At 67.5% G+C, this 52,437-nt stretch carries 50 protein-coding genes and 2 pseudogenes; 20 read left to right on the forward strand and 32 right to left on the reverse strand.

All coding sequences use genetic code 11. The features are described 5' to 3' along the window. The 5 genes from ACVBEQ_RS23715 to ACVBEQ_RS23735 form a co-directional block, all read right to left on the reverse strand. The coding region (locus tag ACVBEQ_RS23715; RefSeq protein WP_447155864.1) for an ATP-binding cassette domain-containing protein at positions 1-446 on the reverse strand (446 nt) is incomplete at its 3' end. After that, positions 443-1,267: an ABC transporter permease gene (locus ACVBEQ_RS23720; RefSeq protein ID WP_447155865.1), complete on the reverse strand. Its 825-nt coding sequence runs from the start codon at positions 1,265-1,267 to the stop codon at positions 443-445. The genes ACVBEQ_RS23720 and ACVBEQ_RS23715, both read right to left, overlap by 4 nt. A gap of 23 nt (positions 1,268-1,290) precedes the next feature. After that, positions 1,291-2,169: a molybdate ABC transporter substrate-binding protein gene (modA, locus tag ACVBEQ_RS23725; protein WP_447155866.1), complete on the reverse strand. Its 879-nt coding sequence runs from the start codon at positions 2,167-2,169 to the stop codon at positions 1,291-1,293. Continuing rightward, positions 2,166-2,573, reverse strand: coding sequence for a TOBE domain-containing protein (locus ACVBEQ_RS23730; RefSeq protein ID WP_447155867.1), 408 nt, complete (start codon positions 2,571-2,573; stop codon positions 2,166-2,168). Before ACVBEQ_RS23730 ends, modA begins: the two co-directional genes overlap by 4 nt. Before the next feature lie 174 nt (positions 2,574-2,747). Further along, positions 2,748-3,185, reverse strand: a complete 438-nt coding sequence (locus ACVBEQ_RS23735) for a VOC family protein (RefSeq protein WP_447155868.1) — start codon at positions 3,183-3,185, stop codon at positions 2,748-2,750. Between the two features lie 229 nt (positions 3,186-3,414). On the opposite strand from ACVBEQ_RS23735, the gene ACVBEQ_RS23740 reads away from it, so the two are divergent. After that, on the forward strand, positions 3,415-3,666 hold the full coding sequence (locus ACVBEQ_RS23740; RefSeq protein WP_447155869.1) for a hypothetical protein: 252 nt from the start codon (positions 3,415-3,417) through the stop codon (positions 3,664-3,666). Between the two features lie 168 nt (positions 3,667-3,834). Here ACVBEQ_RS23740 and ACVBEQ_RS23745 read toward each other — a convergent pair whose 3' ends face one another. The 6 genes from ACVBEQ_RS23745 to ACVBEQ_RS23770 all read right to left on the reverse strand — a co-directional run bounded on the left by ACVBEQ_RS23745 (position 3,835) and on the right by ACVBEQ_RS23770 (position 8,843). After that, entirely contained in the window at positions 3,835-4,491 is a 657-nt protein-coding gene (locus ACVBEQ_RS23745) for a DUF1275 family protein (protein WP_447155870.1), read from the reverse strand. A 416-nt stretch (positions 4,492-4,907) separates the two neighbouring features. Further along, positions 4,908-5,246, reverse strand: a complete 339-nt coding sequence (locus ACVBEQ_RS23750; RefSeq protein WP_447155871.1) for a maleylpyruvate isomerase mycothiol-dependent enzyme family protein — start codon at positions 5,244-5,246, stop codon at positions 4,908-4,910. After that, positions 5,195-5,515, reverse strand: coding sequence for a maleylpyruvate isomerase family mycothiol-dependent enzyme (locus ACVBEQ_RS23755; protein ID WP_447155872.1), 321 nt, complete (start codon positions 5,513-5,515; stop codon positions 5,195-5,197). Before ACVBEQ_RS23755 ends, ACVBEQ_RS23750 begins: the two co-directional genes overlap by 52 nt. A 14-nt stretch (positions 5,516-5,529) precedes the next feature. Further along, positions 5,530-6,147, reverse strand: coding sequence for a TetR/AcrR family transcriptional regulator (locus tag ACVBEQ_RS23760; RefSeq protein ID WP_447155873.1), 618 nt, complete (start codon positions 6,145-6,147; stop codon positions 5,530-5,532). 45 nt (positions 6,148-6,192) lie between these two features. After that, positions 6,193-7,875 (reverse strand): alpha-amylase family glycosyl hydrolase, encoded by a 1,683-nt coding sequence (locus tag ACVBEQ_RS23765; protein ID WP_447155874.1) that lies wholly within the window; start codon positions 7,873-7,875, stop codon positions 6,193-6,195. Beyond that, positions 7,872-8,843 (reverse strand): TIGR03885 family FMN-dependent LLM class oxidoreductase, encoded by a 972-nt coding sequence (locus tag ACVBEQ_RS23770; RefSeq protein ID WP_447155875.1) that lies wholly within the window; start codon positions 8,841-8,843, stop codon positions 7,872-7,874. Before ACVBEQ_RS23770 ends, ACVBEQ_RS23765 begins: the two co-directional genes overlap by 4 nt. A gap of 126 nt (positions 8,844-8,969) precedes the next feature. Between ACVBEQ_RS23770 and ACVBEQ_RS23775 the strand changes: the two genes are divergently transcribed. Beyond that, on the forward strand, positions 8,970-9,953 hold the full coding sequence (locus tag ACVBEQ_RS23775; protein WP_447155876.1) for an SGNH/GDSL hydrolase family protein: 984 nt from the start codon (positions 8,970-8,972) through the stop codon (positions 9,951-9,953). 91 nt (positions 9,954-10,044) lie between these two features. On the opposite strand, the gene ACVBEQ_RS23780 is transcribed toward ACVBEQ_RS23775, so the two are convergent. The 3 genes from ACVBEQ_RS23780 to ACVBEQ_RS23790 all read right to left on the reverse strand — a co-directional run bounded on the left by ACVBEQ_RS23780 (position 10,045) and on the right by ACVBEQ_RS23790 (position 13,703). After that, positions 10,045-11,850 carry a bifunctional metallophosphatase/5'-nucleotidase gene (locus ACVBEQ_RS23780; RefSeq protein WP_447155877.1) on the reverse strand — a complete coding sequence of 602 codons (1,806 nt, stop codon included), beginning with the start codon at positions 11,848-11,850 and terminating at the stop codon, positions 10,045-10,047. 207 nt (positions 11,851-12,057) lie between these two features. Then, on the reverse strand, positions 12,058-12,795 hold the full coding sequence (locus tag ACVBEQ_RS23785; protein WP_447155878.1) for a hypothetical protein: 738 nt from the start codon (positions 12,793-12,795) through the stop codon (positions 12,058-12,060). Beyond that, positions 12,792-13,703, reverse strand: a complete 912-nt coding sequence (locus ACVBEQ_RS23790; RefSeq protein WP_447155879.1) for a hypothetical protein — start codon at positions 13,701-13,703, stop codon at positions 12,792-12,794. Before ACVBEQ_RS23790 ends, ACVBEQ_RS23785 begins: the two co-directional genes overlap by 4 nt. Before the next feature lie 308 nt (positions 13,704-14,011). Here ACVBEQ_RS23790 and ACVBEQ_RS23795 point away from each other — a divergent pair, with 308 nt between their 5' ends. The 3 genes and pseudogenes from ACVBEQ_RS23795 to ACVBEQ_RS23805 form a co-directional block, all read left to right on the forward strand. Beyond that, on the forward strand, positions 14,012-15,481 hold the full coding sequence (locus ACVBEQ_RS23795; protein WP_447155880.1) for a sensor domain-containing diguanylate cyclase: 1,470 nt from the start codon (positions 14,012-14,014) through the stop codon (positions 15,479-15,481). 54 nt (positions 15,482-15,535) lie between these two features. Continuing rightward, positions 15,536-16,039 (forward strand): metallophosphoesterase family protein, encoded by a 504-nt coding sequence (locus tag ACVBEQ_RS23800; protein ID WP_447155881.1) that lies wholly within the window; start codon positions 15,536-15,538, stop codon positions 16,037-16,039. A 42-nt stretch (positions 16,040-16,081) separates the two neighbouring features. Next, positions 16,082-16,963, forward strand: a pseudogene (locus tag ACVBEQ_RS23805) (adenylyl cyclase); the annotation flags it as partial. 108 nt (positions 16,964-17,071) lie between these two features. Here the strand turns inward: ACVBEQ_RS23805 and ACVBEQ_RS23810 are convergent. From ACVBEQ_RS23810 to ACVBEQ_RS23825, 4 genes and pseudogenes are all read right to left on the reverse strand, one after another. Next, positions 17,072-18,064 (reverse strand): SMP-30/gluconolactonase/LRE family protein, encoded by a 993-nt coding sequence (locus ACVBEQ_RS23810; protein ID WP_447155882.1) that lies wholly within the window; start codon positions 18,062-18,064, stop codon positions 17,072-17,074. 983 nt (positions 18,065-19,047) lie between these two features. Next, positions 19,048-20,982, reverse strand: a pseudogene (locus tag ACVBEQ_RS23815) (adenylyl cyclase); the annotation flags it as partial. A gap of 650 nt (positions 20,983-21,632) precedes the next feature. Continuing rightward, positions 21,633-24,344 carry a helix-turn-helix transcriptional regulator gene (locus ACVBEQ_RS23820; protein ID WP_447155883.1) on the reverse strand — a complete coding sequence of 904 codons (2,712 nt, stop codon included), beginning with the start codon at positions 24,342-24,344 and terminating at the stop codon, positions 21,633-21,635. Between the two features lie 40 nt (positions 24,345-24,384). After that, positions 24,385-24,672, reverse strand: a complete 288-nt coding sequence (locus ACVBEQ_RS23825) for a DUF4242 domain-containing protein (protein ID WP_447155884.1) — start codon at positions 24,670-24,672, stop codon at positions 24,385-24,387. Positions 24,673-24,974: 302 nt separating this feature from the next. On the opposite strand from ACVBEQ_RS23825, the gene ACVBEQ_RS23830 reads away from it, so the two are divergent. Beyond that, on the forward strand, positions 24,975-25,622 hold the full coding sequence (locus ACVBEQ_RS23830) for a vitamin K epoxide reductase family protein (RefSeq protein ID WP_447155885.1): 648 nt from the start codon (positions 24,975-24,977) through the stop codon (positions 25,620-25,622). A gap of 49 nt (positions 25,623-25,671) precedes the next feature. On the opposite strand, the gene ACVBEQ_RS23835 is transcribed toward ACVBEQ_RS23830, so the two are convergent. The 3 genes from ACVBEQ_RS23835 to ACVBEQ_RS23845 all read right to left on the reverse strand — a co-directional run bounded on the left by ACVBEQ_RS23835 (position 25,672) and on the right by ACVBEQ_RS23845 (position 28,107). After that, the gene (locus ACVBEQ_RS23835; protein WP_447155886.1) at positions 25,672-26,355 is read right to left on the reverse strand and encodes a Dph6-related ATP pyrophosphatase; all 684 of its coding nucleotides are present in this window, start codon (positions 26,353-26,355) and stop codon (positions 25,672-25,674) included. Between the two features lie 9 nt (positions 26,356-26,364). Beyond that, positions 26,365-27,180, reverse strand: a complete 816-nt coding sequence (locus ACVBEQ_RS23840) for an MEDS domain-containing protein (RefSeq protein WP_447155887.1) — start codon at positions 27,178-27,180, stop codon at positions 26,365-26,367. A gap of 75 nt (positions 27,181-27,255) precedes the next feature. Further along, a complete protein-coding gene (locus ACVBEQ_RS23845; protein WP_447155888.1) occupies positions 27,256-28,107 on the reverse strand; it encodes an alpha/beta fold hydrolase in 852 nt (283 codons plus the stop codon). 69 nt (positions 28,108-28,176) lie between these two features. Between ACVBEQ_RS23845 and ACVBEQ_RS23850 the strand changes: the two genes are divergently transcribed. Further along, a complete protein-coding gene (locus ACVBEQ_RS23850) occupies positions 28,177-28,779 on the forward strand; it encodes a TetR/AcrR family transcriptional regulator (protein ID WP_447155889.1) in 603 nt (200 codons plus the stop codon). 42 nt (positions 28,780-28,821) lie between these two features. On the opposite strand, the gene ACVBEQ_RS23855 is transcribed toward ACVBEQ_RS23850, so the two are convergent. Continuing rightward, the gene (locus ACVBEQ_RS23855) at positions 28,822-29,154 is read right to left on the reverse strand and encodes a TfoX/Sxy family protein (protein WP_447155890.1); all 333 of its coding nucleotides are present in this window, start codon (positions 29,152-29,154) and stop codon (positions 28,822-28,824) included. 294 nt (positions 29,155-29,448) lie between these two features. Between ACVBEQ_RS23855 and ACVBEQ_RS23860 the strand changes: the two genes are divergently transcribed. Continuing rightward, on the forward strand, positions 29,449-30,273 hold the full coding sequence (locus ACVBEQ_RS23860; RefSeq protein ID WP_447155891.1) for an alpha/beta fold hydrolase: 825 nt from the start codon (positions 29,449-29,451) through the stop codon (positions 30,271-30,273). A 99-nt stretch (positions 30,274-30,372) separates the two neighbouring features. Here the strand turns inward: ACVBEQ_RS23860 and ACVBEQ_RS23865 are convergent, their stop codons facing one another. Then, positions 30,373-30,858 carry a hypothetical protein gene (locus ACVBEQ_RS23865; RefSeq protein WP_447155892.1) on the reverse strand — a complete coding sequence of 162 codons (486 nt, stop codon included), beginning with the start codon at positions 30,856-30,858 and terminating at the stop codon, positions 30,373-30,375. A gap of 98 nt (positions 30,859-30,956) precedes the next feature. Between ACVBEQ_RS23865 and ACVBEQ_RS23870 the strand changes: the two genes are divergently transcribed. Together ACVBEQ_RS23870 and ACVBEQ_RS23875 are read left to right on the forward strand one after the other, a co-directional pair. After that, positions 30,957-32,078, forward strand: coding sequence for a spore photoproduct lyase family protein (locus ACVBEQ_RS23870; RefSeq protein ID WP_447155893.1), 1,122 nt, complete (start codon positions 30,957-30,959; stop codon positions 32,076-32,078). 178 nt (positions 32,079-32,256) lie between these two features. Beyond that, positions 32,257-33,060 carry an alpha/beta fold hydrolase gene (locus tag ACVBEQ_RS23875; RefSeq protein ID WP_447155894.1) on the forward strand — a complete coding sequence of 268 codons (804 nt, stop codon included), beginning with the start codon at positions 32,257-32,259 and terminating at the stop codon, positions 33,058-33,060. Positions 33,061-33,159: 99 nt separating this feature from the next. On the opposite strand, the gene ACVBEQ_RS23880 is transcribed toward ACVBEQ_RS23875, so the two are convergent. The 5 genes from ACVBEQ_RS23880 to ACVBEQ_RS23900 all read right to left on the reverse strand — a co-directional run bounded on the left by ACVBEQ_RS23880 (position 33,160) and on the right by ACVBEQ_RS23900 (position 39,575). Further along, positions 33,160-34,287: a ScyD/ScyE family protein gene (locus ACVBEQ_RS23880; RefSeq protein WP_447155895.1), complete on the reverse strand. Its 1,128-nt coding sequence runs from the start codon at positions 34,285-34,287 to the stop codon at positions 33,160-33,162. A gap of 137 nt (positions 34,288-34,424) precedes the next feature. After that, a complete protein-coding gene (locus tag ACVBEQ_RS23885) occupies positions 34,425-36,368 on the reverse strand; it encodes an amylo-alpha-1,6-glucosidase (protein ID WP_447155896.1) in 1,944 nt (647 codons plus the stop codon). After that, complete coding sequence (locus tag ACVBEQ_RS23890; protein ID WP_447155897.1) at positions 36,365-37,726, reverse strand: MGH1-like glycoside hydrolase domain-containing protein; 1,362 nt, start codon at positions 37,724-37,726, stop codon at positions 36,365-36,367. Before ACVBEQ_RS23890 ends, ACVBEQ_RS23885 begins: the two co-directional genes overlap by 4 nt. Further along, the gene (locus ACVBEQ_RS23895) at positions 37,723-38,520 is read right to left on the reverse strand and encodes a sugar phosphate isomerase/epimerase family protein (RefSeq protein ID WP_447155898.1); all 798 of its coding nucleotides are present in this window, start codon (positions 38,518-38,520) and stop codon (positions 37,723-37,725) included. The genes ACVBEQ_RS23890 and ACVBEQ_RS23895 overlap by 4 nt, the downstream gene beginning before the upstream one ends. After that, the gene (locus ACVBEQ_RS23900; protein WP_447155899.1) at positions 38,517-39,575 is read right to left on the reverse strand and encodes a zinc-binding dehydrogenase; all 1,059 of its coding nucleotides are present in this window, start codon (positions 39,573-39,575) and stop codon (positions 38,517-38,519) included. Before ACVBEQ_RS23900 ends, ACVBEQ_RS23895 begins: the two co-directional genes overlap by 4 nt. A gap of 132 nt (positions 39,576-39,707) precedes the next feature. Between ACVBEQ_RS23900 and ACVBEQ_RS23905 the strand changes: the two genes are divergently transcribed. The 5 genes from ACVBEQ_RS23905 to ACVBEQ_RS23925 are packed head-to-tail and all read left to right on the forward strand — an operon-like array spanning position 39,708 to position 45,037. Next, positions 39,708-41,108 (forward strand): ABC transporter substrate-binding protein, encoded by a 1,401-nt coding sequence (locus ACVBEQ_RS23905; protein WP_447155900.1) that lies wholly within the window; start codon positions 39,708-39,710, stop codon positions 41,106-41,108. Continuing rightward, a complete protein-coding gene (locus tag ACVBEQ_RS23910) occupies positions 41,105-42,058 on the forward strand; it encodes a carbohydrate ABC transporter permease (RefSeq protein WP_447155901.1) in 954 nt (317 codons plus the stop codon). Before ACVBEQ_RS23905 ends, ACVBEQ_RS23910 begins: the two co-directional genes overlap by 4 nt. Continuing rightward, positions 42,058-42,924, forward strand: a complete 867-nt coding sequence (locus ACVBEQ_RS23915) for a carbohydrate ABC transporter permease (protein WP_447155902.1) — start codon at positions 42,058-42,060, stop codon at positions 42,922-42,924. Before ACVBEQ_RS23910 ends, ACVBEQ_RS23915 begins: the two co-directional genes overlap by 1 nt. 29 nt (positions 42,925-42,953) lie before the next feature. Further along, positions 42,954-44,108, forward strand: coding sequence for an ROK family protein (locus ACVBEQ_RS23920; RefSeq protein ID WP_447155903.1), 1,155 nt, complete (start codon positions 42,954-42,956; stop codon positions 44,106-44,108). Continuing rightward, the gene (locus ACVBEQ_RS23925; protein WP_447155904.1) at positions 44,105-45,037 is read left to right on the forward strand and encodes a Gfo/Idh/MocA family protein; all 933 of its coding nucleotides are present in this window, start codon (positions 44,105-44,107) and stop codon (positions 45,035-45,037) included. Before ACVBEQ_RS23920 ends, ACVBEQ_RS23925 begins: the two co-directional genes overlap by 4 nt. A 102-nt stretch (positions 45,038-45,139) precedes the next feature. On the opposite strand, the gene ACVBEQ_RS23930 is transcribed toward ACVBEQ_RS23925, so the two are convergent. From ACVBEQ_RS23930 to ACVBEQ_RS23940, 3 genes are read right to left on the reverse strand one after another with little or no spacing between them, the layout of a single operon-like run. Beyond that, positions 45,140-46,549: an ADP-ribosylglycohydrolase family protein gene (locus tag ACVBEQ_RS23930; protein ID WP_447155905.1), complete on the reverse strand. Its 1,410-nt coding sequence runs from the start codon at positions 46,547-46,549 to the stop codon at positions 45,140-45,142. After that, positions 46,546-46,695, reverse strand: a complete 150-nt coding sequence (locus ACVBEQ_RS23935; protein WP_447155906.1) for a hypothetical protein — start codon at positions 46,693-46,695, stop codon at positions 46,546-46,548. The genes ACVBEQ_RS23930 and ACVBEQ_RS23935 overlap by 4 nt, the downstream gene beginning before the upstream one ends. Beyond that, on the reverse strand, positions 46,683-47,147 hold the full coding sequence (locus ACVBEQ_RS23940) for an ARPP-1 family domain-containing protein (protein WP_447155907.1): 465 nt from the start codon (positions 47,145-47,147) through the stop codon (positions 46,683-46,685). The genes ACVBEQ_RS23935 and ACVBEQ_RS23940 overlap by 13 nt, the downstream gene beginning before the upstream one ends. Before the next feature lie 425 nt (positions 47,148-47,572). Here ACVBEQ_RS23940 and ACVBEQ_RS23945 point away from each other — a divergent pair, with 425 nt between their 5' ends. The 4 genes from ACVBEQ_RS23945 to ACVBEQ_RS23960 all read left to right on the forward strand — a co-directional run bounded on the left by ACVBEQ_RS23945 (position 47,573) and on the right by ACVBEQ_RS23960 (position 48,967). Next, positions 47,573-47,809 carry an AbrB/MazE/SpoVT family DNA-binding domain-containing protein gene (locus ACVBEQ_RS23945; protein ID WP_447155908.1) on the forward strand — a complete coding sequence of 79 codons (237 nt, stop codon included), beginning with the start codon at positions 47,573-47,575 and terminating at the stop codon, positions 47,807-47,809. Continuing rightward, positions 47,806-48,228, forward strand: coding sequence for a PIN domain-containing protein (locus ACVBEQ_RS23950; RefSeq protein WP_447155909.1), 423 nt, complete (start codon positions 47,806-47,808; stop codon positions 48,226-48,228). Before ACVBEQ_RS23945 ends, ACVBEQ_RS23950 begins: the two co-directional genes overlap by 4 nt. Positions 48,229-48,341: 113 nt before the next feature. Further along, positions 48,342-48,575: a FitA-like ribbon-helix-helix domain-containing protein gene (locus ACVBEQ_RS23955; protein WP_447155910.1), complete on the forward strand. Its 234-nt coding sequence runs from the start codon at positions 48,342-48,344 to the stop codon at positions 48,573-48,575. Next, positions 48,572-48,967 (forward strand): type II toxin-antitoxin system VapC family toxin, encoded by a 396-nt coding sequence (locus ACVBEQ_RS23960; RefSeq protein WP_447155911.1) that lies wholly within the window; start codon positions 48,572-48,574, stop codon positions 48,965-48,967. Before ACVBEQ_RS23955 ends, ACVBEQ_RS23960 begins: the two co-directional genes overlap by 4 nt. 60 nt (positions 48,968-49,027) lie before the next feature. Here ACVBEQ_RS23960 and ACVBEQ_RS23965 read toward each other — a convergent pair whose 3' ends face one another. After that, positions 49,028-51,508: an AAA domain-containing protein gene (locus ACVBEQ_RS23965; RefSeq protein WP_447155912.1), complete on the reverse strand. Its 2,481-nt coding sequence runs from the start codon at positions 51,506-51,508 to the stop codon at positions 49,028-49,030. A 260-nt stretch (positions 51,509-51,768) separates the two neighbouring features. Here ACVBEQ_RS23965 and ACVBEQ_RS23970 point away from each other — a divergent pair, with 260 nt between their 5' ends. Further along, positions 51,769-52,002, forward strand: a complete 234-nt coding sequence (locus tag ACVBEQ_RS23970; protein WP_447155913.1) for a hypothetical protein — start codon at positions 51,769-51,771, stop codon at positions 52,000-52,002. Positions 52,003-52,437: the final 435 nt, after the last annotated feature.

Here is a 52,437-nt window from a genome sequence, read left to right on the forward strand (position 1 = left end):
GCCGGCTTCCGGTCGGCGAATTCGGTGGCGTCGACCGCGGTGAGCCAGCGCCGTGCCTCCGCGTTCGCGTGCCGGCGGGTGCTGCCCTGGCTGCGGGGACCGAACGCCACGTTCGCCTCCGCGGTCAGGTGCGGGAACAGCAGCGCCTGCTGGGCCAGCAGCACGACGCCGCGCTGGTGCGGCGGCACCCACACGCCACGGGCGATGTCGACCAGGACCGTGCCGTCCAGGGTGATCACTCCGTCATCCGGCCGGGTCAGGCCCGAGATCAGTGACAGCAGCGTGGATTTCCCGGCACCGTTGGCGCCCAGCACGGCGACCACCTCACCCGGTCGCACCCGGAATGTCAGGTCGATGCCCCGGTCCTCGACGGTCGCCCGGAGCGTCAACTCGCCGGCCCCGGCTGCCGGCACCCCGTTCGCCTCGGCCCGCGACGCGGTGGTCACAGCGAGCCCTCGGTGGCCCGGCCCCGGGTCGCCAGCACGATCAGCACTGCCACCACGACAAGCACGAGGGACAGGGCGACGGCCGCGTCGGCGTCGGCCTCGCGCTGCAGGTAGATCTCCAGCGGCAGGGTCCTGGTCACTCCCTGCAGGCTGCCGGCAAATGTCAGGGTGGCGCCGAACTCCCCCAGGGCCCGGGCGAAGGACAGCACCGCCCCGGACACCAGTCCCGGCAACACGATCGGAATGGTGACCCGGCGCAGCACGGTCGTCGGGCTCGCGCCCAGTGTTGCGGCCACCGCTTCGTAGCGTCGCCCGGCGGTCCGCAGCGACCCCTCAAGGCTGAGCACGAGAAACGGCAGGGCGACGAACGTCTGCGCGATGACGACCGCGGTGGTGGAGAAGGCGATCCGCCAGCCGAGTACGTCGAGGGTGCCGCCGAGCAGACCCTGCCGGCCGAACGTGTAGAGCAGGGCGATCCCGCCGACCACCGGCGGGAGCACCAGCGGCAGGAGCACCAGCGACCTGGCCACCCGCAACCCGGGAAAGGCGGATCGCGCCAGCACCAGTGCCATCGGCGTCCCGAGCAGCACGCACAGCACGGTGCTCGCCGTGGACGTCCGGAGACTGAGCCACAACGCGTCCACCGACGACTCGGACGTGATCAGAACCCAGAAGTCGGACCACTGAACCCGCAGCAGCACGGCGCACAGCGGCAGCACGATGAACACTCCGCCCAACGCGGCGGGCACGAAAACCCACGTCGGCAAACCGGAGTCGCCGAGCGGCCGTCGCCGCCGTCGGGGCGGATCGCCGGCGGTCACGGCACGCTCACTCCGGGATCCGGTCAGGGCGCCGGCTCGAAACCGGCAGCGGCCAGGATCCGCTGCCCATCCGGGCCGCTGACCAATTCCACGAATGACGTTGCCGACCCCTGGTTTGCCGCACCGGTCAGCGCCGCGATCGGGTAGGTGTTCACCACCGTGGTCGCTTCCGGGAAGCTCACCGCGGTGACCTTGTCGCCGGCCGCGGACGCGTCGGTGACGTAGACCAGTCCGGCATCCGCCTCGCCGGTGGTGACCTTGTTCAGCACGTCGGTCACCGACGACTCCTCGCTCACCGGTGTCAACGTCACACCTGTTGCGGTTTCGAGCCTTTCCGCCGCCGCGCCACAGGGCACCTGCGGCGCGCAGACCACCAGCGTAAGGTCCGTTCGGGCAAGATCGGCGAAACCCGTTATGCCGGAGGGGTTTCCGGGTGGGGTCACGATCGTCAGGGTGTTCGTCGCGAAGGTGACCGGGGAACCCGCAACGAGATCGGCGTCGGACGCCTTGGTCATGTTCGAGGTGTCGGCGGAGGCGAACACGTCGGCCGGAGCACCGGCGATGATCTGCGACACCAGGTCCGAGGAACCGGCGAAGCTGAAGGTGACCCTCATCCCGGGGTTCTGCTGCTCGAACATCTCTCCGATCTCGGTGAAGGTCTTCTTCAATGAGGCGGCCGCGAACACCGTCAGTGTGGTCTCACCGGACGGTGTCGCCGCGGTGTCGCTCGACGATGCCGAGCCGGCCGGTGCCGAGCCGGTTGGGGCCGTGTTCGGCGACGCGGTGCTCGGTGATGCGGTGCTCGACGATGCTGTGCTCGGCGACGCGGTCGAGCAGGCGGCCAGCAGGACCAGGCAACCCGCGAACACCGCCAGGACCGCACCGCTCCGGCGGCGCCTCACGACGAACCTCCCGCGGTTTCGACGATCACCGTCGTCGCCTTCACAACGGCAACGGCCATCCGACCGGGTTCGAGCTGTAGTTCGCGAGCCGCCTCGCTGCTCATCAGCGACACCACCGTGTGCGGGCCGCACTGCATCTCGACCTGCGCCATCACCCCGTCCGCGATGACCCTGGTGACCAGGCCGACGAACCGGTTGCGTGCGGACCGCTGCACGCCGGACGGGTCGGGCGCCGGGGTGGCCGCGTGATGCCGGGAGAATTCCGCCAACGCGACGCCGTCGATGACCTTCCGTCCCACGTCGTCCCTGACTGCCGGCAGGACGCCGGCGTCGATCCACCGGCGGACGGTGTCGTCGCTGACGCCGAGCAGCTCGGACGCTTCGCGAATACGGAACTGCGGCATGATCCGCACGATAGATCCGCAGACGCGGATCCAGCAAGCCGTTCGAGCTGCACGTGACGACGCCCCCCAAGTCGAGTCGACGGTCCGCACCGCGGCGGGCGGCTCGTGGACAAGGGAAAGAGGCCAGCGGCCGTACCTGCCAGACGAACGGAATCCGCGGCCGCTGCCCCGCGGTCAGCTCTTCTTCAGCTCTTCGGCCAGCATCACGATGATGCCGCTCGGGCCGCGGACATAGCTGAGCTTGTAGATGTCCTCGTACGTCGCCACGCCGCGCAGCGGGTGGCAGCCGTGCCTCGCCGCGATCTCGAGGGCCGAGTCGATGTCGTCCACCGAGAACGCGACGCGGTGCATCCCGATCTCGTTGGGCCGGGTCGGCTCCGTCTCGATCGCGTCGGGATGGATGTACTCGAAAAGCTCCAGGCGGCCATTGCCGTCCGGCGTCTGCAGCATGGCGATCCTGGCGTGGTTGCCGTCGAGGCCGACGGCTGTGTCGGCCCACTCTCCGCTGACCGTGTCACGGCCGACAACGGTCAGGCCGAGGTCGGTGAAGAAGGCGATCGTCTCGTCGAGGTCGCGGACGGCGATGCCGACGTTCTCAAGCTTGATGGGCATGGGTTCGACTCCCTGGGTTCGTGGTGTGGACATCTTGCTGACGCGCATCGCAGTGGCTCGCCGCTACCTGTGGAACGGAGCTGTTCTACCGATCTCGACATCCTGGCTCGCGCGAATCCGCGGTGACGTTTACCCGTCAGACGCAGGCCCCTGAGCCGATCGGTGCAGACTTCCGGTCCCGGTCAACCTGGATGATGCGGCTCGAGTGATTAGAACGTATGTTCGATCGATGGTCGATCACGCCATTACCGAGCAACGCCCAGCGGACTGCCCGGGCGGCCACGCCTTCGTCGGCGGGAGCGTGATCATCGGGTGGGAGCCGTGCGGCTGCACCGCCGGGCACACCGGCCACCGGACGTACTGGTGCCTGCGGTGCGGGCACGTCCTCGAGGTGCCACCCTGCATGCGGGTCGGCATCGGCGATTCCGAGGCGCTTGGCATCGGCCGCCCCTTCTGGGTGCGACCCGACGAGCCCGCCTGATGCCCGCTCACTCTCCCCGCCTGTGGGGTGCCCACGCTGCGGCTCGAGCAAGGGAGGGCCGGCGCGAGCGAGGCGGTGGTTCATCAACGGGCGCGGCCCGGCGGGGACCTGGCTGCCACGGTCCAGACCCGGCCGACCACCCTGCCGCCCGGGCTGCGATCGGAAAGGTCAGCGCATCGTCGCCAGCAGGGCACCGGCGGTCAGCGTCGCGGCAGCCGCGAGGGCGGCACCGAGCGGCTGCGATATCGCGATCAGCGCGGAGCCGGCGAGAGCTCCGCCGGTCAACGCAGCGACCGAGCCGAGCCGTACCGGCAGCTGCTTGTCGCTCTCCCGCAGAGCCAGGGCCTTCATCGATGCGGTGATGGTGCCGGTGGCGAAGGTCGTGGTGATACCGCTCTTGCCCGACACGGTGCGCCCGGCAACCGTCTGCAGACCCAGCGCTGCAGCCGTGAGAGCGATGACCAGCGACTGGAAGGGCTGCGCATCGCGAACACCGCTCGCCCACCACAGTGCGGCGACGAGGATCTGCAGGGCAGCGGCGACCAACAACAGGGTCAGCACGCGAGAACCACTGCGTTGCAGACGAAATCCGCCGTACAGGGCGACGGAGAACGAGGTGACGGCGAGCGCGGCGCCCAGCAGGACGGACAGGTACCCGGGGCGGGTGGGCAGTCCAGCGAGGATCAGGTTGCCGGTCATGTTCGCGGTGAAGATCCCGCCGAGCAGCAGGAAGGCGAAGGCGTCGGCCGCGCCGGCCGCGAAGGAGAGGACGAGCAGAGCCGCGACGGCACGTCGTCCCTGGGTGGTCTGTTGCGGTGATGTCATGGCGCGACAGGGTCAACTTCCGCCCCGGCCCGGGCGATCCGGTCACCCGGGCGTGTCGGTCGAAGGTACGGGACACCGTCGGCCACCCGCTCGCAGCGCGCGGGCTTGCACCCGCCGGCACACGAAAACGCTGGACGCACCGGCTCATCCGATTTGCCTAGCCCGCCGCGCAGCTGGGTTCACGCGCGCCGCGGCGTCGATCGTCGGAGCGAGGTCTCGCGGAGAGAGAAACAGCCGACCGCCCAGGACAATGGAGGAAGCATTGAACGACCGCCACAACAGTCCGCATCAGATGTAGACGGACACACCGACACACGACCGCACCGGCTGGGGGAAACCGTGCACGATCCAGCGAGCTTGTTCGACATCGGGATCTGGGTCGTGTTCGTCGCCTGGGCAATCGCGATCCATCTCTGTCAGGGCGACACCACCTGATCGACACCGCTCAGCCTGCCGGTCATCAGCAGCAGCAGCGACGCGATGGGTCCGCTGACCTGCTCGCCCTCCCCCACCGTCCACGGGACATCCGTCGCGATCAGTCGATAGCCCCGCAGGCGTCGGCGCGGATAGAACGGCCAACCGCGCGACCAGATCCGCGTCGCGGCCGCAGCCGCGGCATCCGGTGGCAGCTCCAACCGGCGCCCGAGGGGGATGACGATGTCCTGGCTGTGCACCAGGATGTCGATCAGCGTCTCCCGGCAGGTCACCCCGATGTTGTGCCGGCGGGACCCGACCATTCCGCGGATCTCACCCACGAGGGCCCCGTCGGCTGCGCCGCTCGGCGGCAGGCAGCATCGTGGATGACCCGGTTCAAACTCCCGCGGGCCGCGACCACCAGCGGTGTCTGACGCAGCAGATCTCCCAGCCCGATCTGTTGCATCGTCAGATGGGCGGCGACGTCCCGCACCGTCCACCCCTCGCAGAGCGACGGATGCCGCCACTCCTGTTCCGACAGGCCGTCCATGATCTCTGCCAGGCCGATCCGCTGCGCATCGATCGCCCGCCAGACGTCGTCGTCATCCACTGTTCATCGCTCCCTCAGGGTCGGGGCGTCGCGCCGGTACCCGTGTCGACCGTCGAGGCGACCGCCGAGTTGACGGCCGAGCCGACCAGAACCCCGATGAGATCCGTCAGGTCGGAGGTGGGATCGAACAACGGGTCGGGCATCGCCAGGTCGTGCAGGATGAAGCCGGTGACCGCGTTGGCCATCAGCCGCAGGTCGCGGTTCGGGTGCCGAGACCCGATGCGCCGCAACCAGTTCTCGAAGTAGAGGTCGACCCGGCTGCCGCCGGCCGCCAGCTGCGATCGCAGGGGCGGGTACCGGGCACCCTCCACCAGAAGCGAATACCGGGCGAGGGTGACCAGGCGATGCGGACCGGTGGCGGCCCGTGCGAACGCACCGAGCGCCGCCGCCAGTTCGGCGGGCGTCCGCGGATCGATGGTCGCGGCGATGGCCTCCCACTCGCTCCGCTCGACGTCGACCACACGGTCGGCGACGGCTGCGAACAGGCTGTCCCGGGTTCTGAAGTAGTTGGACGTCGAGCCCATCGGCAGGCCGGCAGCGGCGTCCACCGCACGGTGTGTCACGCCGCGGACGCCTTGCGACCCGAGCACACCCAGTGCCGCGTCCAACACTGCGTCGCGGCGACTCGCCATGCGCTGACACTACACCTGTAGTGCCGAATACAACAGATGTAGTGGCTACACGAGCTCCGTACTGGTGCCTGTCAGCAACCGGAACCAGCGCGCACCGTACGGCTCCATCTCGATCTTCAACCCGCCGTCATCGGCGACCGTCAGCTCCGTGGTGTGGTCGAAGAGATCCACCACCCTGGTGCCGGGCTGCTGGCCGAGCAATGAGAGCGACACCGTCTCGGGCGAGGTGCCGAGGTTGTGGCACAGCAGCAGCGACCCGCTCCCCCAGTCGCACCGGTGGGCGAAGACGGACGGCACATCGTGCTCGAGCACCGACAGCGTGCCCCAGCCGAGTTCGGGGCATTCCCGGTAGGCGCGGATCCGTTCCCGCAGGAAGGAGAACAGTGAATCCGGGTCGTGCCGTTGGTCCACGACGTTCACCTGATCCGGTCCCCAGGGCGGCGGCGGGAACGGCCGGCAGATCACCGACGGATCCTTGGCGGTGCTGAACCCGCCCAGGTCGCCGGAATGCCACTGCATCGGCGTCCGCACCGCCATCCTGCCGTCCAGGTCAAGGTTCTCGGCCATCCCGATCTCCTCGCCGTAGAACAGCGTGGGGGTTCCCGGCAGGGACAGCGTCAGGCTGTACGCGAGCCGGATCCGGCGGGCGTCGCCGTCCAGCATCGTCGGCAGCCGCCGGCGCAGTCCCCGGCCGTAGAGCTGCATGTTCTTCTCCGGCCCGAAGGCCGCGAAGACCTCCTGACGTTCGGCGCCGCTGAGTTTGTCGAGCGTCAACTCGTCGTGGTTGCGTGCGAAGACCGCCCATTGGGCGTCGCTAGGGCTCGGTGGCCTGCCGACCATGGCCGAGCGCAGCGGACCGGCATCCTGCCGCGCCAGGCTGAGGAACATTGCCTGCATGGTCGGGAAGTCGAACAGCATCGTCAGCTCGTTGCCGTTCTCGTTGCCGAAGAACTCGAGCGCCTGGGTGTGCGGCAGATTGACCTCGCCGAGCATGATCGCCTCGCCGTCGCGCCTGCCGAGGAACGAGCGGAGATCGCGCAGGTAATCGTGCGGCTGCGGCAATTGCTCGGTACCGCCGTCGATTCCGGAGGTCTCCAGGAGAAATGGAACGGCGTCCACCCGGAACCCGGACAGACCCAATTCCATCCAGAATCCGATGATCCGCGCGATCTCGTCCCGCACTTCTGGATTGGCGACATTGAGATCGGGCTGGCTGCGGTAGAAGCGGTGCAGGTAGTACTGGCCGGTCTTGCGGTCCTTGGCCCAGATGCTGCTCTCCCGATCCGGGAAGACCACATCACCGGGTTGCTCGGGACCGGGCTCGTCCCGCCAGACATACCAGTCACGGTGCGGGGAGTCGACCGACGAGCGGGACGAGCGGAACCACGGATGGTCGGCGCTGGTGTGGTTGACGACGAGATCCGCAATCACCCGAAGGCCTTTGGACCGGGCGGCCCGGAGGAATTCGACGAAATTGCCGAGGGTGCCGAGTCTCGGGTCGACGCTGTAGAAGTCGGTGATGTCGTAGCCGTCGTCGACATCGGCGGTCGGATAGAACGGCATCAACCAGACGACGGTCACGCCCAATTCGACGAGATGGTCGAGCCGCTCGGCGAGTCCGGCGAAATCGCCGATACCGTCGCCGTTCGAGTCGTAGAACGTCTGCACATCGAGGCAGTAGATGACAGCCGTTTTCCACCACAGGTCACCGGTCCGGGTGGCCCTCATGCGGCGGCCTGCAATTGCGGCAGGACGGAATGCCCGAATGCATCGATGAAAGCGCTGTTGTTCTGCCCGACATGGTGCAGGAAGAGGTCGTCGAACCCGAGATCGATGTACTCCTGGATCCATTCACGGTGCCGGCCGAGGTCCGCCGAGACCCGCACGTTGGCAGCCACTTCGGACGGCGGCACGTGCCGGGTGGCCGCTTCGAACTGTTCCGGTGTCTGCAATTCCCAGGCAAGCGTGGTCGGCACGCAATTGCCTTTCCACTGGTCGACCGCAACGGCAAGTGCCTCCTCCTCGCTGTCGGCGTACGACACGTGGACCTGCAGGCGCACGGGACCGCGGCCGCCCGCGTCGCGGTAGGCACCGACCACCCGGCGCAGCGTCTCCGGCGGCTGATTCACCGTGATCAACCCGTCCGCCCAACCCGCTGCCCAGGCGGCGGTTTCCGCACTGACCGCACCTGCGACCAGGTCCGGTGGCCGGTCGGGCAGCGACCACAACCTGGCCCGGTCAACGACGACATGGCCGCTGTGCGTGACCTCCTCGCCCCGCCACAGCGCCCGCATGATGTCGACGCATTCACGCAGCCGCTCCATGCGATCCGCCTTGACCGGCCACCTGTCACCGGTGACGTGCTCGTTCAGCGCCTCGCCACTGCCCAGCGCCACCCACGGCAACCGGTCCGGGAACATCGCGGCCGTGGTGGCCATCGCGTGGGCGGAGATCACCGGGTGGTACCGCTGACCGGGGGCGTGGAAGGCGCCCATCGGCACCCGCCGGGTGGCCTGCAATGCCGCCCCCAGCCAGGTCCAGGTGAATCCCGAGTGACCCTGGGCGTTGGTCCACGGCGCCAGGTGATCCGAGCACATCACCGCGTCGAAGCCGGCCTCCTCGGCGTGCACGGCGTCGCGCAACAGCACTCTCGGGTGCACCTGTTCGTGGGAGGCGTGGAAGCCGATCGAGACCATTGCTGCACGGTTCCCCGGTGCCGTCCGTCCAAACCTCAGCGTTCGAAGCAACGGATGACCTGGACAGCCTATGGACAAAGGTGCGACATCGGCGGTTGGCTACTCGCCGGGGAAGGGATGACCGCCATGCGACAACGTCGATCGGTCCGCGTGATTCTCGGAGTGCTGCTGACGGCGGCGATGTCCGTCTCAGGAGTCGGTACCACCGCGGCTGTTGACATTGCAGCTGTTGATGCGAAAGCCGTTGGCATCGAGCGTGTCGGCGCCGACTTTGTCGACACGGGAGCCGGTGCCGCTGATCGGGCGTCGGCGCGCCGTGGCCCGCTGGACCTGGTGGTGCTGGGCGACTCGTTCGCCAGCGGCGTCGGGAACACGCCGTACATCGCAAAGTCCGGGAAGTGCAAACGCTCGGATGACGCGTACGGACCGCTGCTGGCACAGCTGAGGGCCATCCGCCTGCAGGCGTTTGTCGCCTGCTCGGGGGCCACGACCACGCAGGTCTCCGGCATCGGGCCGAACGGCACCGAAGCCCCACAGATCGAGAGCATCACCCGCCGCACCGATGTCGTCACCGTGCAGGCTCTTGGCAATGACTACTTCGTCGGTGAGATCGAGACCCTCTGCCTCACAGGCGAGTGCACGCCCTCGACGACCCTGCGCAACGGGCAGACCATCCAGCAGGTTCTCGACAGCATCCCGAGGACCGGGCCAGGACTGCTCGACGCGCTCTATTCGGCGATCGAGGACCGCCTCGACAGCACAGGGTCGCGAGCGCGGGTCGTCGTCACCGACTACCCCAGCCTGTTCGGCGACGGCGGCGGGGTCTGCAGCGCCGTCATGACGGCGGGCGAACTGGCGATCGCAGAGCAGATGGTCACCGCGTTGAACGGCGTCATCAAGGAGGCCGCACGCCGCCATCACCTCCGCTATGCGCCGGTGAGTGCGCTCTTCGAAGGTCATGATCTGTGCAGCGCGACCCCGGCGATCTACCTGTTCACCCTGCCCGGGACGCCCGGCGCGCCGGCTCAGGATCCGGGCGGGGCCCTGCACCCCAACAGGTTCGGCCAGCTGCTGTACGCCCTGGCCGTCGGTCGTCAGCTGCTGTTCTGACGCCCGACGCTGCGACAAACCGTGCGGACGATCGGAAGGGGCAGTCACCGGTTGCCCGGCGACCGCCCCTTCCGTTGTCAACGGGTTCAGCTCACCCGGCCGCGACCTGGATTCGATCCAGGGTCGGCGCCGCCACCGGCGACGCATCCGTGAGGTACGCGGTGAAGGCGTCGAGGTCGATCACGCCGGTGACCGCGTTCGTCCCGCCGGTCAGCACCGAGAAACCGTCGCCGCCACCCGCCAGGAAGTTGTTCACCGTGACCCGGTAGGTGGCGGTGTCGGTGATCGGCGTGCCGCCGAGCCGCACGCTGTCGTCCCGCACGACATCACCCGAGCACGGGTCCGCCACCGTCCCGATGACACCGGCCGGGTCGACAACGTACGACACGGTCGAGGACGGTTGCAGGGTCCGGCCGACCACGAACTGCTGCTCCAGCAGGCACTGGATCTGCGCCCCGGTCAGGTCGAGCGTCACCAGGTTGTTCGCGAAGGGCTGGACGTTGAAGGCCTCCTCGTAGGTGACCGGGCCGGCATTGAGATCGGCCCGTACGCCGCCCGGATTCATGAAGGCGGCCACCGCGCTCTGCTCGTCGTTGGTCGCCGCCAACTGGGCGTCGGCGATGACGTTGCCCAACGGCGACTCACCCAGGAAGGCGCCGAACAGCTTTTCCTGTGCCTTCATCAGTTCGGCCGAGGTCTCGCCGACCACCTCGTCGGCGATCGGTCCCAGCACCGTGTTGTACCGCTCGATCAGCGCGATCTGCTCGGCGTCCTTGGCGACATCCCGCTGCACGACGACGTTCTCGGCAGCCGCGGAGATCACGTCACCGGTGCGCCGATCGATCCGCAGGTCGATGTCGGTCACCAGCCGGCCGAACGAACTGGCGCTGGTGACCAGCTTCCCGGACAGCTCGCAGTTGTACGCCTGGTGGGTGTGTCCGCTGATCACGACGTCGATCGACGGGTCCATCCCGGCGGCGATGTCGACGATCGGACCGGTCAACCCGTTGCAGCCGTTGATGTCGTACGCGTTCGGGCCGGTCTGCTGACCGCCCTGGTGCAGCAGCACCACGATCGTCTGCACGCCCTTGCGGCGGAGCTCCTTGGCGTACTTGTTCGCGGTGGCCACCTCGTCGGCGAAGTCCAGGCCGGCGACGCCCTGCTGGCTGACGATCTCCTTGGTGCCCTCGAGCGTCATGCCGATGAAGCCGATCTTGACGCCGCCCTGCACCTTGTGGATGGCGTACGGCGGCAGCAGCGGCTTGCCGGTCTCGGTGACGAAGGCGTTCGCCGAGAGGTACTGGAATTCGGCACCCTTGTAGGGGGTCCCGTCGGCGCAGCCGTCAACCGGGTGACAGCCGCCGTTCTGGATCCGCAGCAGTTCGGCGGCACCCTCGTCGAATTCGTGGTTGCCCACGCTCGCGTACTGCAGGCCGGCGAGGTTGAGAGATTCGATGGCCGGCTCGTCGTGGAAGGCGGCAGACAGCAGCGGCGAAGCACCGATCAGGTCGCCCGCTGCGACGGTGATGGTGTTCTTCTTCTTCTGTTCCTGACGTAGCAGGTCCAGTTCGGTGGCCAGGTACTCGGCACCACCGGCGTCCACGTACACCGGGCCGGCCGAGTTGACGCCGGTCTGGATCCGTCCGCTGGAGCCGCTGGGCGGCTCGAGATTGCCGTGGAAGTCGTTCAGCGCCAACAGCTGCACGTCGATCGGCTTCGGGCCCTTCGGATGATGGGACGAGCCGGACGTGCTGGATGATCCGGATGAACCGGCCGCGGCAGCGGTGCCCGCCGGTGCTCCAGCTACCGAATTCGGGCCGGTGGCCACCAGAACGGTGAAGGCAGTGGCAGCGGCGATGCCGGCGGCACCGAGTCGCCGCCGAACAGTCGTTGTCATGGGTCTCCTTCTGTTCGTGCCGACGCCGGCGGTGGCCCGCGGTGCCCGAACGGGGGATAGGGAAAGTGGTCGCCGAGGGTGTTCCCCGGGCGGCTCAGCCCATCACACTTCGGCCGAACTCCACACCCCTACCGCGTGAAACCTGTGCAACAGCAAGCAATCCGAGCCGGACGAAGCCCCCAGGCAGGTACGGAACGGGCTCGGACGTCACCAGTTCAGCGGCTGCACCGGCTCATCGGCCCCGGGCGCGAAGCGAATCTCCGCCAGGTGCGGCGCGACGAATTCCTGGCCGAACGGCCCGTGGACAACGATGCCGCTGAGCACCACTGCCGCCCCGTCCCCTCCGGTCAGGTCGTTGATCTCGCCGATGTCGCTGATCGCCGCGTCCCGGGCGACTGCGGTCAACGTCAGCAGGTCCGGCGGGTGGCCACCGAGCATCGCCGGGGCGAGGCGTGTCCGCAGCAGGCTCATCTCGGGATCGAGCCGGTCATACTCCAACCGCAGACTGCCGTAGCGGACTTCCCGCAGGAACGTGACGAGCGGGCCGCATGCTGGCGAACCGGCCCGCTGCCCGGGTCGACGGACCATTCCGACCGTGCCGTCGCCGGCAATTCCCACGTGCGGCATCGCGAAGAGAACCACCCGACGGCGGCCGCGATTCGGTGCATGGCCGACGGCCGCCCCTAGACCGCTGACACCGGCGAACACCAGACCACCGAGCGATCCGATCGGGAAATGCGGTCCCCATGCGCGGTCCACCAGCTCGGTGAAGCCGACCAGCAATTCGTCGCGGCAGGTGGCGACCAGCGGCAGGGTGTCACCGCTGGCGAACCCGGCGGTGCGGGCGGCTGCCGCCGTCCGCGCGACAAACTCCTCGGCAGGCAGGATCCCCGGCAGCAGGCGGTCCGCCTCCGCCAGCCAGTCGGCCTCCCCGAGTTCGGTCACTCGCTCTGCGCCGCCGGCCGGCACAGCACGGAGCGCAGGAAGGCGAGGAGCGCGGCGAGCCCGACCACCGCGAGAACCGCGAGCGGGACGACCGCCGAGGAGCTGACCACGGTCGACGCCGGATCGGCGGCGGCACCGAACCACTGGTCGACCGCGACGGTGACGCCCTCCAGTACCCACATCGCCAGCAGGCCGCCGACCACGACGAAACCGAGGTCGCGCCCGCGCCAGAACCAGATGCCCGCAATCACGGCCAGCGGCAACCAGATCGCGAGGTCCTGGACGAACACCGGATTGGTCGCGATGCCGGTCCCGTCGACCACGGAGGACGGCCGTTCGTCGAGGATCGCGGGCACGATCGTGCGCAGCCACAGCAGCGCGTTGAGACCGGCGATGACCCAGACATAGACCGCCAGCGGGCGCACCGGCATCGCGGCCGACATCCGAGTGGCCAGCCGACCCACCGTGCCACCGGCGAGCAGCGTGCCGACCGACCACAGCGACAACCCGAGCATCGCCACATACAGCAGGAACAACTGGTTGAAAGGCGTTCCGTACAGCAACATTTGGGCGTTGTAGACGATCGTGCCCAGCGCACCGAGCCAGACGATGACGGCGCGTGCGGACCCGCGCGCCGCCACCGCCATGGACACCGCCAGGACCGGCGCCGTGAGGACGAGCAGCACCAGGGCGGTGCCACGCGCGGACCCGTTCATCGCTGCCGGACCGGTGAGCAGTCCGTCCCAGAAGTACGTCAGCCCGGCGGCGATGCACACCACCAGCAGCAACGCTCCCGACAGCCAGTAGGCAGGCAGCGCGTGCCTGACTGTCGGCTCCGCCGCCGGTTCGCCGCCGCGCGCAGCGGTCAGCTCCGCACGGGAAGCGCTTCCGTGCCGCAGGGTTGTCATCTCGCTCACCACGATCCAAGGGGACTGGCGGCCGTCACCGCCGCACCCATCAGTCTCGCCGCAGCCGAAGCCGGTTCGACAGGGGCCAAGGTCCCACGTTTGATGCAGCGCACATTTCACTCCGACCGCGACGAATTTTGTCCCTGTCATGGACACTCCATTTGCTACAGTGTGTTAATCAGATGTCACTGAACGTCATCGCCAGCCGCGGCGCAGACGACAGCTCGATGCGCCAACTGAAGAACCGACAGATGCCGCTCTTCGCCGGCAGGGAGCGACATGGCACCCGTAGTCGTGATGTTCACCCGATGAGTACGGGCGCGGCACGACGGGCACCGACGGCACAGCCGCACCGGCTGCACGCCGACGGGGACGACCGGATCGAGCTGTACGACCAGTTCCAGAACGCCCCCTGCGGCCTGTTGTCGACGACCGAGGACGGCGTGCTGACCAGGGTGAACGACACCTTCCTGCGCTGGACCGGCTACACCCGCTCGGAAATCGTCGGCCGATCGTTCGCAGACCTGTTGTCCGGCAGCAGTCGCCGGACCTACGAAACCGGCTTCCTGCCGGTGATCCGGCTCGGCGGTGAGGTCAGGGAAGCAGCGCTCGTCCTGCAGTGCAACGGGCAACGAACGCTGCCCGTGCTGGCGAACTCGACTGTCCGGCCGGCAACCGGCGGGTCGGCCGGGGGGACCCGCATCGCGGTGTTCGACGCCACCGGGCGTAAGGATTACGAGCAGGAGATGATCTCCGCCCGTCGCGCGGCCGAGCGGTCCGAGGCCAGAGTTCGCGTCCTGCAACGTGCCTCGACCGCCTTCGGTGATGCCTCGACCGTCGACGCCCTTGCCGGAATGCTTGCCCGGACCGTTCGGACAGCCTTCGACGCGGCAGCATGCGCGGTCATGATGCCCGACAGGGAGTCGGGGCGGATCCGAACGGTGGGCGGTTCGAACCCGCTCGGCAGCTCCGCCGCCATCGATTCGGACCGACCCGAGGCGGATGTCCTGCGCTCCGGTGCCGCCGTCTCGGTCGGCAGCATTGCCGCGGCCGACCTGCAGAGCCCGTCGCTCGGCCCGGCACTGCAGGCGAACGGGCTCGGTGCGGTGCACGTCATCGCCCTGTCCCCGCACCGCGACCACGTCGGAGTACTGGCCTGCTTCTTCGGGGGTGACCGCCATCTGGACGATCACGAGCAGGAGCTGGCCCGCGCACTCGCCGGGCAGGCGAACCAGGCGCTGCAACGCATCCTGTTGCAGCAGCAGCTCCGTTTCCAGGCGATGCACGACCAGCTGACCGGCCTGGCGAACAGGCAGTTGCTGCAGTACCGGCTGATCCAGGCGGTGAACCGCGCGCACCGGCAGGGGCAACCGATGGCGGTGATCTTCATGGACCTCGACGGCTTCAAACCGATCAACGATGCGCTCGGCCACCTCCTGGGCGACGCCGTTCTCGAGCAGGTTTCGGCCCGTCTCACCGCCTCGGTGCGTGCGCAGGACACGGCGGCCCGCTTCGGCGGAGACGAGTTCGTCGTCCTGTGTGAGGACACCGACGCGGCCGCGGCCACCGTGCTGGCGGCACGGATCCGCGCGGAGGTCCGACGCCCGTTGACCGGACCGGCTGCCGACTTCACGGTGACCGCGAGCGTCGGGATCGCCGTGTACCGTCCCGATGGCCGGCCGCGTCCGGAACCGAAACACCTTCTGGTGCAGGCTGATACGGCCATGTACCGGTCCAAGGCGGCAGGTAGGGACAGGGACACCGTCGTCGACGTCTGAGCCGGGCCCGGGGTTGACGGAGCCGTCGCTGAGCGCGGCGCCCACACTGTTCCGGTGCGCCTACTGATGATCTCCGATACGCACCTCCCCGTCCGGGCGAAGGACCTGCCCCCGCAGGTCTGGGACGAGGTCGACACCGCGGATGTGGTCTTCCACGCCGGCGATTGGGTGGGCATCGAATTGCTCGACGAACTGGAGTCCCGGGCCGCCAGGCTGATCGGCGTGTACGGCAACAACGACGGTCCCGAGTTCCGCGGCCGGCTCCCCGAGGTCGCCCGGGTGACGTTCGAGGGCCTGCGGATCGCCGTCGTGCACAAGACGGGCGGCAAGGCAGGGCGTGAAGTGCGTGCCGACCGCGACCATCCCGATACCGACCTGCTGGTGTTCGGACACAGCCACATTCCTTGGGACAGCACCACTCCGGGTGGATTGCGGCTGCTCAATCCCGGCTCGCCGACCGACCGCCGGCGCATGCCCTACTTCAGCTTCCTCACGGCGACGGTGCTGGACGGCACGATGACCGACGTCGAGCTACACCGGCTTGCGCCACGGGCCTGAATTTTGTCCGGTGACGGCCGAGTCGCGGAGTGTGGCCCAGGTCGGGGCAAGCACCTGCTGCTGACCCCCGGCGTCTACAACGTCGACAGGACGATTGCCGTCAAGCGCGCCAACACCGTGGTGCTGGGGATGGGCATCGCTACCCTGACCGCGGTCAACGGTGCCGTCGTGATGAGCGTCGCCGACGTCCAGGGTGTCGACATCGCCGGCATCATGATCGACGCGGGCACGGTCAATTCCCCGGTGCTGCTGAACATCGGGTCCGACCGACCCGGCAAGGGCCACCATTCGAACGGCCGTCGCACCGGGTCGGCGTCCAATCCGACCGCGCTGCAGGACGTGTTCTTCCGGATCGGCGGGCCGCATGTCGGCAAGGCGGACGTCAGCCTCGAGATCAACAGTGACCACGTCATCGTCGACAACATCTGGGCCTGGCGGGCCGATCACGGCAATCCCGGCAGCTACGGCTGGGATGTCAGTACCGGCCGGAACGGCGTCATCGTGAACGGGGACAACGTCACCGCCACCGGCTTTTTCGTGGAGCACTACCAGCAGTACAACGTCATCAGGAACGGCGAGCGTGGCCGCACGATCTTCTTCCAGAACGAACTGCCGTATGACGCGCCGAATCAGGCCGCCTGGCAGCACGACGGTGAACCCGGTTGGGCCGCCTACAAGGTCAACGACTCGGTGCGCAGGCACGAACTGTGGGGAGGCGGCAGTTACATCTACACCAACGTCGAACCGACGCTGCATCTGAGCCGTGCCTTCGAGGTGCCGGTGCGGCCGGGCGTCCGGTTCCACAACCTGGTGACGGTGTCGCTCAACCTCGCCGGAACGATCGACCACATCATCAACGACGCCGGAGATCCTGCGGTCCCGACACCGCCGGAGAACAGGCAGATCCTGCTCAGCTACCCGTGAGCTGACCGCTGAGTTCTCCCAGCAATGACCGAACCGCTCCCTTGCACAACCCGGCGTTCCCGGGTCACCGTGCAAGGGAGCGGTTCTGTCGTTCGCTGTCCCTGAGTGTCAGCGGGCGGATACCCGGACGACGCTGTAGGTGGTGTCCGGAGTCACCTCCGTCCCGAATCGCGCGTTCACCGCGTACAGCGACGAGCCGAAGGCCGCAACGGTTGTCGGCACATCGAAGTCCTCGTCGGTAATTGTCCGAATCACCTCTCCGGAGCGATAACCGCGGTCCAGTTTGATCACCGCGATCTGGTTCAGCCGGTTCTGCACCGCGTACAGCGTCCTGCCGCGCAGCAGCAGGCCGTCACCGTTGGTCACCTGGAAACCGCCGAGGTCCACCTTGGCGGTCACCCCGGTGCGGGCGGACACCGTGAACAGGCTCGCGGTGTTGGACTGCACGACCAGTAGCGTCCGACCGTCCGGTGAGGCCTCGATGCCGTTGACATTGAAGCCCGCCGCGTATTGGAGTCCTCCGGTCAGCGGCAGCACCCGCACGCCGCCCGGGGCGGGCAGCCGACCGTTGCGCCCGAACGGAACGACGTACAGCACGGGGTTGACCGAGTCGGTGAAGTAGGCGGCGTCCCTGGTCACCACGACGTCGTTGATGAAAGTGTTGCCGCTGGCCAGCTGGTAGGACGCGAGCTCTCGGCCCGACCTGGCGTCGTACACCCGAGCGGTGCCGGTCCCGCCGCCGGCCACGAAGAGCCGATTCCGCTTGTCGACCTCGGTGCCGACCGCGATGCGCCCCTCCTGGCCGGGCACCAGGATCGCGCCCTTGCCGGTGCGGACGTCGCCGCGGTAGATCGCCCCGTCCACTAATGACCCGACGTAGAACGACGTTCCGCGTCCGATCGAGATGCCCTCGGGCGCGAAGCCGTTCGGCAGCGCTATCACCTCGGGGAAGTTCCCTTTGCCGTGCTGTTGGACTGCGGGTTGGGCCACCGCCTGCCCGCCGACCAGCACCATCGCAACTGCCACCAGCACCGTGAACAACGTTCTCCGCACACTGACCTCCCGGTCGTTCGCCTGGGCACACTCCTGCCGATAGTTCAACGCCGGCAGGATGGATCGGGTTCGATCGGGGTGCCGGCCGATGAGTGCGGAAGGGTGCTGAAGCGACCGAACCGTTCCCTGGCAACGAACCGCGGATCAGCGGCCCGGTGCCAGGAAACGGTTCGGTCGATCTTGACGAATGCTCGTCGAACAGATCAGAACAGCGCGCGCGTCCCGGAGAACGTCGAGCTGATCGTGACGGTGATCTGCGGCGTGGTGACTCCGGCGCCTCGCACCGAATAGACGTACGGAGTGTTGGCCAGCAGACCGATGTCGGTGAAGCTGGTGCCCGTCACGGTGGCGATCTTGTCCCCCGCCTCGCCGCGCAGGATGTCGTAGCTGCCCGACGCGGAACCGGTCCAGCCCAGGGTGATCGTGCTGGCCGTTTGGCCGGTTTTCCGCAGGTTCGACGGGGCTCCGGTGACGGGTGGGCTGGTGGGCGTGCTCGTCGCCGTACCGGTCGGGACCGTCGTTGATGGGGTCGTGGGCGAGGTACCCGTCTGTTGTGTCCCGGTCACCGCGGTGATCTGCGGGGTGGTGCCGCCGGTCCCCCGCACCGAGTAGACGTACGGGGTGTTGACGTTCAGGCCGGAGTCGGTGAACGTCAGCCCCTTGACGCTGGCGATCTTCACACCGCCTTCGCCACGCAGGATGTCGTACGTCGCCGCCGGGTCACCGCTCCAGGTCAGCGTGACGCTGGTGCTCCCGGTGCTCCAGCGAAGGTTGCCCGGGCCGCTGGTGGGCGGGCTGGTCGGGGTGCTGGTTGTCGGGGTCGAGGTGGGAACGGTCGGCTTCGTGGTGGTCGGAGTGGTGGTTGTCGGAGTCGTGGTTGTCGGAGTCGTGGTTGTCGGAGTCGTGGTTGTCGGAGTGGTCGGGGTGGTCGTCGTCGGCGGAACCGTCGGCGTGGTGGTGGGCGGCGGCTGGTTGGTGCAGGGCACCAGGGTCTTGACCGGCCGCACGTACGGGCTGCTGGTGGCGCCGGCCGGGAAATGGGTGACGAAGCTCGGTGCGGCGACCGGACCCGGGGTGACCGCGCCCGTGTTGTTGATGACGTGGTCGATCAGTCCGGCCAGCAACTGCACCGTCAGCAGGCTGTGGAATTTGACCCCGGGGGTGACGGGCACCTCGAAGGCGCGGGTGGCATGGATCGTCCTGTCGACGTTGGTGTAGATGTAGCTGCCGCCGCCCCACAGTTCATGCTTTTTGACGGTGTCGGCCACCTTGTATCCGGCGTACCCGAGCACCGGGCCGGTTCGCCACGCGGCCTGATTCGGCGGGTCGTAGGGCATCTCGTTCTGGAAGAAGATCGTCCGGCCGTTCTCGCCGTTCCAGATCACGTTGTACTTCTTGTAGTGCTCGACGAAAATGCCGGTGCCCGTGACGTTGTCGCCATTGACGACCAGTCCGGTGTCGGACGGGCTGACGTTCCAGCCGAAGCTGCCGGGAACGCCGTGGTCCGCCCGCCATGACCAGATGTCGTCCATCAGGACGTCATCGCTGTGGATCACCAGGCCGAGCGTGGCCTTGCCCACGTGCGGCCCGCCGATCCGGAAGAACACGTCGCTCAGGGTGGTGGGGTTGGCCGGGTCGGTGCACCCGGGTCCGACACCCGCTGTGCCGACGGTCATCAGCGCAGGTGAGTTCACCGTGCCGGCATCGATCATGATCCCGGCGATGACCGCACCCCTGACGTCGGCGACGGTGACCGGCACCGCGCCGTTCACGGCGGTCAGCGTCGCGATCCCCATCCCGAGGACGACGGTGCCCGACCGGTTGATCGCGATGCTCGACGCCACGTTGTAGACGCCCGGCGTCAGCAGGAGGTTCTTGCCGCTGGCGAGTTGGGTGTTGATCGTCGCCACGGAATCCGATGGCTTGGCGAGGTAGAAGCTCGAGATCGGCAGCGAGGTAACGGGAGTCGGGCCGGATTGCCACGAGGTGCCCGCTGAGTTGGTCCGCGCGGTGGGCACGAGAACGTTGTAGTTGCCGGAAGAATCGACGTACAGGTAGGGCTTCTCCCTGCTGACGGGGTTGGTCGCGAGGGTCGTGTACGTCCCCGAGCCCGGCTGACCGTCAGGGTTGGTGATGGACTGGGCGAAGTTGGTGGCCGGTGCGCCGATCGTCCCGGCGAACACCTGGTTCCAAACGCCGTTGGACCAGCTGCCGACCTTGCTGTTGCGCACGATGTACTGCTGTTGCGAGCCGTTGGTCACCGAGTCGGTCTTGGAGTCGGCGATGAACCCGCCGCTCGCCCACTGCGGCTGGTCGGTGCAGTAGTCCATCAGCGTCAGGTTCCCGTTGATGTTCACCCGGCGCATCGGTGACGCCTGCGAGGCGGCCCAGAACATGCCCGTCTTGCGGCAGTCGGTCGTGCCGCCGGAGACGTTGACCGTCAGGTTGGACAGGGAACGCCAGAAGTTGTTCAGCGCCACGCAGTAGGTCGCCAGGTTGGAATCGGGCGGCGGGGGCAGGCAGCGGTTGTAGACGTCGACGCTGCCGTTGATCACGACGTCGGTGGGATTCCTGCCGAGCCCGGCAACCTCGGTGTAGTAGCCGACCTGGAATTTGAGCGGGGCGGCGCCCGTCCCGTAGGTCCCCGGCTTGAAGAGCAGTGAATACCGGGCCGTTCCCATCTCGTTGTCGATCTGCTTGGCCGCTATCGCGTCGACCGCCGCCTGGATCTGAGCGGTCGACATGCTGGGATCGAAAACCGTGACGTTGGGTCCGAAATTGGGTGTCACCGCGGCAACGGCCGCATCGGCCGACTCCGAATTCACCACGGCTACCGTGCCCAGAACCGATACGGCGGTCACCAGCGCGAGACCGACGATCAGGCCGCGGCGCGCGCCCCGAATTCTCGCAGTGATGCCCCCGCGCGACTTGTTGTCCGTCGTTGTCGATCCAGTGCGCTGAGGCATGTAGAAGAACCAATCTTCTGATGTAACGGACTGTTACCGGCGCCGCCACGAGCCGGATGGCCGCTGATGGCGGCTCCCGGGTTGTCGGCGGGTGAGAACGGAAGCGCCGTTGAGAGCGCTTCCACCTCTTCACCATAATCAGAAGAGAGGACTGACGCCAGCCGAGACAACCGATTTTTCAAGCCATCTCCGGCCAGTAATCCCGCATTGGACTGTCGTCAGCCAGGGCGATTCTCTGTGCGTGACGGTACCGCGCGCAGGAGTCGCCGTTGCACACCGGTCACCACAGCAGTTCGCCTCGCACAGCCGCAAAGATCACTGTCGGTAGTTGCCCTCGATGAGCTCGCCGTCTGCCCGCACGATTGTCTATTTCTTTCCCATTGCTCAGATCTGGGACCATAAAGCAGGCGCAGGGTCGCTGCACCTCGAAAGGTGGATGCCACTCATCGGTTTTCCCGATCGGGATTTCGATGCAGTCGCACGCAGTTACCGCTCTCCCGAGTCAACACGCCCGAAATACAGCAGCGGTCCCCGTGGAGTGCTTCCTATTCGCCGTCAGTGATCAGCTAGGCGACCCCGTGCTGCTGATGGGCGTCAGTTTTCACTGAATCGGCGGCCGGGCATATCGATCGCAGCGCCGTGCCCGCTCGTCAACCGAGGCTGAGCTCTTCCGCCTGGACGACAACCGCCCGGCGGTTCGGCAGCCCGAGCTTGCCGAGGACGGCCGAGACGTGATGGTCGGCGGTCTTCGGCGAGATGTACAGCCGGGCGGCTATCTCAGCGTTCGTGAAGCCCCGGGCGACCAGCTTCGCCACCTCGAGCTGCCGGTTGGTCAATCCGGCCGGGTTCGCCCGTGTGCTGACCCGGGGGCGGGGCGGCACGGCCGTGACCCCCGCCCGCCGCAATGCGACCCGCTGCCGGTCGGCGGTACCGGTGGCGCCCAGCTTGTCGAGCAGTTCGATGCCCCTGGCGCGGTGCTCGACATCGGGAGAGTCGCACCACGCCATGGCCTCCGCGAAGGGATCTCCCGTGCGGTGCCACCATGCGGCGGCCTCGTGATGCCGGCCGTCCATGCTCAGCCTGAACGGTTCGGCCACCGTGGCACGGCAGTCCCCTCCCAGATCGAGCCGGGCCAGCCAGATCGCCAGGTCACCGGCGGCCCACTCGACGCCGCCGACCGTGGCCAGCCGGTCGAGCTCTTCGACGGAAATGTCGGTCACCCTGCTGTCGGGAGTCCCGGTCATCCACATCCGCTCTGCGAGCGCCGACATGACGGCCAACCCGCGCACCGGTTCGTCGATGCGCTCGGCCAGTTCCCACGCCGCGTCGAAGGCGGCGGCCGGCACCTCGGCGCCGCGGCGCATCGGAACGAGCGCGGTCACCAGCAGCGGCCAGAGGGTGGCCAGCGGCATCCCCTCTTCCTCGAGCACCTGGTCGGCGTCCTCCAGCGCGGCACTCCAGTGGCCCTGTGCGAAATGCAGCCTGGATCGGACGCCGGTCTGCCAGTGCCGGCAGATCGGGATGTCCCGCTCGACGGTGAAAGGCAGCGATTGGTCGAGGACGTGCTCGGCGGCACGGAACCGGCGGTGCTCCACGTCGAGGTACGCGAGATTGGAGTAGATCGTCGATGCCAGATCGTCAAGGCCCTGTGCACGCGCACCTTCGACGTCATCGGCCAACAGGGCACGGGCCTCGCCGTCACCACGGGCCAGGGCGGCGGCCGACAGGACGAACCTGCTCCGCAGTGCCAGCTCGCTGTGCTGCTCCCGCTCGGCGATCCGGCTCGCCTCGCCGTAGTGCTGCTGCGCCGTATCGAAGTCATTGCGCATGTACGCCAGATAGCCCTGCGTCGCACTGGCCAACCCGAAGGCGAGCTCCGGGCCATCCTCACTGACGATCCGTGCTGCCCGGTCGGCGTGCGCCTCGGCCTCACGTCGTCGGGCGCTGTAGTACTGGAAGACCGCGACCGCCTCGTGCGCTGCGGAAAGCCCGCCGGATTCACCGACCTGTTGCCACAGCGGGAATGTCGCGCTCACCGTGGCAATCGCTTCCTGGAGCCGGCTCGTCATGTACTGCTCGAATCCCAGCCGGTGCAGCAGGTCCGCGCGCTCCCCCGGTGATGCGCCGTCGAGATGGTCCAGGGCGGTTCGGTAGAACGCGGCCGCCTCGCTGTGTGAACCCGCATTGGCCGCCTCCAGGGCGGCGAGCTTCGCGTAGCGGACCGCCCGGCGGGCGTCCTGTGCAGCGACGGCGTGGTGGGTCAGCACGGACGGTTCGAGCGGTTCGATGGTCCCCAGCGCCCGCAGCAGCCGGGCGTGCAGTCCGGATTCGCCACCGAGAGGGACGGTGCTCGCGACCGCCTGGCGGGCGATTTCGTGGCGGAAGAGCAGCCCGCCGCGGGCTCTCCCGAGCAGGCCCGTCGCGGCCAGTCGCCGCAGGGTCGGCAGGTCGACACCGAGCGTGGGCAGAACCCGGTCGTCGAGCCGGTCCGGCGCGGTCGCCACCAGTTGCAGCACCTCGAAGTCCTCGGGCGTGACGTCCGACGTCCTGGCCAGGACGGCGTCCCGTACCGAGGCGGGCAGCGGAAGGCCCGAATCCTTCACCACCTCGATGACGAAGAACGGGTTGCCGCCGGTCAGGGCGTGAATACGTCCGGGCTCCAGGCCCGTCCCGTCGACCAGCTGTCGGACACCGTCCGGCGACAGGGCATGGAGCTCGATGGTGCGCAGCCCTTCGAGCCGGGCGACGTCACCGAGCAGCGGGCGCGCGGGGTGCCGCGGCCCGATCTCGGTGTCGCGGTAGCTGACCAGCATCAGCAACGGCATCGAGCCGATGCGGCGGCACAGGAAACGCAGCACGTCCACCGATGCCGCGTCCACCCAGTGCAGATCCTCGACCACCAGGACAGTCGGCTCGGCGCGAAGAACCTCGTACATCCGCTCGCAGACGTCCGAGAGCAGCCGGTCCTCGCCGCGGAGCAGTGCCTCCAGGCCGGTCGACGGTGCGAGGTCGCGGAACGGACCCAAGGGTCGGGGCGTCCGCAGCGGGTCGCAGCTCCCGCGGAGAATCCTGACGTCGAGCGCTGAGGCGCAGGTGGTCTCGATGAGAACGGACTTTCCGGTGCCCGAGTCCCCGATCACCGCAACGCCGGATCCCTCGCCGGCGCACGCCCGCGTCAGCGCCCGACGGAGCACGGCGAGTTCGTCGTCACGCTCGACGAGTCCCACCGAATCAGCGTAGATCCCGAGCGCCGAACCGCCCAGACCCATCGTGACGGGCCGGATCGGGCCGTGCCCGGCGGCGCGCACCGGAAGGCCCGGTACGCGCCGCGGGTGGGTGTGGTCGGACGGTGTCGTGTTCATCGGAGGGCCGCCCACTGCACCGTTGCCCGGAGCGCGGCGGCTACTGCCCGGTTGCCCGGCCCGCGGTCTGCGGTCCGAACTCGTTGGCGACGACGGACACGACGTTCGCCGGGAACCCGCCCCGCCTTGCATGCTCGAGAACCGTTTCGGCGTCGTCCGTCTCGTGCAGGCAGTAGATCTTGTCACCCGCGACGTAGCTGGTGATCCAGTTGTACGGGACCCCGAGCGACGCGACCGCGTCATTGGAGGTCCGGGCGATCTTCGCGAGGTCGTCCTGCGTGAGGTCGGTGGCGCCGTCGATCTCGCGCTCGATGAGAAAACGGGTCATGTCCCGCTCCTTTCGGTGATCGGCGGCCGGTCGCCGCCTGGTGATGTCACTGTCGCCGAGCGCGCCACCTGCGACATCGGGAGCGGATCCCCATGTTCGGTCGCCGTCGCAGCACCCCATACCGCTGCCTCCCCGCCCCATGCCGCGACCTCCATGCCGCGACCTGCATGCCGCGAGCTCCATCCCGCGAGCCACCAGGCGCCCGGTCACGCATTCGAGAGCGCTCAGGTCGTCCGGACTAGGGTGGGTGAAACAGTCAGACGGGGCAAAACGGCCGACGACGGTCGGTCCAGGGGGAAGCCATGACATCGCTGGAGTCGGCCGGGTCCGGTCAGGACGCCGCAGGAGCATTGCCCGACGAGTCGACGGCCGCCGGTGACAGGACGGCCCGCAACCTGTGGGGCATCGTGCTGATCGCCACCTTCGCGGGACTCGGCTTCACGACGGTTCAGATCATCGAGAAGATCACCATCCTCAAGGATCCGTTCGCGAGCCTGGCCTGCGACGTCAACGCGACCTTGTCCTGCAGCAACGTGCTGACCGCCTGGCAATCGTCGGTTCTCGGCCCGCCCAACGCGTTGATCGGCGCGATCATGTTCGCGATCCTCGCCTCGGCCGCACTTGCCGGGATGCTCGGAAGTGCTTTCAGCAGATCGTATGTCGCGATCTGCTGGGGGCTGGCGGTCTTCTTCCTGTGCTTCGCGAGCTGGTTCATGTACGAGACCGCGTTCAGCATCGGGGCTCTGTGCCTGTGGTGCGTCGGCATCACCACGGCTGTCGTGGTCATCTGCGCGTCCCTGACCCGGATCGCGGACCGGGCGGCAGCATTCGGCGACGGCAGGTTCGGCCGGGGTGTTGCCACCGCGGTCCGAGCCCGCCTCGACCTTGCCCTCTGGGCGGGATGGTGGCTGGTGATTGCCGCCCTGCTGTGGATCGGGTTGGCCGGCTGACCGCTGGCCGCCCTCTCAATGGCTGTGACACTGACGTTCCGGACGCCTGCTAATCCGGAATCAAGTCGGTGTACAGGAATCCGCCCCGGTCGACGGTTTCTGCGGTCTGCACCGGAATCGGGTGGTCGAATCCCGGCCCGTCCCAGGCGAAGGTGTGGAATTCGCCCTTCTCACCGCAAGGATCGGCGGCGGCCGGCAGGTCGCGGAGCAGTTGCTCGTCGAACGACCTGCCCGCGAAAGCCGCATCCAGCTGGGCCCCGTCGACACAGCTGATGGTGGCCCGGATCCCGCCGCGAATCATGTCCCGGGCCAGCGTCGCCGTGTCACGGCCCCACAACGGGAAGACCGGCCGCAGTCCGGTTCCGTCGAGTTGTCGCTCGCGGTAGGCGCGGATGTCCTCGAGGAACAGGTCACCGAAGGCCATGACGGAAACGCCCTGCGCAACGGCGGCCCGAACCAGCTCGGACATGATGCTCTCGTACTGCTCGTTCGTGCAGGGCCACGGCAGATCCACGGCGTGCAGGGGTAGGCCCACGGAGCGTGCCTGACGCTCCAGGAGTTCTCGTCGCACGCCGTGCATCGCAACCCTGTTCGCGTCCGCGTTGAGGGTGGTCACCAGCCCGACGACCTCGACCTCGGCCTGTTCGCGGAGCACCGCGAGGGTGAAGGCGCTGTCCTTCCCGCTACTCCAGGACAGCCAGGCCTTGGGTGGGTTCGCAGCCGGCTCGGACACCTGCGCAGCCTAACGGGATGCGCGGGACCGTCCGTGCGTCGGGAAGTATTCGGCGAGTTCGGCAGTGAGGGCCTTGACCTGGGGCTGCGGGCTCCGCAGCCGCAACCCGCCCTGGATCTCGGTCAGCAGGGCCACCATCGCGGTCCTGTCGATGGAGCGGAGGGAGGCGACGTCGACATCACGGTCCCCCGCCGCGGCGGCCCGCGCAACGACGTCGAATGCCTCGGTGTGGTGGGTGGCGTTCCAGTGACCGGCCAGCTTCACCCAGCCCCGCCGGGGACGGGTGATCCGCAGGAATCCGTCGTCGTAGACGGCGTCGTCGGGGATCTCCACCTGGTGGATCGCCCGCACGTACTCGACTTCCGGATCGCTCAGATCGGCCGCGAAGTACGGGCACAGCACGGTCAGCGGAATGTCGCCGACCAGTTGGTCGAGGGCCGCCTCGTGCCGACCGACGCCCCGCTCGCGATGCAGGCCGGTGACCCTGATCCCGCGGTAGCCGTCCCTGATCGCCTGCGCCACCTGGGCGGTCAGCTGGTCGGTGAGGTCCTTGGTTCGCTGGGGCACGAAATCCGGTGCGTCCGCGTCGTCGATGACGACGATCTGGCCGTCCGCCATTGCCGCGTCGCAATGCACGCCGTCCTCCTCGCGCAACCGCTGCAACAGACCCCTCGACTGGTCGACCCGCAACCCCGCGACGAGAACCCTTTCCTCGCGCTCGATACCGTCGGCGGTGAAATTGGTCAGCACCTCCCAAGCCTGCTCGGCGGAGGTCAGCACAGCGCAACCGTGCCGGGCAGAGCGGTCCGCGTGGCGACGCGCCATCCGCACCCACTTTCCGTCGTTAGCCTCAGTAAAGCACTACTTTACCGCGGCTACAGACCTGCCCCATTTTGCGCGTCAGCCGAGCTGCTCCCAGAAGGTGAGCAGGTGATGCGCCAGAGCGTGCGGCTGCTCGAGCGGGATCAGGGTGCGGGCGCCGCAAACAACCACGGACGAAGCGGAAGGTGCCAGCGCGGCCGCGGATTCTGCCGCCTGCGGACTCCAGTCCCCCCGGTCATCGGACGCCACGAAAAGGCTGCGCACAGCGAGATCTTCGAGTTCGTCGGTGACGTCGAGACGGTTCAGGATGAAGGACCGCACGGCGAGGCTCAGGCTGCGGCGGGTCGGCCGCGACAGTGATTCGATGACGATACGGCGGATCTCCTCCTGCGCCGCGGAGGCGTCCGTGAGCATCCCGGCCATCACGGCATCGCGTACCGGGCCCATCGGTCCTGCCGCTCGAAGGAGTGGCAGCAACAGGTTGATCTGGCGGCGAAGCGGCAGTGGAACCGGCTCGGTCGGCGAACTGACGGCGACAAGACTCCGCAGGACGCCCGGCCGGGTCCCGAGCTTGTACCCGACATGTCCGCCGAAGGCGTTCCCCACCCAGTCGACAGGGCCGTCCACGCGCAGCTCGTCGAGCAGGTCGGTCGCAGCCTCGGCGGCGGCGGAGATGTCGGCAACCCGTTGCAGCGGCTGGCTCAACCCCAATCCTGGCGGATCCACCAGCAGGTACCGGCGCCCCGCCGGCAACAGGGGCATCAACAGGTCCCAGCTGTGGCTGTCGACGAACATCGACGGCCACAGGACGGTGGTTGCACCCTCCCCCACCGTGCGGACATGAACCTCGCCCAGGCGGGTGGGGACCCGGGCGGTGCGTTCGACGGACTGCTCGTGTGTGCGCGGGCCTGCGGTGTCGCGGCGGGTCATCGGACTTCTCCTCGCGGTAGTTGGTGTGAGTGTGACTCACATGAATATATTCATGTTAGCGTCACTCCTATGAAAAGCAAGACCCCTCGCGCGTACCGGATGTCGACCCGGGCCGAAGCGGCGGAGCGCACCGGCGAGCTGATCATCGACGCGATGCTGCAGCGGTTCTCGAGGCTGCCCTACGACCAGATCCGCCTGGAGGACCTCGCCACAGACGCCAAGGTCACGGTGCAGACAGTGATCCGTCGGTTCGGGAGCAAACACGGACTGCTGGCCGCGACGGTCGAACGTGAGATGGCGCGTCTTGCCGCCGACCGGTCGGCCGCCCTCGGGGAGGATCCGGCGAGCACGCTGCACGCACTGACCCGCTACTACGAGCAGCACGGACTGCTGATCCTGAAGCTGTACTCCGAGGCGCACCAGGCACCCGGCGTGCCGGAACTGGCCGCCCGAGCCCGGACCTATCACGTGAACTGGTGCCGCGAAGCGTTTTCCGGGGCGCTCGCACACATCGAGGACCGGACAGCCCGTGAGCGACGACTCGCGCAGGCTGTGGCAATCTGCGACGCCACAACCTGGCGCATTCTGCGGTTCGACGGGGATCTGTCCCCGGAACAAACCGAGCTGGCGCTGGTGGAACTGCTGCGTCCCTTGCTTTCTCCGCCACCGTGACCGCCATCCTTGCTTCCGCAGCGGCGCGTCCGCGGGGGCGGGCTATTTGGCCGGCAGCGAGTTGGCGTAGTCGACGCCCCGACGGACCCACTGCGCGAGATCGTCATTCGGGGTGCCGGCGTCGACCTTGATCCGCAGCCAGCCCTTCATCTCACGGCCGCGCATCTCGAAGGGCTCCGCGCCGGGTAGCTGCAACAACGACTCCAATTGCCCCGGGTCGACCCGCAGCATCAGCCCGCCCTTGCTGCTGGCAGCGACTGCCATGTTGCCGTTGATCAGAAATGCCAGCCCGCCGAACATCCGCTTCTCGGTGAGCCCGTTCTCGCGCTCGACATGTTCGCGCACCCGGTCCGCCAGTTCCTCGTCATAGGCCATCCCAGGAGTGTTCCGCAGCCCGGCCCGCCATCGCCAGGGTCAGTTGGCATGGTGTGGCGGTGTGCGGCTGACAGGCTGTCTTCGCGGCGTCGTCAGCGCGGCGAAGTGCGTGCGGGGATACGAGTGTGGGTGACGCCAGTGCGGGGAGACTGAAAGCGGGTTTCACGCCCAAAGCCCATCTTTGGACAATCTGGATTAATCAGGCCATTGATGCCTGGTCATTAACAAACCGATCCGACGCCGTTAAGCTGCCGGATCAAGGCGGACAGACAGCGTTCCGAAGGAGAAACCAAGATGGGCACGATCACCACGACGGACGGCACCGAGATCTTCTACAAGGACTGGGGCACGGGCCAACCGCTCGTTTTCAGCCACGGCTGGCCGCTGTCGGCCGACGACTGGGACACCCAGATGCTGTTCTTCCTGCAGCAGGGTTACCGCGTCGTCGCGCATGACCGTCGCGGTCACGGTCGGTCGACCCAGACCAGTGATGGTCACGACATGGACCACTACGCCGACGATCTCGCCGCCGTCACCGCCCATCTCGACCTTCACGACGCCGTCCACATCGGCCATTCCACCGGCGGCGGCGAGGTCGTGCACTACATCGCCCGGCACGGCGAGAGCCGCGTGGCCAAGGCGGTGCTGATCAGCGCCGTCCCGCCGATCATGGTGCAGACGGACGCGAACCCGGGCGGGCTGCCGAAGGAGGTTTTCGACGGTCTGCAGGCCCAGGTCGCGACGAATCGTTCGGAGTTCTACCGGGCGTTGCCGTCCGGACCGTTCTACGGATTCAACCGCCCCGGCCGCGAGCCGTCGGAAGCGATCATCGCGAACTGGTGGCGGCAGGGAATGATGGGCGGCGCGAAGGCCCACTACGACGGCATCGTCGCCTTCTCGCAGACCGACTTCACCGAGGACCTGAAGAAGATCAGCGTGCCCGCTCTCGTGATGCACGGCGACGACGATCAGATCGTGCCGTACGCCGACTCCGGGCCGCTGTCAGCGAAGCTCCTGCAGAACTCGACCTTGAAGACCTACGCCGGATTCCCGCACGGGATGCCGACCACCGAGGCCGAGACGATCAACGCCGACCTGCTGGAGTTCATCAGGTCCTGATCAACGCGGTCGATAGCCCGGACCGCCAATGGACCGGTCGCTGCGCCTCGGCGACCGGTCCATTGCGTGTTGCGCCGCGCTCCCGCCCGGCGGCGACGGTCAGCGAAGGATCTCCACCAGCAGCACCCAGGCGTTGGCGACCGAGCCGACGAACACCAGCAGGGCACCGGCTGCCACCCAGTACAGGCCCGCATCGCTACCCGTCAGCAACATGATCGCGCCGACCACGAACGGCACGATCTGCACGATGGCGAAGACACTCTTCAGCCAGGTCAGTCGCCGGTAAGGCGCCTCTGCCGCACGGACCATCCGGACGACCGAGTCGATGGTCAGGGTTGCCGCGAGAACGGTGAAGACCAGGATCTCCGCGCCGAGCAGTTCAACCGATTGTTCCGGGATCAGCCCGGCGGCGGCACTCACCACAATGAGGATCAACGTGCCGATCGTCGCTGCCGCACGGGATGTCATGCTCGGGATCGACAGGATTGTCTGGATGTTGACCGTCATCGCGACGATGATCAAGCCGGCCAGCGCGGCCGCCGCACCTGCCGTGGCGACGTAGAAATCGGACCAACCCTCAGTCATGGGCATGATCATCGCATCCCGACCCGATGCCCGTGCGGCGGCGGTCTCACTTCGGAGCGAACCGGACTAGGTGCCCGTGGTAGGGCGTTGGCAATGGTGTGACGCGCACCGACGCCCGAGCTGCCCTTCCCGTAGAGCCGGCCCCGAGGGCTGCCCGACGGTGGCGACCGAAGCATGTCCTGGTGACGAGGTCGGCCTACCAGTACGACCACGGCCGGGAGATCGTCGCGCGCTGTGAGGCGGCCGGCGTCGCCGACATCGAGGTGCTGACCGGTGACCGGCTGCCACCGATCGGCGGGGACAGCGCGCGGGCTCGGTACGCGCGGGCAAAGTCGACCATGGCCGTTGTCGTGGCCCCGCCGTCGAAGCGTCGGCTGCAGCCGATCCCGCCCAGCGCGGACTGGCGGTTCGACCTCGCCGAGGGCTGCCCTGCGCACTGCCAGTACTGCTATCTCGCCGGATCGCTGACCGGTCCCCCGGTCATCCGGGTCTACGCCAACCTCGACGAGATCGTCGGCGGGCTCGACAGTTCGGTCGGCGCCGGCTCTGTCACCACGGGCTCAGCCGCCCGCGACGCCGAGGGCACCACGTTCGAGGCATCGTGCTACACCGACCCACTGGGCATCGAATCCGTCACAGGGTCGCTCAGCGCGACCATCGCCCACTTCGGCCGGCACTCCTGGGCCGGCCCGGTGCAGCTGCGGGCGACGACCAAGTTCGATGACGTCGACCCGCTGCTCGAGCTCGATCATCGCGGTCGTACGCGGATCCGGCTGTCGGTGAACGCCGCGGCGGTGGGCGAACGGTTCGAGGGCGGCACAGCATCGATGCCGCAACGGATCTCGGCCCTCCGGCGACTGGCCGACGCCGGCTATCCGGTGGGTCTGACCATCGCCCCGATCATGCCGGTGAACGGCTGGCGCGAGCAGTACTCGGCGCTGCTGGGTGCTGTTCGCGACGAACTGGCCGGCCTTCCCGACGTCGACCTGACCGTCGAACTGATCACCCACCGGTTCACCCGGCGCAGCAAGGACGTGCTGCTGGAGTGGTACCCGCGGACCCAGCTGGAGATGGCCGAAGACCTTCGCCGGCAGAAGCGGGGCAAGTTCGGTGCGGTGAAGTACGTCTATCCGGCACCGGTGATGAGCGACCTCAAGGTATTCCTCGGCAGCGAGGTCGACCGGGTGCTGCCGTCGGCACGGCTGCTCTATTTCACCTGAGCCGCTTCGTCGGAGTTGCGATGCCGAGAGTTCGCGGCGGCGAGCTACTCTCGCAGCCGCATTCCGCCCGTGCCCACGCGTCAGCGGATTGACGTGCTCCGCCCGTCGGTCGTGACAGTTTCGTTTCCCATGTCGGTGGGCACATGACGTGAACTGCAATGACGCAGGGAGGCGAATCGTGCAGGACGTGGTCGTTCCGATCAGCCGCGGGCGGACGATGCATGCAACCATCGTCGGGCCGGTGGACGGGCAGCCCGCCGTGGCGCTGCACGGGCTCGGTGGAAGCACCGACCAGAACCTGCCCGCGCTCGAGGCCATGGCCGGCTACTACGGACTCCGCATCTACGCGATCGACCTGCCCAACCATGGCCGCAGTTGTAAGGTCGGGCTCCTGCACTTCCGAGTCAGCTACTTCGCCGATCTGATCGTCGAGGCTGTCCGCGCGCTCAACATCCGGCCGACCGTGATTGTCGGCCATTCCTTTGGCGGTCAGCTGGCCGCCATGGTCAGTGAAGAAGTCATGGCGGACTCGCTGCAGCCGATTCTCATCAATCCCGCCATGGGAACAGCATGGGACCGCAAGTTGCGCCGGTGCTGGAGGCGGCCCTGGCTGTTCGTCAGGCTGGTCCAGGAACTGGGATACGACGACGGCAATGTCGCCCGAGGCGAGCTCTATCACGCCGGCCGATTACTCCGTTCCATCCTGGACATGTTCCTCGACCGAGACCTGCGGCCCTACCGTCGGTTTCAGGTCACCCTTGCTCTGCTGCGCAACTGTGACACGGCCAGTGTCCTGAGACGCCTGATGAACCGGGGTCTCCGGCCGATCATCGTCCAAGGTGCGCTCGACCGATCGACCCCGGCCGGAGAAAACGTCCATTTCGTTGACGGATTCCATAGCTGGCTTCACGAAGCGACCGGTCCGCAGGTCCTCGTGGCCGTCCTGGAGACGGTGTTTCCCCGGCCCTCGTCCGCCCGGTAACTCCACGAATGCCCCCGCCGACTAGGGCCCGGGTTCCTTGGCGGCCGGGCTCTGTGGCGGGTCGACCGAAACCCTGGGTTCCGGTCGACCCGCACGCTGTCAGTGCCTGCCCAGCGGGATCTTGATGACTTGGCCGCCACCGGCACAGGTCGCGCAGGTGGTGACGTACGCGGAGTGCCGGTCAAGGGCCACACCGTACGGCTGGTTGAGGTTACCGGCGACCGTGTAGTGGCGGGAGCCGTGGGCCTTGACCTTCACCAGAGAGCCGGGCGAACCGGTGAGCAGGCCGTCGGCCGAGATCTGCACCACGTACAGGTCCCCGTTGCGCGCGAACGCAAGGTCGGTGACGTTCGTGAACCCGGAGGCGTAGACGGTGGGAGCATGACCGGGAACGATCCGCCAGATGTTGGCGTCGCCCTTCTCGAACGGGAACCCGGTGAGCTGGCTGACGTAGTACGCCCCGTCCGGTCCCTTGACCACCTCGGTCGGCACCGCGTCCGTCGGGATCTGGGTGCCCGGCGGCAGGCCGAGGAACGGCGGCGCGAGTGCGCTACCCGGCGGGAGTACGGCGACGGTGCTGAAAGCACCCTTGCGTGACACCTTCAGAATGTCGTTGCCGCCGGCATCTGCAACCAGATACGACGACCCACTGCGGACGAGACCAACTGGGTTGCTGTCGATGTCGGTTGGTTCGGGATTGTTGGCCACCTCGTAGTCGAGCACATCGGCGAACGGGGTGACCTTCGAGCTGCCGATCTTGCCCTTGGCCAACGTGCCCAGCAATGTTCCGCCCGGCTTGAACCCGGCGCGGAACTCGTCGCTGCCACCCAGGCCGACACTGACGACAAAATTGCGCCCATTGAAGGCGATATCGGAGGGACCGATAGTGTCCGTTGCCGCTTCTGTCAGCGGCTCGGCCTTGATGGACGGTAGGCCCTTGACGACTCGCGGGTCCCGCCCGTTGTCCCGGACCAGAGTGATGGCTCCGCTGTAGCCGAGGCAGAACGTGCCCAGCTCAGCCGTGACACACGGACCATTGCCCCCTTTGCCCGCTTCGACGACGTACAGGTTCCCTGACGAGAACTCCAGGTGTCGAGGACTGTTCAGCCCACTGGCGACCACTTTCCACGGAGTATGTGCCGCGGCGGGTGGAGCGAGGATGGTCGAGGCCAGCACCAAGGAGCCGGCAAGGACTGCGGCCTTCGCTGCACGACGGGCTCTGAGCATGATCACTCCTCGTCAGGTGACGGCATTGTCCGAAGTATCCTGGCCCCCCTTTTGGGCCATTCGCAACCCCCAATCGGTACGAAAAGTAGCGATCGTCCGCTTCGATATCTGCACCAGGGCAGCCGTTGTCACGTTTGTTAGAACCCACGGGCCCGCCCGTCGTCACCTTCCGCTCCGCCCCGCCGAAGGAGGCGAACGGCCGCAACACCTGCTGCGGCCGACCATGCCTGCGGAATGCCGGCCAGTCGGTATCGCACCGGCTCGGGGAATTCCTCGCGGGAGAATCCGCCGATCACCTCCGGCAGCCGATTCGAGAGGCGGGATCCGCAGGCCGCCACACTGCCCGCCACCAGCAGCGCATGCTCGCCGAGCCCGCACTCGGCCATTCCCATGGCGGTGAGCATGGAATCGTGCGGCCACACGGATCCATTGTGGTACGACAGTGGCGAATACGGCGGCTGGCCGGCGGCCAGAGTCCGAATACCCCATCCCGAGCTGAACTGCCGTGAGACCAGGCGGTCCGCAACACATCTCGCCTCGGCGGGCGGCAGCAACCCGGACCAGAGCAGATGGCCGGCGTTGGAACACAGCGAGTCCACCGGCCGGCCGGCACCGTCCAGGGCCAGAGCCGGGAACTGCTTGTCGGACAACCAGAATCGCTCGAGAAACCGCACCTGGAGTGCCGTCGTCTCGTGATCGAGGTCGTCCGCGAGTGCGGTGTCATCCCACACCGATCGGGCCAGGGCCGCTGTGCGCCGGAGCGCATCGAAGACGTAACCCTGCACCTCACACAATGCGATGGGTCCTTCGGCAATTCGCCCGTCGGCGAAGACCGTGGAATCCTCGGAGTCCTTCCAGCCCTGATTGGCCAGGCCCGACGGATCGGGCCGATAGGTGACAAAGCCCGCCTCGTCGAGTCCACCCGGCCCGCGCAACCACTGGATCGCGGCCAACGCCGCCGGCCGGAGCTCCCGCGCAAGCCTTGCGCCGTCGGCCTTGTCGAGGTCGACGAGCGCGGTGCGGCCCAGCACCGACAGGAACAGGGCCGTGGCGTCGACGCTGCCGAAGTATCGCCCGTAGGGAACCATGCCGAGCGTTGCCAACTCGCTGACCCGGATCTCGTGAATGATCCGACCCGGCTGCTCCAGGCTCCGAGGATCGTTCCTCGTTCCCTGAGTCGTGGCGAGCGCACGCAGGACCGCCGGCGCCAACTCCGGGCGCGCGCTGCCGGCGAGCACCGAGGTGACGAGTGAGTCGCGACCGAACAACGTCAGGAACCAGGGCGCTCCCGCAGCGGGAACCCGGAGCCCGGGGCTGCCCGGCGCGTCGATCATCAGTGCGTCGAGGTCTTCCAGCGACCGTGCGCGCAGCCGATCGAGTGCTGACTGGTCGAGATCATCGACGCCGAAGGTGCTTGCGCCGCGGCCGCGCGTCGCGGCGAACCGGGGCCGAACGGGCCGCGCTGCAGGGCCGACGGTGATTGTGATGGTCTGCTCGGCATGCGGTGGCAATTGCACCGTCCAACCCAGCAGATGGTGGCCGTTGCCGGCGGTGACGACCGGACGTGGCGACGCGGACACGGCGCAGGTCGCCTCGAACACCCTGCCGTTCCTGGGGTGTCGGTAGGCGAAGCGCAGACCGTCGTCGACGACCGTGTGGGATCGTTGCGCGGCGGACAGGTCGTACCGGCGGCCGTCGGTGCGGACGGTGAATTGGTCGGCGAAGTCGACACCGACCTTCACGGTGATTGTCGTCGACAGCTCCGAGGCCATGGTGTTCCGGATCGTCAGCGTCTCCGCGAGGCCGTCCCCATCGACCCGTTGATCGCGCTCGAGGAACAGGGGGTCCGGGCGGTTCCGGATCGCCCGTGGCATCAGCGCCCACCGCCGCGAGCTGACGCCGACCTGCGCGGCGCCCGCGCCCAGCGGGCGGTCGCCGACCGTCAGCGTCCATTCCGAGAGGAGTCTGGTGTCGGCGACGTACAGCCCGTAGGCGGCGTCCTCCTCCCGGTCGACGTTGCCGATGGCCGAGGTCGCGAACAGCGTTCCGTCGGCGAGGATCATGTGATCGGAAACGGTCACGGCAGTCTCGACCTGACATCCGGCTGCGCAGCGGCGAGGTCAAGGGCTAGGGCGGCGGTCCAGCTGAACAACCGGGTGCCGTGCGCGGCGCCGTTGCGCGGGTCGACGTATTCCGGGTAGTCACCTGTCACTGCCTGTTCGACAGCTTGCACTGCAAGGATGTCCGCCTCGCGGTGGGCACCCGCCTGATGCAGTCCCTGGACGACCAGCCAGGCGGTGTTGAACCAGGACGGCCCTCGCCAATACCGGGCGCCGTCGTACTCGGGCGCGGTGAGGTCGTAGCTCGGCACCATGATCACCCGACCCAGTCCGAACCGCGGTCCGCGCAGCGTCCGGAGAACCCGCGTCTGCAGGGGATTCCCGGGCAGGACCAGCGGGATGATCCCCGAGATCCCCGCGTACCGGAGCAACTCGCCGGTGCGGACGTCCCGCGGGAGGTAGACGCCGAGTTCGTCATCGAAGGTTTCCTGCAGGGCCCTGGTCAGCGCGCGAGCCCCGTCCCGATGCGGTTCGGGAGATGCTCCGAGGTGCTCGGCGATCCGCGCCAGCGCCCATTCGGACATTGCCCACAGTGCGTTGAAGGCGGGGTCCTCGACGACAAAGGGGTAGCCGGGGTCTCGATCGTCACAGTCGTGGTCCCGGTACCGACCGGCGAGATAGAGATAGTTCTGGTAGTCCGCGGTCGTCGGGCGCTCATCGAGATTGGCGTGCAACAGATCTGGCCGGGGAACGTGCTCCACCGGGACGGCGTCGGGATCGGCGAGCCGGGTGGCGGTGACCCCGCCCAGCACGCTGTCCCATGCAGGCGCATTGTCCATGCCGCTTTCCCACGGATGCAGCACACAGGCCAGCCCCGTGCCGCCGCGATCCCGGCGGCGCGCCAGATAGTCGTGCCAGGCAACCAACTGCGGGTAAGCACGGCGGAGGAACCCGCGGCGTTCCGATTCCTGTGGGTCGCTGCGATGGACCAGCAATGCGGCCCACGCGTGATTGGGCGGCTGGATCAGGCCGGCCGTCGGCACCCGGGGTGATCCGGGTATCCGCTCACTCCGCCAGAAGGCCGCACCCGGCGAATAGTCGTCGTCCCGTGCGGGGTCGAAAACGATCTGCGGCAGACGGCCGTCGGCCCATTGCGCACCGAACAGGCTTTCCAGTTCCTGCTGCGCACGCCGTGCGGACAGGTGCCGGGTGCCGATGGCGATGAACGCCGAGTCCCAGCTCCATTGATGCGGGTAGAGCCCGGTGGCCGGCAGCGTGTGCAGCCGGTGCCAGTTCCCGCCGAGGACTGCCGCAGCACCCGGCGGGAACGGACTCGACGTGGCTCCCTGCGCTGCCGCCGTCTCGGCCAGTCCCGTCACAGGTACCTGCGCAAGAAGCCGGGGACGCGCGGCAGGACCTCATCCGCCGGACCGGAAAGCCGGCTCTCCAGAGCGATGTCGCCGCTGTAGCCGACATCGCGCAAGGTCGCGGCGAACAGCGGCCAATCCAGATGCCCTGCGCCCGGCTCGAGTCGATTGGAGTCACTGACCTGCACGTGCCCGAGGTGGGGCGCGGCGGCGCGCAAGGAGGCGGCGGGGTCCGCTTCCTCGATGTTCTGGTGGTAGGTGTCGGCCGCCAATTGCACCGAGTCGAGCCCGATCTCCTCGATCAGCGAGATGCCCTCGCTGAGCCGGTTGACCATGTGGTCCTCATAGCGGTTCAGCGGTTCCAGGAAGATCTTCACCCCCACGGATCGGGCGTGTTCGCCGAGCCGGCCGAGTGCGTCCAGCAGGATCACCCGGTCGTCGGCCGCGCTCCGCGGTGGCTCGAACGGTGGCAGGCGCCGCGAAAACATGCCGTAGGCGGCCGGCGTCATGGCGCCGGTTCCGCCGATCTCCGCCATGACGGTGAGCTGCGAGGTCATCTGGGCGATGGCGTCCGCACGCAGGTCGTCGTCGAAAGCACCGATGAAATGGAGCATGTCGACGCAGACCGTGGGCATCACCACCCCGTTCGCCCGGGCGCGCTGCAACTCCGGCAGCCTGGCTTCGAACGCGAGGTCGCCGGCCCCGCGGAGTTCGATCCCGTCGAATCCGTACTCGACGGCGGCGGCGAACTTCTCTTCCAGCGTGGCTCCGGGCAGGTGCTGCTCCTGGCAGCAGAGCCGCATCACGCGACGTCCAGGATGACCTGCAGCGCCTGTTCGGGATGCTCGTCGATGAGCTGGTACGCCGCGGCGGCGTCCGAGAGCGGGTAACGATGACTGATCAGGCTCAGGACGTCCGGCCGGCCCTTGCCGAGGAGTCCCGCGACGGTGGCCTGCAGCCGTTCCCGGTCCCACCGGGGGTGCAGGCGGGCAGGGACGGCTCCGATCTGTGAGGCGACGATGTGAATCCTGTTGTGGTGGAACTCTTCTCCCAGATGCAGCGGGGTTGCGGCGCCCTGATAGAACCCCGCGGCGACCACGGTGGAGTCGGGTCCGACCGCACGGGTTGCCTCCCGGAGCGCGAGGTAGGAACCGGAGAGGTCGATCGCGACGTCCGCCCCCCGCCCGGAGGTCAGGTTGCGAATCGCCACAGCGGTGTCCGGACCGGGTGTCAAGACGTGGGTTGCGCCCATCCGGACGGCCGCGTCGCGCCGCGCCTCGATCCCGTCCACGGCGATCACCGTGGAACCGGACATTGCCGCGTAGTGGGTGGCCAGCAGGCCGATCACCCCCTGCCCGAAGACGACAACGGTGTCGCCGATCCCGGCGTCGCCGGCCAGCACGGCGTTGAGAGCGATGGCGCCCACCCGGACGAAGCAGCCGATCACCGGGTCCACATCCCTCGGTAACTGGTGCGCGCGAACGGCGCTCTCCGCGACCACCCCCTCGGAGCGGTGACCCCAGATCCCCCAGACGATGTCGCCCACCGCGACGCGCCCGGCGGAATCCCCGCTGACGCCGACGGGTGTCGCGACCTCGATGACCTCACCGACCTCGGAATACCCCCAGCCCTCCAGTGGGTACGACGGCGTGTCCGGGTGGGAGTCCCGGAACAGCCTCAGCGCCGGGTCCCACGTCGAGGTCAGGTACGGATTGGTACCGCGATAGGCGGTCAACTCGGTGCCCGCGGACACGCCCGATGCGATCGTCCGGACCCGCACCTCACCCGGCAGCAAGGGCGGTGAATCCACGGTGACGACGTCCACGGCTCGGGGCGCGGTGAAACGCATCATCTGGGGCATATGTCCTCCGTCTGTACCGATCCTCGGATCTTACCGCTGCTTTCGATAGAACTTAAGCCTTGTAACTATGCAGAACTGGTGATTGGATCCGACGATGAGCACCTGCCCTCCAGGACTAGGGAGCACGTCAGGATGAGGATTCGCAGCCGCAGAGCCGCGGTTGTTGGCGCCGCGGTGATCGCCCTGGGACTGACCATCGGCGGTTGTGGAGCGGACACCGCCAACCCCAACGACCTGAAGTCCATCAAGGTCTGGAGCCTGGAGAACCAGACCGACCGGTTCACCGCGACCCAGGCCAACGTGAAGGAGTTCACCGAGAAGACCGGTATCGCCGTCGATCTGCAGGCCGTCGACGAAAGTCAGTTGCCCCAGCTGATCGCGCAGGGCGCGCAGGCCGGGACACTGCCGGATGTGATCGCCGGGGTTCCGTTGGCCGCTGTCCGGCAACTCGACACGCAGCAACTGCTCGACAGCGACGCGGCGAAGGCGATCGTCGACTCGCTCGGCGAAAAGACTTGGGCGCCATCGGCACTGAAGCTCACCCAGGACGGCGACCGCCAACTGGTCGTGCCGTCCGACGCGTGGAGTCAGATCGTGGTCTACCGGACGGATCTGTTCGAGGCAGCGGGCCTGGAACCCCCGACGACATACGAAACCCTGCAAGCGGCCGCTCAGGCCCTGACCAAGGACGGACAGTTCGGCATCACCCTGGCGACCGACCCGGCCGACGTCTTCACAGCGCAGACGTTCGAATCGCTGGCGCTGGGCAACAACTGCCAGCTGGTCAACCCCGAAGGGACTGTCACGCTGGACTCGCCGGAGTGCACAACGACGTTCGAGCTCTACAACACCCTTGCAACGACGGCCTCACCGAAGGGCGGGCAATCGGTCGACAGCACCAGGGAGTCGTACTTCGCCGGGAAGTCCGCGATGATCATCTGGTCGACCTTCCTGCTCGACGAAATGGCCGGACTGCGCGACGATGCGCTACCGACGTGCCCGGAATGCAAGGCCGACCCGACGTTCCTGTCGAAGAACAGCGGCGTGGTGAGCGCCGTGTCCGGTCCGGACGGCGGGGCGGAGGGCAGCTTCGGCGAGATCGGGTCCTACGTCACCGTGGCGGACGGCAAGACCGCGCCCAGCAAAGAATTCATCGAGTACATGCTGACCGACGGTTATGCGAAATGGTTCGGGATGGCACCGGAAGGAAAGTTCCCGGTCCGCACCGGCGACGCCACCGACCCCGAGAAATACACGGACGAGTGGGCGAAACTCCCGGCCGGTGTCGACACCAAGAAACCGCTGTCCGAGGTCTACAGCCCCGAGACCCTCGAGCAGATCACCTCCATCGCCGAACACATCGACCGGTGGGCCATCCCGCAGGGCCAGGGGAACCTCCTCGGCGCCATGAACGCCGAACTCACAATCCCGAAGGTGATCGCTGAGATGTCTACCGGTGGAACAGATGTCGCAGGTGCGCAGGCAGCGGCTCAGGAAGAGGCCGCCCAGGTGAAGGACAACCTGAAGAGATGACCACGATCGCCCCCTCCCAGACGCCCGACCTGCCCAAAGAGGAGCCGGCAAACAAGAGCCTGTCGCGCCGGCGGGAGAATCGCGACGGCTGGCTCCTGGTCTCGCCCACCGTCATCATCGTCGTGGTCGTCGTCGTCCTCCCGGTCCTGTGGAACATCGTTCTGGCCTTCCAGGACCTGTCGTTGTTCAACATCAGGAAACGCGGGCTGTTCGGCAACTTCACCCTCGACAATTTCAAGCAGGTCTTCACCGATCCGTCATTCTGGTCGTCGATCTGGATCACCATCGTCTATTCGATCGCGTCCACGATCGGTTCGATCGTGGTGGGGTTGATCGCCGCCCTGTCGCTTCGCCGGCCCTTCCCGGGTCGCGGTGTGTTGCGGGCGTTCATGTTGCTGCCCTACGTCGCGCCCGTTGTCGCGGCGACCTTCGTGTGGAAGGTGATGCTCGACGAGCAGTCCGGCATCATCAACTACTGGGGGACGACGTTCTTTGGCTGGGAAACCACGATCAACTTCTTGGGGACCAAGCCGTACGCCCTGATGACGGTCATCGCATTCGAGATCTGGCGGTATTTCCCGTTCGCATTCCTGTTCCTCACCGCCCGATTGCTCGCCGTGCCCGCGGACATCGAGGAGGCAGCCACCGTCGACGGGGCCACCGTGTGGCAGAAGTTCCGCTTCGTCATCCTGCCGCAACTCATGCCCACCATCGCGCTGCTATCCGTGCTGCGAATGATCATGACCTTCAACAAGTTCGATGACGTCTACCTGCTCACCGGCGGCACCGCGGGCACGGAGGTCGCGGCGGTCCGCGTCATCGACACGCTGAACTCGTCGTTCGACATCGGCGGCGCCGCAGCGGAGGCACTCGCGCTGGCAGTCATTCTCGCCGGGTTCCTCTTCGTGTATGTCAAGTTCGTCAGCAAGCGGACGGCGGAAGAATCGTGATGGACAACGCCACCATTCAGCGCAATACGTTCGGCGTCCTGCGGTGGGTAGCGATCGTGATCTTCGCTGCCGTCACCATTTTCCCGTTCTACTACATGGTGCTGCTGAGTCTGGTCCCGATCTCGCAACTGCTGCAGGATCCCGGCCGGCTGTGGGTTCCGTTGGGCGAGATCTCGCTCGATTCCTACAAGGAGGTACTGACCCCGGTCTCCGAGGGTGGTCAGGGCTTCCTGCAATTCATGCTGAACTCGGCGATGGTCGCGTTCGCGACGGTGGTGTTGACGCTCGCCGTCTCGGTGCTCGGTGCCTACGCCGTCGCCCGGCTGCGCTTTCGCGGCCGCGAGCACATCGGCACGATGTTCCTGTCCGTGTACCTGTTTCCCGCGGTGATCCTGGCCGGGCCGCTGTACATCGCTTTCGCCAGGCTCGGCCTGACCAGCTCGCTGGCTGGGGTGACAATCGTGTACATCGCGCTGACGGTTCCGGTCTCCGTGCACATGCTGCGCGGGCACTTCGAGACCATCCCGGTCAGCGTCGAGGAGGCCGCCGTCATCGACGGCTGCAGCCGGTGGGCGATGTTGCGGCACGTCACGCTGCCGCTGTCCATTCCGGCCATCATGTCGACGGCGCTGTACATCTTCATGATCGCCTGGAACGAATTCCTGTTCGCCCTGCTGTTCCTCACCGGCGACCGCGACAAATGGACGGTCTCGCTGGGATTGTCGCAGTTGACGAGCGGGATCGAGGTGCCGAAAACAATCCTGATGGCGGGATCGGTGCTGCTGACCGTGCCGATCATCCTGCTGTACGGTATCGCCGAACGCACGCTGACGGAGGGCGCGACCGCGGGCGCCGAAAAGGGCTGATCGGTGCGGCGCCGGTGGAAGGGGAACGGATGACGCTGCCGGCCGGGCCCGGCGACGTCCTCACGCTCATCCGCCGCGGGAGCGTCACCCGGGCGAAAATCCAGGAGATGACGGGCCTCTCACGGGTGACGGTCGCCCAACGTGTGGATGCCCTACTAGCCGCCGGCCTCATCCGTGAGGCCGGCGTCGGCCGTTCCACCGGCGGCCGCCGGCCCACCGAACTCAGGTTCGACCACGAACACGCGATCCTGTTGCTGGCCATCATCGACACCATGCACACCCGGATCGCCGCCGTCGACCTGCTCGGCACCGTGCTCGCCGAGAAGGAGATCGGCATCTCGATTCTGGAGGGTCCGGAGAACGTCCTGAACACGATCGAGAACACCATGCGCGACGTGCTGGCCGACGCGGACCTGGACGACAGTCGTGTCGCCGGCGTCGGTGTCTCCGTTCCGGCGCCGGTCGACCCGCAGACCGGGCGGCCGAGCGAACCGCCGATGATGCAGGGATGGGACGCCTACCCCATCACCGCCCACATGTCGGCGACCTTCGCCGTGCCGATCGTGGTGGAGAACGACGCCAACGTGATGGCCCTCGGTGAGCAGACTCTCGAGCATCCCGACACGACTTCGCTGTGTTTGGTGAAGGTTTCGACCGGCATCGGTTCCGGCGTGGTGATCAACGGGTCCATTTACACCGGCAGCGACGGCGGCGCCGGGGACATCGGGCACGTTCGCACGGTCGGCCACGACGACGCGCTGTGTCAGTGCGGGTCGCGGGGCTGCCTCGCGGCCGTCGCCAGTGGCCGGGCGGTCGCGCACCAGCTCACCGATGCCGGTGTCCCGGCGACGTCCGGGCGCGATGTCCGGGACCTGCTGAGCGCGGGTGAACCCAACGCCGTCCGGTTCACCCGGCAGGCGGGACGGGAGATCGGAGCCGTCGTCGCCGCCGTTGTCTGCGTGCTCAACCCCGCGGTCCTGGTGATCAGTGGCGACCTCGCGAGCAACTCGCTGCTGTCCGGAATCCGCGAGACGCTGTACCCGCGCTCACTCCCCCGCGCCACCCGCAACCTCGACGTGCGCCTCGGCCGGCACGGTCAGGCCGCATCGTTCGCCGGGCTGACCCGGCTTCTGGTCGACAGTGTGTTCAACGCCGCTGCAATCAACCGGCGGCTGCAGGCGTGAGTTCATTGCCCTGGGATCTTCCGCCGGTACGGGTCGGTCTGGTGGGGGCCGGCACCTGGGCGCGGCGCATGCACGCACCGATGCTCGCGCATGGTCCGGAGACTCGGCTTGTCGGGGTGTGGGCTCGTCGGCCTGCTGAGGCCTCGGAACTGGCGGACGGTGTCGGGACTCGCTCGGTCGCGTCGTTCGACGAACTCCTCGATACCTGCGAGGCGGTCGACTTCGCCGTGCCTCCCGATGTTCAGGCCGAGCTCGCCCCCCGAGCCGCCGCCCGCGGCAAGGCCGTCATGCTGGAGAAGCCGATCGCGCGGGATCTTGGACAGGCTCGGTCGCTCGCGGACGCCGTCAGGGAGAGCGGTGTCGCCTCGATCGTGGTGCTGACGAGGCGCTTTCACCCGCGGACCCGCTCGTTTCTTGCGGACGTCGCTGATCTCCGCGGCCGGGGGCCGTTGTGGGGTCTCGACGGACGGTATCTGCACGGCGGCCTGCTAGGCGGGGACTTCGCCCACGGCTGGCGCCTGCAGGATGGTGCGCTGGCGGACCTCGGCCCGCACCTGCTCGACCTGAGCGACGCGGTTCTGGGGCCGGTTGTCTCGCTGCGCGCGACCGGCGAGCCTCAGAACTATCTGACTCTCAGCTGCGAACACGAGTCCGGCGCGATCAGTCAGCTGGCGCTGTCCGGAAAGGTTGCCGGTCCCTCATCCGTCACCCGGATCGACGTCGCCGGTGAGGCCGGAGCGCTGAGCTGGGACACCGTGGCGATGGACCATGACGAGTGCTGGCCGGTGCTGCGCGCCGAATTCGCCTCTGCTGTGCGGCTCGGGACACCGGTGACGGCCGACGCGGCTAGAGGGCTGGTGATCTCCCGGTTGCTGGATGCGGCGCAACGATCGGTTCGTTCCGGCGAGACGGTCCGGGTGGAGGGCTGACTCACCAGTCGGTCGCTGCATTCCTGTCACCGACGATGTCATCTTCGGATTGATCGACTCCGCACGCCGTTGAGCTCCGCCGCTGGCTCGCTCGGTACACACTCACGTACCGGGGGCGGCGATCTTGATGCTTTTCGCTGACTTCCATAGCTCAAGGTTCGGTTTCGACCAGGGCATGGCCGTACGAACGTCGTTCGGCTCCTTTCCGAGATGCCTGGAATACAGCGCAGCGACAGTCGGCGTGCGGCTGCTGCCTTCGACACAATGCAGCAGCACGGTTTTGCCGTCAGCGCGGAGCGCCATCACCGTACGGGCTGCGTCGTCCAGGACGAACGGCAAATTGGGATTGCCCGCGGGGCCCTCGTCTTTCAGCCAGAATTCGATGTGTTCGGCCGTGTCGAGAGGCGTTGACCCCATCCGGCAGAGGCTCAAGATGGCGTCGTACCGACCGGTCAGCGCCGCGTCGTACCCGCCCAGGTAGAGCCCGTCATCGTGCGGGTGCTGAACCGCCGGACGGTTGGTGCGCCAACCCGTGTAGTCCATTCGGCCGATCGAGGGCCAACCTTTGACGTCGTCAAGACCGTCGCCGGCGGTCAACAAAGCCAGGGCCATCAGGTCTTTCGCGTTGAGCCCCGGCCAGCCGTGCAGGATGCGGCGCCACCGAGCAGGGACCGCGGATGCTCCCCATCGCGCGCCGAGCAACGCGCCCGCGATCGCGGCGGTGGTGTCGGTGTCGTGTCCGGCGCGGACAGCGAGTTCCAGGGCCTCGCTGAGATGTCGTGCGTCTTTCGCCTTGGCATGGGTCATTGCCCACCAGGCGGTTTGCAGTGCGTGCACCACCCAGCCGTTGTTCGGGAAGTCCTGCGGTGTGCCGGTTTCCGCCTGCTGCAGCAATGGTCGCCAAAAACCGGCATCTGCGCCGGGGGTGTCCAGGTAGCCATGCACGCCATCGAAGGTGCCGTGGAGCACCGCGTGCCGAATGGCGGAGGACCACAGCTGGCACGCTTGCCCGGCGCGCTCGTCGTGGTGCGTCAGCTCGCTGATGGCCAAGGCTGCTTCCGTGCAGGCCGTTTCGTCGTCCAGATAGGCCAGGCCGACGGCCGCCGTGCGCATCAACGACCCGTTGCCGCCGGTGAGGCCGGTCAGCCGCCGGGCGGTCGACTGCATTGCCGCACCGGACTTGTCACGCGCCGACAGCACGGACCTCGTCTGGTTTCCGACATCCTTCGGACCACCGGCGAACCACTCGCCGAACCCCGCAGCGACTCCGTCCAATCCGGCCGGTGAACGCAGATCGACTCCGGCAGCGGTGACGCGAGCGACGGCGACCGTCATCGACGTGTCGTCCGTCCACTCGCCAGGTTCAAATCCGAAGGGTCCGCCGCCGATCATGTCGATCGTGGTATCAGCCCCTGGGTAGGTGAATTCATAACCCGCGCCGAGGGCGTCGCCCGCCGCCGAGGCGAGCAGCACCCCAGCAGCCCGATCGGCCATCGCTCCGGTGAAATTCACGCCGCCACCACCTGACGATTGATGACGGACGCATGCAACAGTCGCGCGCTATCATCGATGCCGCGCAACATCAGCGGACCATTGACGGCCTCGACAATGCGGCCCACGCCACTCGTTGCGGTGGCTGACGGCTTCATCTTCTCCACCAAGCCGATGAACTCCCGGCCCGGTAGCCGTAGGTCGCGACATTGTCGGCGCCCGCTGCTGCCACACCACGCCCTGATCGGAATCGCTGCGAACGGCAGCGGTTGCGCGGCGGCCCCCAACCGTGAACACGGCCGCCCGACCACCGCTCCTGCTCCACGCACCGCACGTTGATGACGGTTGTCGTTCCGCCGGCCAGCAGGGTCGACCCGATCGCGACCCGATCCTGGAGGCCGCCGGTCAACACATCGCCATCAAGCACCAGAACTGGTGTTGTGACAACAACTGTCACCTGCAGGAAAGGTACGGCCGGATCGGCCAGCTCACCGACCCGGACGAGGTGGTCGTCCGCGATCGCGACCGCGCGACCCCCTGTCGGCTCCTGCCAGATCGGGAACACCGTCAAGCCTTCACGATGTGTCCCCCGGCCGACATGCAATGCGATGCCCTTCACGATTCCCCCAACGGCTGCGGATGAACATTCTGTTACCGAGCCTTACTGACTGTAGACGCACCCGCTGCGTGATGGCAGGGACGCGGGCGTCGCTACCTCTCGGCGGGCTCCATGGCCCACCACGACCCGACCCGACCCGAGATACTGACACCGCGGCTGCGATCGACAGTGGCGCGTAGAGGTCTACGCGCGCTACCAGACCCGCTGAACTGCCGGCAGGCCGCTCCACGCTGAAGTCAGCTGCTATTGCACCTCAGTTGCTTTGACGATTCGAACCAACTCTTCGCAGCAGAGCCCGTCAGTGGGCGACGTTCTCGGCAAAGAATTCTCGCAGCAGCGCCTCGTTCGCTTGGCGCCCCGCGCGAACCGCCACTCTGAACCCGCACGGCCAACCGGGCCGGGAGATCACTGGTAGCGTTCTCCCAGTGGAGACAACAGTCGATTCAGTGGGACGCATCGTCGTTCCGAAGCAGTTGCGGGACAGCCTCGGTATGCAGCCAGGTACCACTGTGGACGTCACTGCGTACGGTGCCGGGTTGCAGGTGTTGCCCGCGGGCCGAACTGCGCGGATCGTTCAGGTCGACGGCCATACGGTCGCCGAGTCGGATACCCCGGTCACTGATGACGTCATCTTCGGATTGATTGACTCCGCACGCCGGTGACCTCTGCCGCCGGCGCCGTAGCACTCGATACCAGCGCAGCAGTGCCGTACCTGATGTTGTCCCATCCCGCGCATACGGTGACCCGCCGGCAAGTTTCGGGGCGTACAGCGCACCTCACGACGCACTCGCTGGCCGAGACGTATTCGGTTCTCACCCGACTGCCGGGCGATGCACGAGTGACTCCACAAGATGCGGTCACCCTCCTGTCCGCGAACTTCGCTGAGTCGATTGCGCCGGGGAGCAGGGTCTCCGGCAATCTCCCAGCCGTCCTTGCCCCGCTCGGCATTGCAGGCGGCGCTGTGTACGACGCGCTGGTGGGGTTGGCCGCCCAAGCAGCGGGGATGGTTCTCATCACCCGCGACGCCAGAGCCATTCCGACGTACACCGCAGTCAGGGCGAGCATCGAGATCGTGGGCTGAGACGTCACGTTTCGCACCGAGGCAATGCCTCGTCAGTTTCTGAACTTTTCGCGCGCCCGTCAGCGAGACGATCGCGGTTGACATGCGCATTGCATGTACAGCATGCTGAAAGCATGGCAGCACTCCAGTTACGGGACGTCCCTGACCATCTGCACCGTGAGCTGAAGGTGCGTGCCGCCCGATCCGGCCAATCGCTGTCTGACTACACGCTGGCGGTCCTGCAACAGCATGTGGCCACTCCCACGCTGCCCGAACTCATAGAACGGATTTCCCGACGCGCAGCCGTGGAGCCGGAACTCCCCGTCGACGAACTGATCCGCGCGGAGCGGGACGCACGATCCGCATGACGCTGGTCGTCGACGCGTCTGCTCTCGTGGAATTCGTGTTGGGTTCCTCGCGCGGCCGGGATGCCGCCATGCTGATGAGCCGTCACGATGGCGGACTCCATGCGCCGGGCTTGATCATGGCCGAGTCACTGGGCGCTTTGCGGGCGCTCGAGCGGCGCACAAGCCTCACTGCGCCGCGCGTGGATCAGGCGGTAGACGACCTGCTAGCGGTCCCGCTACACAAGTACGGAACTGAGGCCTTGGTAGCCAGAATCTGGTCCTTGCGCGGTCACATCACTGTCTACGACGCACACTACGTCGCCCTTGCAGAGGCATTGGAAGCCCCGCTGCTCACCGGAGATCACCGGCTCGCGTCCGCCACGGGTGAGCTCATCGAGGTGATCACCGTCTGATGCGCCGACCTCGCCGAGGACAGGGGACTCGTAGTTGGTCCGCCGCCGCTACGCCGACGGCTACGTCGTCCAGGAATACCGCAAGCACTCGTCAAGATACTGACTCGTCCGGTCCGTCAGCCGGACGAACCCGAGCTGGCGGAGCAGTGCTCGTTTGACCTCCGGGTCGCCGAGGGGCAATTCGAGTTGGTCGACCAGTGAACGGATCTCGCTGCGTGGGATCTCCTGCAGCTCACGGGGGCCGCGGGTGCGGACCAACACCGCGGGATGCCCGGGCATGTACAGCGTGGCCTCGGGCGGTTCGCTGATCCGGTCCTTGACGCGCAGCCATTGCCCCGTTCGCACCCCGCTGGCCGTGAGCGCGACAAAGGTCCGGTGTGCCTCCCGCCCGACCCGCGAACCACCGGAAGCCTTGACATACAACTGGTACACCCGCTGCGCATGCATCGGACCCTCCGCCTCGATGATCTCCGCCATGGCGGCCATCACCTCGGCCCGGCTGCCGGAATCGACGGGCGGAACCGGTCGCGGCGTCCATGCTCGGTAGGGCGCCATCGTCAGCGCGCCGGCATGTGGCGTTTCCACCGATGGCACGGCCGCGCCGGTGGCAGGCTCGGACGACACCGCTGTGGCGGCAGCACCTTCCCTGGCGGACGCACCTTCCGTGGCGGGAGGATCCTCGGTGGGCGATCGGTACCAAGACGGTGGCTGGAACGCCTCAGCGACCGACGGGACGGGTTCACCTTGCGGAGACGCTGGCGAGGGATCGGGTTCTGCTGCCGGGGTCATTCCCGCCAGGTACCAGGCCGGCGGTGACCAAGCGGGCGCCTCGGGCACGGCGGGTACCTCGGGCTGGGTGAGTTCCGCGGTCGCGGCGGCTTCCGCGGTCGCATTCACGGTGTCCGGCGATTCGTCCAACGGCGGTACAGAGTCGTCGAGATCAGTGCCCGGGGCGGGAACAGGCTCGGCGGCGGCAGACCGCTCGTCGCGAGTAGCCAGCGGCGCCGGCTCGGGTGATGGATGCGCGCGAGCGACCGGCGGCTCGCCCGGTGTCCCCCGCACTTCGCGGGTCACCCCGCGCGGCGCGGTGACCATCCATTCGTCTCCGGTGGGAATCCCGAGGTCGGAAAGGTGCTGCCACACCGGTTGCATCGCGGTCTCGGGGTCGCGGTAGAACGAGGAGCCGCGGATCCGTTCGAAGGTCCAGCCGGCTCGTTCCAGGACCTCCTGCCGCGCCCGATCGCGGTGCCAGACGTCCTCACCGTGCCAGCGGTCGCCGTCGCATTCGATGGCGAGCCGCCCGTTCGGGCCGGCGACGACGATGTCCAGCCGGTACTGCCCGACCTTGTGCTGCACCTCGATCGCCCGATAGCCCCTGGCCTGCAGGGTGTTGACGACGCGGCGTTCGAAATCGGACTCGCAGTCCGCCAACAGGTCTCGGCGGCGTTCCTCGACCGTGGGTGGCGCGGTGCAGTGTCGGATCAGTTCGCCGCGGAGATCCCCGGCCGGCAGGTCCTGCGGGTCGACGGAGGTGACCACCCACATTTGGTTGCGGGCCCGGGACGCGGCGACGTTGATCCGGCGCAGCGGGGCGGTGCCGGTCATGGCGCTGAACCGGGTGCTCGCCGCGTTGGGATCGCGGGCGACGACGGTGGTCAGCACGACCACGTCCCGCTCGTCACCCTGGAAGTTCGCCGCCTCCCCGCACCGAATCTGCCGTTGCGCCAACACATCCGGACCGAGTTGGTCATACAGCAGCTCCCAGATCCGCTTCGACTGCGCGGTTCCGAGCAGCGAGATGACGCCGAACGTCATCCCGTCATACATCGGGTCGGCGCACATCTCGCGGATCAGCGCGACCACCTGAGCCGCCTCCGGCTCGTTGACGAAGCCGCTGCGGTATCCGTCCAACACCCGGACAAGACCCAACGGCACCCACCCGGGTCGCGGCGGCTGATCGCGCAGCGGAATGATCTGGTCGCCGTAGGCCTGGTGGTTGGAGAACGCGATGATCTCGGACAGACAGCGGAAATGCTCGGTCAGCATGACGGGTGTGGAGAACCGCAGCGTAGCCAGGTCGTACAGGCTCCGGTCCGGGTCGAAAACCGTTTTGTAGCGCGGGATGTCGCGGAGGTAGTCGTCCATCAGGTCGAAGATGGCCTGCCGGTCGAGCCCGACATGCTCAGGGCTGGTCTGCTTGTCGTCACCGACAACGATCGTGGCCGACGCCAGCGCCAGCAGCAGCAGCGCCTCGAAACCGATCTGGGAGGCCTCGTCGATCACCAACACGTCGAACGGCGGCACCGCTGTCGGCCGGAAGCTGGTCAGGGCGCGGGCGGTCGGCATGATCCACACCGGGACCGCGGTCTTCGCATCGTCCAAAGCCGCCCGCATCTCGCTGATCCAGCGTTGCGCGAACTTGCCGCCGGTCTTGCCGTAACGGGTGACGGCGGCGACGTAGGACTGCAGCGCCTGCCGCTCACGGTGGCCGAGGTTGTCCGCGAGCCGTCGCCAGGCCCTCTCGGTGACCAGTTCGGTCACCGTTCGGCGGCGCTCCAGGGTCAGTTCTTCGAGAACCGCCTGCAGTTCGGCCGGGTCGGGCAGCGCCGCGATCTCGGCCAGCCACGTCTCGAGCTGGCGACATTGCCACGCGGCAAGGAAATCGCCTCTCTGACTGCTAGAACCGCCCTAGAAAACGCCTCTTCGGCCTTCCTGGAGGCGCCGAACCCGTCGCGATCACAAGCTTCAGGGGTGCGCAGGACCGCGTAGGACGGGTCTCGGACCCCCGTGAAGGGAAGGCCATGCTCCGACGCGCCGAGCTGTCAGGCGACACGGTGCTGGCGAGGGCCATCGTCGGGCGCGCATTCGAGGCAGGCTGGATCGACGTCATGCAGGCCTACGTCGACACTCATCCTGCCGATGCTGCAACGATCGACGAGCTGATCGAACGCAACGCCGCCGAGGCGCAGGCAGAGGCGCCGGCTGCGAATTGTTCCCACGCCCTGCGTTCTCGGCATCACGGCCCCCGGAACTAGCACAGCTCGGCGACCACGAACTCGACCGCCTCGCGGACGATGCGTCGTCAGTCGGGGACTCCCGCCTCAGCGGCACCTGACCATCCCGGACGCCAGATTCTGTGGGGCATTACCAGAGTGCTGGCGGAAGGGCCGGCCATAGGTCGACGGCTAACAATCTATGCCCCAGAGGGGTGCACCTCCGAGGGCGAACAGTCAGCGACCGGCGCATAGGAAACTCGCAGTTCATCCCTGAAGGTGCGGGGCCGGTCAAGGGGTACGTCTCTTCTTCCTTGGCCTTTCTCTGTGGGTGCCGGGTACGCCGAGCTAAGGCGTCGGGGTCAAGGCTCGGGCGTAGCCCGACCGCGTAGCGGCCGGTAGGGGCCTTGACGGCGGCGCCGTTCGGATCGATTCGTGCTCGATGAACCGGGCGCTTAATAGCTTAATCACCGACTG

Source organism: Nakamurella sp. GG22 (genome assembly GCF_052976845.2).

Bases quoted from the DNA above. Each gene is read 5' to 3' on its own strand.
- ACVBEQ_RS23735 (WP_447155868.1), bottom strand. From the start codon at position 3,185: ATGCCCATCAAGCTTGAGAACGTCGGCATCGCCGTCCGCGACCTCGAC.
- ACVBEQ_RS23920 (WP_447155903.1), top strand. From the start codon at position 42,954: ATGACGCTGCCGGCCGGGCCCGGCGACGTCCTCACGCTCATCCGCCGC.
- ACVBEQ_RS23775 (WP_447155876.1), top strand. From the start codon at position 8,970: ATGCGACAACGTCGATCGGTCCGCGTGATTCTCGGAGTGCTGCTGACG.
- ACVBEQ_RS23820 (WP_447155883.1), bottom strand. From the start codon at position 24,344: ATGAACACGACACCGTCCGACCACACCCACCCGCGGCGCGTACCGGGC.
- ACVBEQ_RS23880 (WP_447155895.1), bottom strand. From the start codon at position 34,287: ATGCTCAGAGCCCGTCGTGCAGCGAAGGCCGCAGTCCTTGCCGGCTCC.
- ACVBEQ_RS23730 (WP_447155867.1), bottom strand. From the start codon at position 2,573: ATGCCGCAGTTCCGTATTCGCGAAGCGTCCGAGCTGCTCGGCGTCAGC.
- ACVBEQ_RS23825 (WP_447155884.1), bottom strand. From the start codon at position 24,672: ATGACCCGTTTTCTCATCGAGCGCGAGATCGACGGCGCCACCGACCTC.
- ACVBEQ_RS23830 (WP_447155885.1), top strand. From the start codon at position 24,975: ATGACATCGCTGGAGTCGGCCGGGTCCGGTCAGGACGCCGCAGGAGCA.
- ACVBEQ_RS23855 (WP_447155890.1), bottom strand. From the start codon at position 29,154: ATGGCCTATGACGAGGAACTGGCGGACCGGGTGCGCGAACATGTCGAG.
- ACVBEQ_RS23850 (WP_447155889.1), top strand. From the start codon at position 28,177: ATGAAAAGCAAGACCCCTCGCGCGTACCGGATGTCGACCCGGGCCGAA.
- ACVBEQ_RS23865 (WP_447155892.1), bottom strand. From the start codon at position 30,858: ATGACTGAGGGTTGGTCCGATTTCTACGTCGCCACGGCAGGTGCGGCG.
- ACVBEQ_RS23970 (WP_447155913.1), top strand. From the start codon at position 51,769: ATGCTCCGACGCGCCGAGCTGTCAGGCGACACGGTGCTGGCGAGGGCC.
- ACVBEQ_RS23910 (WP_447155901.1), top strand. From the start codon at position 41,105: ATGACCACGATCGCCCCCTCCCAGACGCCCGACCTGCCCAAAGAGGAG.
- ACVBEQ_RS23840 (WP_447155887.1), bottom strand. From the start codon at position 27,180: ATGGCGCGTCGCCACGCGGACCGCTCTGCCCGGCACGGTTGCGCTGTG.
- ACVBEQ_RS23955 (WP_447155910.1), top strand. From the start codon at position 48,342: ATGGCAGCACTCCAGTTACGGGACGTCCCTGACCATCTGCACCGTGAG.
- ACVBEQ_RS23760 (WP_447155873.1), bottom strand. From the start codon at position 6,147: ATGGCGAGTCGCCGCGACGCAGTGTTGGACGCGGCACTGGGTGTGCTC.
- ACVBEQ_RS23845 (WP_447155888.1), bottom strand. From the start codon at position 28,107: ATGACCCGCCGCGACACCGCAGGCCCGCGCACACACGAGCAGTCCGTC.
- ACVBEQ_RS23745 (WP_447155870.1), bottom strand. From the start codon at position 4,491: ATGACATCACCGCAACAGACCACCCAGGGACGACGTGCCGTCGCGGCT.
- ACVBEQ_RS23790 (WP_447155879.1), bottom strand. From the start codon at position 13,703: ATGACAACCCTGCGGCACGGAAGCGCTTCCCGTGCGGAGCTGACCGCT.
- ACVBEQ_RS23905 (WP_447155900.1), top strand. From the start codon at position 39,708: ATGAGGATTCGCAGCCGCAGAGCCGCGGTTGTTGGCGCCGCGGTGATC.
- ACVBEQ_RS23780 (WP_447155877.1), bottom strand. From the start codon at position 11,850: ATGACAACGACTGTTCGGCGGCGACTCGGTGCCGCCGGCATCGCCGCT.
- ACVBEQ_RS23740 (WP_447155869.1), top strand. From the start codon at position 3,415: ATGGTCGATCACGCCATTACCGAGCAACGCCCAGCGGACTGCCCGGGC.
- ACVBEQ_RS23770 (WP_447155875.1), bottom strand. From the start codon at position 8,843: ATGGTCTCGATCGGCTTCCACGCCTCCCACGAACAGGTGCACCCGAGA.
- ACVBEQ_RS23860 (WP_447155891.1), top strand. From the start codon at position 29,449: ATGGGCACGATCACCACGACGGACGGCACCGAGATCTTCTACAAGGAC.
- ACVBEQ_RS23960 (WP_447155911.1), top strand. From the start codon at position 48,572: ATGACGCTGGTCGTCGACGCGTCTGCTCTCGTGGAATTCGTGTTGGGT.
- ACVBEQ_RS23900 (WP_447155899.1), bottom strand. From the start codon at position 39,575: ATGCCCCAGATGATGCGTTTCACCGCGCCCCGAGCCGTGGACGTCGTC.
- ACVBEQ_RS23795 (WP_447155880.1), top strand. From the start codon at position 14,012: ATGAGTACGGGCGCGGCACGACGGGCACCGACGGCACAGCCGCACCGG.
- ACVBEQ_RS23915 (WP_447155902.1), top strand. From the start codon at position 42,058: ATGGACAACGCCACCATTCAGCGCAATACGTTCGGCGTCCTGCGGTGG.
- ACVBEQ_RS23765 (WP_447155874.1), bottom strand. From the start codon at position 7,875: ATGAGGGCCACCCGGACCGGTGACCTGTGGTGGAAAACGGCTGTCATC.